Origin of the sequence: Acidovorax sp. K2F (assembly GCF_025246485.1) — a bacterium.
Taxonomy (GTDB): Bacteria; Pseudomonadota; Gammaproteobacteria; order Burkholderiales; family Burkholderiaceae_C; genus Acidovorax; species Acidovorax delafieldii.
The window spans coordinates 1-57,109 of the sequence record NZ_JAOBSQ010000034.1; the positions used below are offsets into that span (position 1 = coordinate 1).

52 protein-coding genes, 1 other RNA gene and 1 pseudogene (1 of these 54 cut by a window edge) are annotated in these 57,109 nt (G+C 61.1%); 32 read left to right on the forward strand and 22 right to left on the reverse strand.

The window, feature by feature from the left end:
• The 3 genes and pseudogenes from N4G42_RS11805 to N4G42_RS11815 form a co-directional block, all read left to right on the forward strand.
• Positions 1-241 (forward strand): annotated as a pseudogene (locus N4G42_RS11805) (MFS transporter); the annotation flags it as partial.
• A gap of 50 nt (positions 242-291) precedes the next feature.
• A complete protein-coding gene (locus tag N4G42_RS11810; protein WP_260667299.1) occupies positions 292-1,629 on the forward strand; it encodes a surface lipoprotein assembly modifier in 1,338 nt (445 codons plus the stop codon).
• 47 nt (positions 1,630-1,676) lie between these two features.
• Positions 1,677-2,651: a FecR family protein gene (locus N4G42_RS11815; RefSeq protein ID WP_260667300.1), complete on the forward strand. Its 975-nt coding sequence runs from the start codon at positions 1,677-1,679 to the stop codon at positions 2,649-2,651.
• Positions 2,652-2,708: 57 nt separating this feature from the next.
• Here N4G42_RS11815 and N4G42_RS11820 read toward each other — a convergent pair whose 3' ends face one another.
• From N4G42_RS11820 to N4G42_RS11840, 5 genes are all read right to left on the reverse strand, one after another.
• Positions 2,709-3,572 (reverse strand): TIGR00730 family Rossman fold protein, encoded by an 864-nt coding sequence (locus tag N4G42_RS11820; RefSeq protein WP_260667301.1) that lies wholly within the window; start codon positions 3,570-3,572, stop codon positions 2,709-2,711.
• 119 nt (positions 3,573-3,691) lie between these two features.
• Entirely contained in the window at positions 3,692-4,075 is a 384-nt protein-coding gene (crcB, locus tag N4G42_RS11825; protein WP_260667303.1) for a fluoride efflux transporter CrcB, read from the reverse strand.
• A 122-nt stretch (positions 4,076-4,197) separates the two neighbouring features.
• Positions 4,198-5,502 carry a TRAP transporter large permease gene (locus tag N4G42_RS11830; protein WP_260667304.1) on the reverse strand — a complete coding sequence of 435 codons (1,305 nt, stop codon included), beginning with the start codon at positions 5,500-5,502 and terminating at the stop codon, positions 4,198-4,200.
• A gap of 20 nt (positions 5,503-5,522) precedes the next feature.
• Complete coding sequence (locus tag N4G42_RS11835; RefSeq protein ID WP_056746372.1) at positions 5,523-6,032, reverse strand: TRAP transporter small permease; 510 nt, start codon at positions 6,030-6,032, stop codon at positions 5,523-5,525.
• Between the two features lie 18 nt (positions 6,033-6,050).
• Positions 6,051-7,034: a TRAP transporter substrate-binding protein gene (locus tag N4G42_RS11840; RefSeq protein ID WP_060986440.1), complete on the reverse strand. Its 984-nt coding sequence runs from the start codon at positions 7,032-7,034 to the stop codon at positions 6,051-6,053.
• A gap of 187 nt (positions 7,035-7,221) precedes the next feature.
• Between N4G42_RS11840 and N4G42_RS11845 the strand changes: the two genes are divergently transcribed.
• Entirely contained in the window at positions 7,222-7,764 is a 543-nt protein-coding gene (locus N4G42_RS11845) for a winged helix DNA-binding protein (RefSeq protein ID WP_260667305.1), read from the forward strand.
• 92 nt (positions 7,765-7,856) lie between these two features.
• Positions 7,857-11,507: a hydantoinase B/oxoprolinase family protein gene (locus N4G42_RS11850; protein WP_260667306.1), complete on the forward strand. Its 3,651-nt coding sequence runs from the start codon at positions 7,857-7,859 to the stop codon at positions 11,505-11,507.
• Between the two features lie 65 nt (positions 11,508-11,572).
• Here the strand turns inward: N4G42_RS11850 and mnhG are convergent, their stop codons facing one another.
• From mnhG to gyrA, 16 genes are all read right to left on the reverse strand, one after another.
• Complete coding sequence (gene mnhG, locus N4G42_RS11855; RefSeq protein ID WP_260667307.1) at positions 11,573-11,971, reverse strand: monovalent cation/H(+) antiporter subunit G; 399 nt, start codon at positions 11,969-11,971, stop codon at positions 11,573-11,575.
• Positions 11,968-12,246 (reverse strand): K+/H+ antiporter subunit F, encoded by a 279-nt coding sequence (locus tag N4G42_RS11860; protein WP_099730474.1) that lies wholly within the window; start codon positions 12,244-12,246, stop codon positions 11,968-11,970. The genes mnhG and N4G42_RS11860 overlap by 4 nt, the downstream gene beginning before the upstream one ends.
• Positions 12,243-12,752 carry a Na+/H+ antiporter subunit E gene (locus N4G42_RS11865; protein ID WP_192421934.1) on the reverse strand — a complete coding sequence of 170 codons (510 nt, stop codon included), beginning with the start codon at positions 12,750-12,752 and terminating at the stop codon, positions 12,243-12,245. Before N4G42_RS11865 ends, N4G42_RS11860 begins: the two co-directional genes overlap by 4 nt.
• A gap of 38 nt (positions 12,753-12,790) precedes the next feature.
• Positions 12,791-14,524, reverse strand: a complete 1,734-nt coding sequence (locus tag N4G42_RS11870; RefSeq protein WP_260667308.1) for a monovalent cation/H+ antiporter subunit D — start codon at positions 14,522-14,524, stop codon at positions 12,791-12,793.
• Positions 14,521-14,886, reverse strand: coding sequence for a Na+/H+ antiporter subunit C (locus N4G42_RS11875; protein WP_015014440.1), 366 nt, complete (start codon positions 14,884-14,886; stop codon positions 14,521-14,523). The genes N4G42_RS11870 and N4G42_RS11875 overlap by 4 nt, the downstream gene beginning before the upstream one ends.
• On the reverse strand, positions 14,877-17,822 hold the full coding sequence (locus N4G42_RS11880) for a monovalent cation/H+ antiporter subunit A (RefSeq protein ID WP_260667309.1): 2,946 nt from the start codon (positions 17,820-17,822) through the stop codon (positions 14,877-14,879). The genes N4G42_RS11875 and N4G42_RS11880 overlap by 10 nt, the downstream gene beginning before the upstream one ends.
• A gap of 344 nt (positions 17,823-18,166) precedes the next feature.
• Positions 18,167-18,628 (reverse strand): ComEA family DNA-binding protein, encoded by a 462-nt coding sequence (locus N4G42_RS11885; RefSeq protein WP_260667310.1) that lies wholly within the window; start codon positions 18,626-18,628, stop codon positions 18,167-18,169.
• 37 nt (positions 18,629-18,665) lie between these two features.
• Positions 18,666-19,823 (reverse strand): lipopolysaccharide assembly protein LapB, encoded by a 1,158-nt coding sequence (gene lapB / locus N4G42_RS11890; protein WP_260667311.1) that lies wholly within the window; start codon positions 19,821-19,823, stop codon positions 18,666-18,668.
• On the reverse strand, positions 19,813-20,142 hold the full coding sequence (locus tag N4G42_RS11895; RefSeq protein WP_056063651.1) for a lipopolysaccharide assembly LapA domain-containing protein: 330 nt from the start codon (positions 20,140-20,142) through the stop codon (positions 19,813-19,815). Before N4G42_RS11895 ends, lapB begins: the two co-directional genes overlap by 11 nt.
• Before the next feature lie 132 nt (positions 20,143-20,274).
• Positions 20,275-20,622 (reverse strand): integration host factor subunit beta, encoded by a 348-nt coding sequence (locus N4G42_RS11900; protein WP_192421921.1) that lies wholly within the window; start codon positions 20,620-20,622, stop codon positions 20,275-20,277.
• Positions 20,623-20,692: 70 nt separating this feature from the next.
• The gene (gene rpsA, locus N4G42_RS11905; protein WP_056063647.1) at positions 20,693-22,378 is read right to left on the reverse strand and encodes a 30S ribosomal protein S1; all 1,686 of its coding nucleotides are present in this window, start codon (positions 22,376-22,378) and stop codon (positions 20,693-20,695) included.
• A gap of 195 nt (positions 22,379-22,573) precedes the next feature.
• On the reverse strand, positions 22,574-24,616 hold the full coding sequence (locus N4G42_RS11910; protein ID WP_260667312.1) for a bifunctional 3-phosphoshikimate 1-carboxyvinyltransferase/cytidylate kinase: 2,043 nt from the start codon (positions 24,614-24,616) through the stop codon (positions 22,574-22,576).
• Between the two features lie 143 nt (positions 24,617-24,759).
• Positions 24,760-25,632 carry a prephenate dehydrogenase gene (locus tag N4G42_RS11915; protein ID WP_260667313.1) on the reverse strand — a complete coding sequence of 291 codons (873 nt, stop codon included), beginning with the start codon at positions 25,630-25,632 and terminating at the stop codon, positions 24,760-24,762.
• 12 nt (positions 25,633-25,644) lie between these two features.
• A complete protein-coding gene (gene pheA, locus N4G42_RS11920) occupies positions 25,645-26,742 on the reverse strand; it encodes a prephenate dehydratase (protein ID WP_056746355.1) in 1,098 nt (365 codons plus the stop codon).
• 65 nt (positions 26,743-26,807) lie between these two features.
• The gene (serC, locus tag N4G42_RS11925) at positions 26,808-27,917 is read right to left on the reverse strand and encodes a 3-phosphoserine/phosphohydroxythreonine transaminase (RefSeq protein ID WP_260667314.1); all 1,110 of its coding nucleotides are present in this window, start codon (positions 27,915-27,917) and stop codon (positions 26,808-26,810) included.
• A 95-nt stretch (positions 27,918-28,012) separates the two neighbouring features.
• Complete coding sequence (gene gyrA, locus N4G42_RS11930; protein WP_260667315.1) at positions 28,013-30,688, reverse strand: DNA gyrase subunit A; 2,676 nt, start codon at positions 30,686-30,688, stop codon at positions 28,013-28,015.
• 223 nt (positions 30,689-30,911) lie between these two features.
• On the opposite strand from gyrA, the gene ompA reads away from it, so the two are divergent.
• The 8 genes from ompA to N4G42_RS11975 all read left to right on the forward strand — a co-directional run bounded on the left by ompA (position 30,912) and on the right by N4G42_RS11975 (position 36,789).
• The gene (ompA, locus tag N4G42_RS11935) at positions 30,912-31,556 is read left to right on the forward strand and encodes an outer membrane protein OmpA (protein ID WP_015014428.1); all 645 of its coding nucleotides are present in this window, start codon (positions 30,912-30,914) and stop codon (positions 31,554-31,556) included.
• A gap of 91 nt (positions 31,557-31,647) precedes the next feature.
• Complete coding sequence (gene ubiG, locus N4G42_RS11940) at positions 31,648-32,358, forward strand: bifunctional 2-polyprenyl-6-hydroxyphenol methylase/3-demethylubiquinol 3-O-methyltransferase UbiG (RefSeq protein WP_260667373.1); 711 nt, start codon at positions 31,648-31,650, stop codon at positions 32,356-32,358.
• A 1-nt stretch (position 32,359) separates the two neighbouring features.
• Positions 32,360-33,034: an HAD family hydrolase gene (locus N4G42_RS11945; RefSeq protein WP_099730465.1), complete on the forward strand. Its 675-nt coding sequence runs from the start codon at positions 32,360-32,362 to the stop codon at positions 33,032-33,034.
• Positions 33,035-33,047: 13 nt separating this feature from the next.
• Positions 33,048-33,434: a transfer-messenger RNA gene (gene ssrA / locus N4G42_RS11950) on the forward strand.
• 92 nt (positions 33,435-33,526) lie between these two features.
• The gene (locus tag N4G42_RS11955; RefSeq protein WP_260667316.1) at positions 33,527-35,194 is read left to right on the forward strand and encodes a site-specific integrase; all 1,668 of its coding nucleotides are present in this window, start codon (positions 33,527-33,529) and stop codon (positions 35,192-35,194) included.
• 47 nt (positions 35,195-35,241) lie between these two features.
• The gene (locus N4G42_RS11960) at positions 35,242-35,691 is read left to right on the forward strand and encodes an H-NS histone family protein (protein ID WP_260667317.1); all 450 of its coding nucleotides are present in this window, start codon (positions 35,242-35,244) and stop codon (positions 35,689-35,691) included.
• Positions 35,692-35,797: 106 nt separating this feature from the next.
• Positions 35,798-36,160, forward strand: a complete 363-nt coding sequence (locus tag N4G42_RS11965) for a DUF2591 domain-containing protein (RefSeq protein WP_260667318.1) — start codon at positions 35,798-35,800, stop codon at positions 36,158-36,160.
• A 161-nt stretch (positions 36,161-36,321) separates the two neighbouring features.
• A complete protein-coding gene (locus N4G42_RS11975; RefSeq protein WP_313771910.1) occupies positions 36,322-36,789 on the forward strand; it encodes a pilin in 468 nt (155 codons plus the stop codon).
• A gap of 38 nt (positions 36,790-36,827) precedes the next feature.
• Here N4G42_RS11975 and N4G42_RS11980 read toward each other — a convergent pair whose 3' ends face one another.
• Entirely contained in the window at positions 36,828-37,127 is a 300-nt protein-coding gene (locus N4G42_RS11980) for a hypothetical protein (RefSeq protein ID WP_260667319.1), read from the reverse strand.
• Positions 37,128-37,409: 282 nt separating this feature from the next.
• On the opposite strand from N4G42_RS11980, the gene N4G42_RS11985 reads away from it, so the two are divergent.
• The 19 genes from N4G42_RS11985 to N4G42_RS12075 all read left to right on the forward strand — a co-directional run.
• Positions 37,410-38,807 carry a MobA/MobL family protein gene (locus N4G42_RS11985; RefSeq protein ID WP_260667320.1) on the forward strand — a complete coding sequence of 466 codons (1,398 nt, stop codon included), beginning with the start codon at positions 37,410-37,412 and terminating at the stop codon, positions 38,805-38,807.
• Positions 38,808-38,909: 102 nt separating this feature from the next.
• On the forward strand, positions 38,910-39,359 hold the full coding sequence (locus tag N4G42_RS11990; protein ID WP_260667321.1) for a hypothetical protein: 450 nt from the start codon (positions 38,910-38,912) through the stop codon (positions 39,357-39,359).
• 334 nt (positions 39,360-39,693) lie between these two features.
• Positions 39,694-40,815 (forward strand): hypothetical protein, encoded by a 1,122-nt coding sequence (locus tag N4G42_RS11995; RefSeq protein ID WP_260667322.1) that lies wholly within the window; start codon positions 39,694-39,696, stop codon positions 40,813-40,815.
• A 140-nt stretch (positions 40,816-40,955) separates the two neighbouring features.
• Entirely contained in the window at positions 40,956-42,896 is a 1,941-nt protein-coding gene (locus N4G42_RS12000) for a class I SAM-dependent DNA methyltransferase (protein WP_260667323.1), read from the forward strand.
• The gene (locus N4G42_RS12005; protein WP_157497312.1) at positions 42,893-43,372 is read left to right on the forward strand and encodes a restriction endonuclease subunit S; all 480 of its coding nucleotides are present in this window, start codon (positions 42,893-42,895) and stop codon (positions 43,370-43,372) included. The genes N4G42_RS12000 and N4G42_RS12005 overlap by 4 nt, the downstream gene beginning before the upstream one ends.
• 591 nt (positions 43,373-43,963) lie before the next feature.
• Entirely contained in the window at positions 43,964-44,431 is a 468-nt protein-coding gene (locus N4G42_RS12010; RefSeq protein WP_260667324.1) for a Spy/CpxP family protein refolding chaperone, read from the forward strand.
• Between the two features lie 17 nt (positions 44,432-44,448).
• Positions 44,449-44,775, forward strand: a complete 327-nt coding sequence (locus N4G42_RS12015; protein ID WP_260667325.1) for a hypothetical protein — start codon at positions 44,449-44,451, stop codon at positions 44,773-44,775.
• A gap of 17 nt (positions 44,776-44,792) precedes the next feature.
• Positions 44,793-45,479, forward strand: coding sequence for a response regulator transcription factor (locus tag N4G42_RS12020; protein ID WP_056063622.1), 687 nt, complete (start codon positions 44,793-44,795; stop codon positions 45,477-45,479).
• On the forward strand, positions 45,476-46,858 hold the full coding sequence (locus N4G42_RS12025) for a sensor histidine kinase (protein ID WP_260667326.1): 1,383 nt from the start codon (positions 45,476-45,478) through the stop codon (positions 46,856-46,858). The genes N4G42_RS12020 and N4G42_RS12025 overlap by 4 nt, the downstream gene beginning before the upstream one ends.
• Before the next feature lie 406 nt (positions 46,859-47,264).
• Complete coding sequence (locus N4G42_RS12030; RefSeq protein WP_260667327.1) at positions 47,265-48,230, forward strand: ABC transporter substrate-binding protein; 966 nt, start codon at positions 47,265-47,267, stop codon at positions 48,228-48,230.
• 22 nt (positions 48,231-48,252) lie between these two features.
• Positions 48,253-49,089 (forward strand): ABC transporter permease, encoded by an 837-nt coding sequence (locus tag N4G42_RS12035; protein WP_260667329.1) that lies wholly within the window; start codon positions 48,253-48,255, stop codon positions 49,087-49,089.
• Positions 49,086-49,865 carry an ABC transporter ATP-binding protein gene (locus N4G42_RS12040; RefSeq protein WP_260667330.1) on the forward strand — a complete coding sequence of 260 codons (780 nt, stop codon included), beginning with the start codon at positions 49,086-49,088 and terminating at the stop codon, positions 49,863-49,865. The genes N4G42_RS12035 and N4G42_RS12040 overlap by 4 nt, the downstream gene beginning before the upstream one ends.
• A gap of 22 nt (positions 49,866-49,887) precedes the next feature.
• Positions 49,888-50,700 carry a histidine utilization repressor gene (hutC, locus tag N4G42_RS12045; RefSeq protein ID WP_260667331.1) on the forward strand — a complete coding sequence of 271 codons (813 nt, stop codon included), beginning with the start codon at positions 49,888-49,890 and terminating at the stop codon, positions 50,698-50,700.
• Positions 50,701-50,765: 65 nt separating this feature from the next.
• Positions 50,766-52,307, forward strand: a complete 1,542-nt coding sequence (gene hutH / locus N4G42_RS12050) for a histidine ammonia-lyase (RefSeq protein WP_260667332.1) — start codon at positions 50,766-50,768, stop codon at positions 52,305-52,307.
• 39 nt (positions 52,308-52,346) lie between these two features.
• Entirely contained in the window at positions 52,347-54,071 is a 1,725-nt protein-coding gene (gene hutU, locus N4G42_RS12055) for a urocanate hydratase (RefSeq protein ID WP_260667333.1), read from the forward strand.
• Between the two features lie 105 nt (positions 54,072-54,176).
• Complete coding sequence (locus N4G42_RS12060; RefSeq protein ID WP_085943596.1) at positions 54,177-54,923, forward strand: IclR family transcriptional regulator; 747 nt, start codon at positions 54,177-54,179, stop codon at positions 54,921-54,923.
• A gap of 31 nt (positions 54,924-54,954) precedes the next feature.
• A complete protein-coding gene (locus N4G42_RS12065) occupies positions 54,955-55,704 on the forward strand; it encodes a glutamine ABC transporter substrate-binding protein (protein ID WP_010465677.1) in 750 nt (249 codons plus the stop codon).
• A 29-nt stretch (positions 55,705-55,733) separates the two neighbouring features.
• The gene (locus N4G42_RS12070) at positions 55,734-56,402 is read left to right on the forward strand and encodes an amino acid ABC transporter permease (protein ID WP_260667334.1); all 669 of its coding nucleotides are present in this window, start codon (positions 55,734-55,736) and stop codon (positions 56,400-56,402) included.
• Positions 56,399-57,109, forward strand: the 5' portion of a protein-coding gene (locus N4G42_RS12075; RefSeq protein ID WP_005794442.1) for an amino acid ABC transporter ATP-binding protein. It continues 84 nt past the right edge of the window; the window shows 711 of its 795 coding nt (coding positions 1-711); it begins with the start codon at positions 56,399-56,401; its stop codon lies off the right edge, out of view. The genes N4G42_RS12070 and N4G42_RS12075 overlap by 4 nt, the downstream gene beginning before the upstream one ends.

Consider the following 57,109-nt stretch of genomic DNA (forward strand, 5'->3'; position numbering starts at 1 on the left):
CATGGTGATGAGCCTGCTGCACCAGATCACGCCGCCGGCCCGCCATGGCGAGGCGCTGGGCCTGCGGCTCATGGCCATCAACGCATCCAGCGTGCTCATGCCCATGCTTTTTGGCTCTGCGGGGGCCGTGATTGGGGTGGGAGGGCTGTTCTGGGTGGTGGGCTGCGCCGTGGGGGCCGGTGCACGGATGGCGTGGCGTATGGGCGAAAACCACTCCGCAGAGTCCCCCCAAAAAGGGTAAACAGGTGTAAATTGTCCCCACCCGGCAGCGGGTTTCGAGAGGGGGCGTTCATGTACCTGCGAATTTGGTCACGGCGCGTGTTGCCATGGTGCGCGGTTCTGGCCTGGGGAGGCAGTCTGTCATGCGTGGCGCGGGCTGATGACCTGGTACAGCAAGCGTTGGCGCTGGTTCAGCAGGGTCAGGCACTTCAGGCGTTCCGCTTGCTGGATGCGCAGGAGGCCCAGCGCGCTGGCGACCCCGTGTTTGATGCCGCCATGGGCGATGCTGCGCATGCCGCCGGGCAATACACGCGCGCCATCATGGCGCGAGAGCGCTGGCTGGCTGCTCAACCCGGCAGCACGGAGGCCCAGGTAGCGCTCGGGCAATCCTTGCAGGCTGTGGGCGACCGCCGGGGCGTGATGGCCTTGCCCGCGCCGGTGCAGGCCGCACTCATTCCGGTGGATGCCGGGCACACGCTGGATCAGTTTCTGTATTCCTACGATCGCCTGGATGCCGGAGGGCGCTCTTCGCTCAAGGGCTACGTGGAGTTGGGCGTCGGCCATGACTCCAATGCCAATGCAGCGCCCGTGGTGAGCGAACTGCAGTCTCCAGTGCCTGGCACGCCGGCGTGGGCGCTGCTGCCCGAGGCCCTGGCGACCTCGGGCAACTATGTGGTGGCGCAAGCGGGGCTGCGGGGGCGGGCGGTACTCAATTCGCGCTGGTCGGTGGTGGGCACAGCCGTGGGGGCTGCCCGGCACTACGGGGGCAACGCAGACCGGTTCGACCACACAGCACTGGATGGCACCCTGGGCTTGGCATGGCGGGCCGAGCGCCATGAGCTGATTGCGTCTGGCCAAGGGTCTTACTACGCGCTGGACGGCACGCGGCTGCGCACCATGGGCGGGGTGCTGGGTGAATGGATTTACCGCATAGACGGTTTTCGCCAGTGGGGCAGCTTTGTGCAGGTGCTCGACGTGCGTTACCCCGACCAGGCCTTGCGCAATGTGCGCCGCAGCGTGGTGGGCACCTCGTACTCCCATCTGTTTCGCAATGGCTCATCGGCCTATGGGGGCGTGTATGGTGGTCAGGAGCGCGCGCAGGCCAGTGGTGCTGACGCGCTGGGCCACCGGTTGTGGGGCCTGCGTGCCGGAGGGCAGTGGCCCCTGGCGCCTCAGTGGTCGGTGTTTGCCAGTGCGGACTGGGAACACCGGCGCTACGGCGGGCAGGACCCGTTTTTCGCGGTCACCCGTATCGACCGGCAGGCCCAGGTGGCTCTGGGGCTGAACTGGACTCCATCGCCTGGGTGGCGGGTCACGCCGCAATGGTCGTTCACGCGCAACGCATCCACGCTGCCCATCACCGACTATGAGCGCCGGGTGTTCTCCATCACCGTGCGCCGGGAGTTCTGAATGCTGTTACATGGCTGGTCCTGTGCCGATGCACCTGGGAGTTGTCTATGACGTCAGACCAAAAATACGCGCGGCTGGCGCTGCTGATGGGCATGGTGGCGGCCTGGCCCCTGACCGGGCTGGCCGCTGCGGGGCTGGTGCAGTTCGCGGCTGGAGACGTGCAGCTGCGGCGGGGCGAGACCTTGTCCCGCTTGTCCAAAGGTGCCGAACTCGATGGTGGAGATGTGGTGCTCACCGGCACCGAAGGAAGGGCACAGATACGGTTCTCCGACGGGGGGCTGGTGGCCTTGTACCCAGACTCGCAATTCACCGTCACCCGATATGCCGACGGTGCAGGAGCGGGCGAAGACCACTTTGTGGTGAACCTGCTGCGGGGGGGGATGCGCGCCCTCACGGGGCTCATCGGCAAACGCAATCCCGCCAACTACAAGGTGGTCACACCGACGGCGGTGGTGGGCATCCGGGGTTCCGCTTTCTTACTCGCCATCGATGCCAACGGCCAGGTGTTCGTCTCAGGGGAGCAGGACGAGATCGAGGTCTGCACCCAGGCGGGTTGTGTGGGTGTGACGGCGGGCGAGGCCGTGCTGGTGGTCTCAGACCAGGACTTGCCTGTCTATACCCATACCCGTGCGTTGTTGCCGGTGCCCCAGGTTCAGACACCCTTACTGGCGGGCGACCAGCTGGATGTGCAGGGGCGCCGCGCCTTTGTCTACATCGTTCCGGCGCCGGTCCCTGTGCCCGTTCCACCGCCGCCAGAGACCGCGCCGCCCCCAGCGCCCGTGCCCGTGCCCCCACCACCTCCCACGGGTACACCACAGCCGGGTACTCCAGCGCCGCCCGCCCCGACACCGACTACGCCACCGCCACCCACGCGGCCTACGGCACCGCCGGTGACAACGGCACCGCCGCCTGCCACGACGGCGCCACCGCCGCCGACAGTGCGGCCGCCTATCGTGTTCATCCCGGTCCTGCCGATCATTCTGCGCCCGCCACCTCCGCCGCCACCGCCTGTCATCAGGTAGCAGAAAGAGGCCTCAACACTCCACCGACACGCGCGTGCGTCGGTGGAGGGTTAACTTTCAGAGCTTGTAAAACGCCCGGATCAGGTCCCAGGCCTCCTGAGGGTCATCGGTGTAGTGAAACAGGTTGAGGTCCTGCGCAGAGATGGTGCCTTCTTCCACCAGCACGTCGAAGTTGATGAGGCGCTTCCAGTAGTCGGTGCCGAACAGCACGATGGGTACAGGTTTGGCCTTTTTGGTCTGGACCAGGGTCAGCACTTCAAACAGCTCGTCCAGCGTGCCATAGCCGCCAGGAAAGGCCACCAGCGCCTTGGCGCGCATCATGAAATGCATCTTGCGCAGCGCGAAGTAGTGGAACTTGAAGGACAGCGAAGGCGAGATGAAGCGGTTGCCGCTTTGCTCGTGGGGCAGGGCGATGTTCAGGCCCACGTTCAGTGCACCCGCATCATGGGCGCCCCGGTTGGCGGCCTCCATGATGCCCGGGCCGCCGCCGGTGCAGATGTAGATGCGGTCGGCAGGGCGCTGGCGTTCGCTGTAGTCTGCCACCAGCTTGGCGAACTGGCGGGCCAGGTCGTAATAGCCTGCGTTGCGCACGGCCAGGCGTGCGCGGCGCACGCGTTCGGCGTCGCCACTGGCTTCGGCCTCGCCTAGCTGTGCTGCGGCTTCGTCGGGTGCGACAAAGCGCGCGCTGCCATACACCACCACAGTGCTTTCAATGCCTTGTTCGGCCTGGCCCAGGTCGGGCTTGAGCATTTCGAGCTGAAAGCGGATGCCCCGGGTTTCGCGGCGAAACATGAATTCGGGGTCCGCAAAGGCCATGCGGTTGGCGTCGGCCTGCAGGGGATTGCCGTTGTGGGCGTGGTTGTGCAGCTCGGCCCAGGCATCGGCCAGGCGGCGTTCGTTGAGTTGGGTGTTGGATTCCATGAGGGGCTCGCGTATCGGTAGATGAACAGAGAAGAAAGGGGCGGCACCGGCAGCAGCGGGTGAGAGCCCATGCAGTGTGGCGTGAATGGATGACGAAATGACGTGCTAGTGCAGGAACATCAAGCGCGAGATGCTATGAAATACGAAGCAGTTTGCATGCCAAGCACCGTGAGGCCCAGGGAGCCCAGCAGGTGCAGTGCGGTGGTGCCCAGCGCCAGGGCGTAGCGCTGCACCATCAGCATCTCAACGACTTCGGCCGAGAAGCTGGAAAACGTGGTGAGAGCGCCCAGGAATCCTGTGACCAGTGCCAGTCGCCACACAGGGTCGAGTTGCGGCATGGCGTGGAACACAGCGACGCACACCCCGATGAGATAGCCACCCACCAGATTGGCGGCCACCGTGCCCCAGGGAATGAGCCCCCCGGGGCTGAGCAACAGACCCAGGCGCCAGCGCGCCAGTGCGCCCACACAGGCGCCGATGCAGATGGCAATAACGTTCAACATCGGGCCATTGTCGCCGGATTTTTGGAGCGTCGGACTGGCTCCCCTCCATCCCTCAAAACGCCAAGCGGGGCGTCCCCGGTGGGGGCGCCCCGCTTGGCTGTGCCTGCTGGCGGCAGGTGCGTTCAGCGCGCCGACATCTGCTGCGGCAGCCAGGTCACGATGCCGGGGAAGACATAGATCAACGCCACGGCGCCACACATCAGGAAGAACATGGGCATGGCCACCTTGGCGATCCAGGGCAGCTGGCGACCTGTCATGCCCTGCAGCACAAACAGGTTGAAGCCCACGGGCGGCGTGATCTGCGCCATCTCCACCACCAGCACGATGAAGATGCCGAACCAGATGGGGTCGATGCCGGCTGCCTGCACCGTGGGCATGAGCACGCCCATGGTCAGCACCACCATCGAGATGCCGTCGAGAAAGCAGCCCAGGATGATGTAGAAAACCGCCAGCGCCACGATGAGCTGCGCCTGGTTCAAGCCCAGCGACGCGATCCATTCCGCCAGGTGGCGCGGCAGACCGATATAGCCCATCGATAGCGTGAGAAACGCGGCACCGGCCAGGATCAGCGCAATCATGCAGTACAGGCGCGTGGCGCCCATCAGCGATTCCTTGAAGGTGCTCCAGCTCATCGAGCCCTGCACGGCCGAGAGAACCAGTGAGCCGACCACACCCACGGCTGCGGCTTCGGTGGCTGTGGCAAAGCCGGTGTAGATGCTGCCCAGCACGGCCGCAATCAGCAGCACCACCGGAATCAGGCTGCGCGACTCGGCCAGCTTTTGCGCAAAAGTCAGGCGCACGTCGGCGGCGGGCACTTGGTCGGGGTGGCGCAGCGCCCACAGCATGATGTACCCCGAAAACAGCGCGGCCAGCAGAATGCCCGGCAGCACGCCCGCAATGAACAGCTGCGAGATGGACACTTCGGCCGATACGCCATAGACGATCATGATGATCGACGGCGGGATCAAGAGGCCCAGCGTGCTGGCCCCGGCCAGGGTGCCCACCACCATGTGCTCAGGGTAGCCCCGGCGTGTCAGTTCGGGCAGCGTCATCTTGCCGATGGTGGCGCAGGTGGCGGCACTCGACCCCGACACGGCCGCAAAAATCGTGCAGCCCACCACGTTGGTGTGCAGCAGGCGGCCCGGCAGCGCCTGCACCCAGGGGGCCAGCCCCTTGAACATGTCTTGCGACAGCCGCGTGCGAAACAGGATTTCGCCCATCCAGATGAACAGGGGCAGGGCGGTGAGGGTCCAGCTGGAGGCGCTGCCCCAGATGGTCACGGCCATCGCATCGCCCGCCGGGCGGGCGGAGAACAGCTGCATGGCGATCCAGGCGACGCCGGAGAGGGTGAGCCCGATCCATACGCCGCTGCCCAGGATCAGGAACAATGACAGTACGAGCAGGCCGGTTATGGCGAGATCACTCATGGTAGGTTGTGCAGCAGGGGTTATTCATTGCGCAATGCTTCGCCGGAGGAGGCATCCACACGCTTGCCCATCATCTCCAGCACCAGCTCGTCCAGGAACGCGATCGCCAGAATCACGGTGCCCAAGGCCATGGCGATCTGTGGAATCCACAGAGGCGTGGCGTCGCTGCTGGTGGAGATGTCGTGGAATTCGTGCGACTGCCAGGCCAGCTTGCAGCTGTACACCGCGAACAGCACGGCCAGCAGGGTGGCAATGGCCAAAGCCCAGATCTCGAACGCCTTCTTGGCGCCGCCCTTCAGAAAGTTGAGCAGCAGCGTGACGCGGATGTGCTCGCCGCGCTTCAAGGTGTGGGCGAGCGCCAAGAAGCCCGATGCGGCCATCAGATAGCCCGCATAGGCATCCGTGCCCGGCACGTGGAAGTGGAACTGGCGGCTGGCGATGGACAGCAGCACCATCCCCAACAAGCCGACCATGAAAAGCGCCGCCAGGGCGGCGGCGCTGTCGTACAGAAAGTCCAGCAGACGACGCATGTGCTTGGGCGCCTGGGCTTACTTGCGGTAGGCGTCGATGAGCGCCTTGCCTTCGGGGCCGGCCTTGTCCAGCCATTCCTTGAGCATGGTGTCGCCCACCTTGGCCATGTCGGCCTTCAGGGCGGCCGGTGGGGTCACCACGTCCATGCCATTGGCCTTGAGCTTGGCGACGGTGTCGGTGTTGACCTTGGCACTGTTGGCCCAGCCGCGTGCTTCGGCGTCGGCACCGGCCTTCAGCAGCGCGTCCTGGCTGGGCTTGTCCAGCGCGTCAAACGCCTTCTTGTTCACCAGCACGGCGTTCTTGGGCAGCCAAGCCTGGGTGTCGTAGTAGAACTTGAGGTGCTCGTACAGCTTGCTGTCCACACCGGTGGCGCCCGAGGTCATCGTCGATTCGACCACGCCCGTGGCGAGCGCCTGCGAGAACTCTGCGGCCTGCACCGTCACGGGCTGGGCGCCGACCAGCTCGGCAATGCGGGCGGTGGCAGGGCTGTAGGCGCGCCACTTGATGCCCTTGAGGTCGGCGGCAGAGGCCAGCGGCTTCTTGGTGTAGATGCCTTGTGGAGGCCAGGCCACGGCGTACAGCAGCATCATTCCCTGCTCAGCCAGCTTCTTTTCCAGGAAGGGCTTTTGGGCGGCGTAGAGCTTCTTGGAGGCGTCGTAGCTATCGGCCAGGAAGGGCAGGCCATCCACGCCAAACAGCTGCCATTCGTTCTGGAAGTTGGCCAGCAGGATCTCGCCCATCTGCGCCTGGCCGCCTTGCACAGCTCGCTTGATTTCAGGGGCCTTGAACAGCGCGGCGTTGGCATGCACCGTGATCTTGAGCTTGCCGCCCGTGGCCTTGTCCACATCGCTGGCCAGCTGCACCATGTTTTCGGTGTGGAAGTTGGTGGCAGGGTAGGCGGCGGCCAAGTCCCACTTGGTCTGGGCGAATGCCGAGGTGGCAGACAGGCCCGCAGCCAGGGTCAGGGCGAGTGCGGTCACGGGGAAGATTCGACGCTTCATGGATATTGCTCCGCAGGGTTGTATGTACAAGATTGGATGTAACAAATCACTGTATCGGAAGCCGATCCGATTGCGATAGGTGTTTTGCCTAAACGCTGACAAATTGCCAACAAATTACCATCGACTTGCCTACAATGCCTCATGCATATCCCGTGCCAATGACAGAACCCGCAGGCCTGAACCCGCCATGAAATCTGACGCCAAGCCCAAGCCCAAGGCCAAAACCGACTCCGGTCCCATCGTGTCGTCGGCGCATCTGGTGTCGGCGCAGAGTGCAGAGATGAGCGAGTTCGAGTTCGGCCTCATCGTGGCGGGCAACGCTTTCCACCGCTGGGTGGTGCACTGCATGGCGGCGGCGGGTCTCAAGGACCTGACGCCGCTCGACGTGGTGGTGCTGCACCACGTCACGCACCGTGCGCGCGACAAGCGACTGGCCGACATCTGCTTCATCATGAACGTGGAAGACACGCACCTGGTGAACTACTCGCTCAAAAAGCTGCAGACCCTGGGCGTGGTCGCCTCGCAGAAGAACGGCAAGGAAGTCACCTATGCCGCCACCGACACCGGCCGCGCCTATGTGCAGCGCTACCGAGAGATCCGCGAGAGCTGCCTCATCGATGCCTTGAATGCCGATGACGCGCTCAACCGCGACATCGGCGAACTGGCCCGTTTGCTGCGTGTGCTCTCGGGCATGTATGACCAGGCAGCGCGCTCCGCAGCGTCGCTGTGACAACCTGCCCCTGGTTTCTGGTTTTTTGAATGGAATGCGGCTGTAGCGCAGGTATTCAATGCGCTGGCAGCTATTGATTAGATAGCGTCATCATGTCCCAACAAGTTTCTCCTTTGTCCCGCTGGCAGTTCTGGATCGACCGGGGCGGCACCTTCACTGACGTGGTGGGAAAGCGCCCGGACGGCACCTTGGTCACGCACAAGCTGCTGTCCGAGAACCCCGAGCAGTACAAGGACGCGGCGGTGGCCGGCATTCGCCACCTGTTGGGCCTGGCGCCCGGCGAGCCCGTGACGCCCGAGCTGGTGGAATGCGTGAAGATGGGCACCACCGTGGCCACCAACGCGCTGCTGGAGCGCAAGGGCGAGCCCACGCTGCTCATCACCACCAAGGGCTTCAAGGACTCGCTGCGCATTGCGTACCAGAACCGCCCCCGTTTGTTTGACCGCCACATCGTGCTGCCTGAGCTGCTGTACGAGCGCGTGATCGAAGCGCAGGAGCGCATGGGTGCACAGGGCGAAGTGATCGAGCCGCTGGACGAAGCCCACCTGAAGGAACGCCTGTGGGCGGCCTACGACGCGGGCCTGCGCAGCGCGGCCATCGTGTTCATGCACGGCTACCGCTACACCGCACACGAAGAAGCGGCGGCCCGCATCGCGCGCGAAATCGGCTTTACGCAGGTGAGCGCATCGCACGCCACCAGCCCCATGATGAAGCTGGTGAGCCGGGGCGACACCACGGTGGTGGATGCGTACCTGTCGCCCATCCTGCGCCGCTATGTGGACCAGGTGGCGAGCGAAATGCCGGGCGTGAAGCTGTTCTTCATGCAGTCGTCGGGCGGCCTCACGGATGCGCAGGTGTTCCAGGGCAAGGACGCGATCCTGAGCGGCCCCGCAGGCGGCATCGTCGGCATGGCCCGCACCGCCGGTTTGGCAGGCCACGACAAGGTCATCGGCTTTGACATGGGGGGCACCAGCACCGACGTGAGCCACTACGCGGGCGAGTTCGAGCGCGAGTTCGAGACGCAGGTGGCGGGCGTGCGCATGCGGGCGCCCATGATGAGCATCCACACCGTGGCGGCCGGTGGCGGCTCCATCCTCGGTTTTGACGGCGCACGTTTCCGCGTCGGCCCCGAAAGCGCGGGCGCCAACCCTGGCCCCGCCAGCTACCGGCGTGGCGGCCCGCTGGCCGTGACCGATGCGAACGTGATGGTGGGCAAGATCCAGCCCGCGCACTTCCCGAAGGTGTTTGGCCATGGGGCCAACGAGGCGCTGGACGGCGACGCGGTAGCGCAAAAATTCGACGGCCTTGCCACGCAGACCGGGCGCAAGGCCGAGGATGTGGCCCACGGTTTCATCCAGATCGCTGTGCAGCAGATGGCCAATGCCATCAAGAAGATCAGCGTGGCGCGCGGCTATGACGTGACACGCTACACGCTGCAGTGTTTTGGCGGCGCGGGCGGCCAGCATGCCTGTTTGGTGGCCGATGCTTTGGGCATGACGCGCGTGTTTGTGCACCCGCTGGCGGGTGTGCTCAGCGCCTACGGGATGGGCTTGGCGGACCAGAACGTGATCCGTGAGCAGGCGGTGGAGGCCAAACTGGCGCCCGAGGCGCTGGCAGGCATCGAAGCCACGCTGGAGCAACTGGCCACCACCGCACGCACCGAGCTGGAGCGCCAGCAGGTGGGCGCGGGCACAGCCGTGGTGCACCGCCGCGTGCATGTGCGCTACGAGGGCAGCGACTCCGCACTCATCGTGCCATTTGGCTCGCTGGCCGAAATCACCGCCGCGTTCGAGAACGCCTACCGCCAGCGGTTTGCGTTCCTCATGCAGGGCAAGGGCCTGGTGGTGGAGGCCGTGTCCGTCGAGGCCGTGGTGCCCGGCGACGCGCCCGTGGAGCCACGCCACACGCTACAGCCCGCGCGCGAGGTGCCGCGCCGCAGCACCGTGCGCATGTACACCGGTGGCATCGATGGCGTGCCTGCATGGCACGACGCCGCCCTTGTGGTGCGCGAGGACCTGCGCCCTGGCGACGTGATCCCCGGCCCCGCCATCATTGCCGAGAAGAACGCTACAACAATAGTGGAGCCCGGCTGGGAGGCCGCGCTCACCGACCTGGACCACCTGCTGCTCAACCGCCGTGTGGCGCGTGCCGTGCAGCATGCTGTGGGCACCACGGTGGACCCGGTGCTGCTGGAGGTGTTCAACAACCTGTTCATGAACATTGCCGAGCAGATGGGGCTGCAGCTGCAGAACACGGCGTACTCGGTCAACATCAAAGAGCGCCTGGACTTCAGCTGCGCGCTGTTTGACACCGCAGGCAACCTGATCGCCAACGCGCCCCACATGCCCGTGCACCTGGGCAGCATGGGCGAGAGCATCAAGACGGTGATCCGCGAGAACGCGGGCCGCATGCAGCCTGGCGATGTGTTCGTGCTCAACGACCCGTACCACGGTGGCACGCACCTGCCAGACATCACGGTCATCACGCCGGTCTACATCGCCAACGAGGCCGAGCCTACGTTCTATGTGGGCAGCCGGGGCCACCACGCCGATGTGGGCGGCACCACGCCAGGCTCCATGCCGCCGTTCTCCACGCGCATTGAAGAAGAGGGCGTGCAGATCAACAACGTGAAGCTGGTGGAGCGCGGCGTGCTGCGCGAGGCGGAGATGATTGCGCTGCTGGAAAGCGGCGAATATCCATCCCGCAACCCGCAGCAGAACATGGCCGACCTGCGCGCGCAGATCGCCGCCAACGAGAAAGGCCAGCAGGAGCTGCGCCGCATGGTGGCCGAGTTTGGGCTGGACGTGGTGCAGGCCTATATGCGTCATGTGCAGGACAACGCCGAAGAGTCCGTGCGCCGTGTCATCACACGGCTCAAGGATGGTGCGTTCACGCTGCCTCTGGACAACGGCGCGCAGATCAGTGTGGCCGTGAAGGTGGATGCAGCGAGCCGCAGCGCCACCATCGACTTCACCGGCACCAGCCCGCAGCAGACCAACAACTTCAACGCGCCCACGGCGGTGTGCATGGCGGCGGTGCTGTATGTGTTCCGCACGCTGGTGGATGACGACATTCCGCTGAACGCCGGGTGCCTCAAGCCGCTCAACGTCATCATCCCGCCCGGCAGCATGCTCAACCCCAACCCACCAGCGTCAGTGGTGGCTGGCAATGTGGAAACGTCCACCTGCATCACCAATGCGCTGTACGGCGCACTGGGCCTGATGGCGGCGGGGCAGTGCACCATGAACAACTTTACCTTTGGCAGCACGCGCTACCAGTACTACGAGACCATCTCGGGCGGCAGCGGCGCGGGCGGTGTGTGGGATGCCAACGGGCAGCTGGTGGGCGGTTTTGGTGGCACCAGCGTCGTGCAATGCCATATGACCAACTCGCGCCTGACGGACCCCGAGGTGCTGGAGTTCCGCTTCCCCGTGCGGCTGGAGGGCTACGAGATCCGCAAGGGCTCGGGCGGCGCCGGGCAGTGGAAAGGTGGCGACGGGGGCGTGCGCCGTGTGCGCTTCCTGGAGCCGATGACGGCCAGCATCTTGTCGAACGGGCGCCACCATGGCGCGTTTGGCATGGCGGGTGGTCAGCCGGGGGCCGTGGGTATCAACAAGGTGGTGCGCAGCGATGGTCGGGTGGAGCTGCTGGACCACATCGGACAGGCAGAGATGCTGCCGGGCGATGTGTTCGAGATTCACACCCCCGGCGGCGGCGGGTTTGGTGTGTCGGGGGCGAAATAAGAGCCAAAAGTGCCGCAAGCGCATGTTTTATATGCGCCTGCAGCTATCAAATCAGGAGTTTTTGATCAGGCGTTTTTGACTTCCGTGTTCACTCCCACCTTGGGTTGGCTCAGGCTGGGCGGCACGTTGCGCCCGGCCTGCCGTGCGCGGAACAGCGCCGCGCGCATGAGAAAGATCGACATCACCGGCACTGTGATCGCCACGAACACGGCGATCAGCAGCGCATGCAGCGCCAGGCTGCGGTCGGCCACCGAGAAGTACAGCACGGTGCCGTGCATGATCAGCCAACAGCCCAGCGTGGCAATGATGGAGGGCGCGTGCACCCGTTCAAAAAAGGTCGGCAGGCGCAGCAAGCCGATGGAGCCCAGCAGGGCCAGCGCGGCACCGGCCAGCACCAGCACGGCCACGATGATTTCCAGCCACAGCGGAAGAACAGCGGTGGCGGTGGTGGCGGCTTCGGTCATTCGATCACCTCGCCGCGCAGCAAAAACTTGGCCATGGCCATGGAGCCGACAAAGCTGAGCAGCGCCAGCAGTAGTGCGGCCTCAAAGTAGTTCTTGCTGCCGTAGAGCAGGCCCAGAACCAGCATCACCAGCATGCCGCTCAAGTACATGCAGTCCAGCGCCAGCACGCGGTCTTGCGCGGAAGGGCCCTTGAGCAGTCGGATCAACGCGCAGCCCATGGCCAGCGCGAGCATGAGCAGGGCGGCCGGCAGGGCCCAGTCCAGCACGGGGGTCATTCAAAAATCTCCATCAGGGGCGTCTCGTAGCGCTGCTTCACGTCAGCGATCACCGTGGCGGGGTCGTCCAACTCCAGCACGTGCAGCAGCAGCATGCTGCGGTCCAGCGAAATCTCGGCCCACGCGGTACCGGGTGTGATGCACACGATCATCGCCAGCACGGCCAATGCGTTGGGGTCTCGCACGTCCAGCGGGATGTGCACAAAGCCCGCAGGGTGGCGCCTGCGGCCGGGTGCCAGCAGCAGGCGGGCCACGGCCAGGTTGGACCGGGTGGTGTCTGCCACCACCGTGAGTGCCAGGCGCAGGACGGTGCCCGGCTTGCGGATGCGCACTGGCAGCGGGCGCAGCCCGGCGGTGAGCAGCGGGATGGCCAGTGCCAGCACCGTGCCCAGCACGAAGTGGCCCGCGCTCAGGCTGCGGTTGAGCAGCAGCCACAGGCCCAGGAGCGCCAGCGAGAGCAGCGGGGCCGGCACCAGGCGCCGCAATGGACCCGGGCGTGGCGGCATGGCGGGGGCGTTGGACGCCGCAGGTTGAGCAGGTTGGGTCATGGCTTGTCCCCCGGTGGCGTGGTTTCAGGCATCGCCGCAGGCGAAGCCGCGACGGGCGCAGCGGTCATCACCGCACGCACGTAAGTGCTGGGCGCATGCAGGGCATCGGCCGTGGCCTGGGTGTAGCGCATCACTGCCCCAGCCTGCCACACCAGCGCCACGCAAGCCAGCAGCAGCAGCGCAATGGGCAGCCCCTCCAGCACCAAAAGCTGCGGTGAAGCACGGCCCTGGGCCGACCAGAAATGGCGAATGCCCGCGCGTGTGAGTGCCAGCAGCGCCAGCAGCCCCGAGCTCACCAGCAACGCCACCAGCATCCAGCCCGCAGCGCCCAGGCGGATGCCCTGGGCCGCGCCCAGCCCCAGCGGGTTGAGCAGTGCGTGGATCATGGCGAACTTGCCCACAAAACCGGGCAAGGGCGGCAGGCCCGCAATGACCAGCGTGCAGGCCATGAACGCCAGGCCCAGAAAGGCCGCTGCGGCGGGGATGACCTGGCCGATCAGCGCCTGTTCCTTGTCGTCCAGGTTCATGCCCTCGGTGGGCACCAGGTCGGCCGACAGAAAGGGTGCGTCGTCGGTCTGCTCATACGGAGCGAGGTTGGCACCGTTGTTGCGCCAGCGGTCGATCAGGTCGGTGAGCAGGAACAGCGCACTCACGGCCAGGGTAGAACTGAGCAGGTAGTACAGCAGTCCACCCGTGAGCAGGTTTTGCCCGAAGCCCACGGCGGCCAGCAGTGTGCCCGACGACAGCACGGCGCTGAACCCTGCCAGGTGCCCCAGCCGCTGCGAGCCCAGCATACCGATCGCACCAAAGGCCATGGTCAGCATGCCGCCGCCAATGAGCCACTGGCTGCCAAACAGCGCGGATTCACCGGCCTCGGCGCCAAACAGCAGTGTCCACAGCCGCAGCACGCTGTACACGCCCACCTTGGTCATGAGCGCGAAAAGCGCACCCACGGGCGCCGTGGCCGCGCTGTAGGCAGGCACCAGCCAGAAGTTGAGCGGCCACACGGCGGCCTTGATGAGGAACGCGACCGCCAGAATGGCCGCGGCCGCATGCAGCAGCCCCCGGTCTGCCACGGCCACACCCGCAATGCTCTGGGCCAGGTCGGCCATGTTGAGCGTGCCGGTGATGCCGTACAGCATCGACACCCCGATGAGGAACAACGAAGAGGCGGCGAGGTTGATGGCGATGTAGTGCAGCCCCGCCGACACGCGCGGGCGGCCCGAGCCGTGCAGCAGCAGCCCGTAGGACGCCGCCAGCATGATCTCGAAGAACACAAACAGGTTGAACAGGTCGGCCGTGAGGAACGCGCCTGCCAGCCCCATGAGCTGGAACTGGAACAGGGGGTGAAAGTGCACACCCGCCCGGTGCCAGCGCGCGGCCGAGAACAGCACCGTGGCGAGCGCCACTGTGCTGGTCAGCACCAGCATCATGGCCGACAGGCGGTCGATGACCAGCACGATGCCGAACGGCGCCGGCCAGTTGCCCGGCAGGTACACGCCCAGGCTGGTCTGCACGCTGGGCTCCTTGGCCTGCACCAGCAGCAACACAGCCACCACCAGGCCGACCAGGGTCGATGTGATGTTGAGCGTGACCTTGGTGCGCTGGCGTTCCTCGCGCAGCAGTAGCATGAGCCCGGCAGTGAGCAGGGGCAGCGCAATGGGCGCGAGGATCAGGTGTGGCATCAGCCACGCGGTGATCGATGCGGTGATGCTCGTGCCTCCCGTCATGGCATTTCCTGCACGTCTTTACCCTTGGTGCCGTCCACATGGTCGGTGCCTGCCATGCCGCGCGATGCCAGCAACACCACGAGGAAGAGGGCGGTCATGGCAAAGCCGATCACGATGGCCGTGAGCGTGAGTGCCTGAGGCATGGGGTCGGCATAGTGGGCCAGGTCTTGCGGCACCCCGGGCTGCAGCACGGGCTCCTTGTCAATCGCGAGGCCCAGGCGGCCCATGCTGAAAATGAAGAGGTTGACCGCGTACGACAGCAGCGACAGGCCCATGATGACCTGGAAGGTGCGGGGCCGCAGCAGCAGCCACACGCCGGAGCCGGTGAGCACGCCGATGGCCAGGGCCAGTATCAGTTCCATGGACCTTCTCCCGGTGTGGCGGCGGCCTGGGCTTCTTCGGCCGCGCGTGCGTTGTTGTAGCGGTGGCTACGCACCGACTGGTGGGCAATGCCGGTGAGGATGAGCATGGTGGAGCCCACCACCAGGGTGAACACGCCGATGTCGAAGAACAGCGCGCTGGCCACGTGGATCTCACCCACCACAGGCAGCGAAAAATGCGCCGTGTGGCTGGTCAAAAACGGATAGCCCCAGGCCAGTGCGCCCAGGCCTGTGGCCAGCGCGGCGAGCAGGCCCACACCGATCCAGCGGCGCGGGTACAGCGGCAGATGCGCCTCGACCCACGAGGTGCCCGAGACGATGTACTGCAGCAGCAGGGCCACCGAGAACACCAGCCCCGCCACAAAGCCGCCGCCGGGCTCGTTGTGGCCGCGCATGAAGAGGTAGACCGCGACCAGCGTGGCAAAGGGCAGCATCAGCCGCACCAGCACGGCGGGCACCATGAGGTAGCCCACGGCGGTGTCGGCAGTCTGGCGTGGGTTGGCGAGGTCGGTGTCGACATCGGCGGGCAGTGCGCGCTGCTGGGGCGGCAGGTCCATCACCTCGCGCGCAGGGCGGAAGCGCCGCAGCAGCGCGTACACCGTCAGGGCCACGATGCCCAGCACCACGATCTCGCCAAAGGTGTCGAAGCCCCGGAAATCCACCAGCATGACGTTGACCACGTTGGTGCCGCCCCCTTCGGTAAGCGCACGCTCCAGGAAGAAGGTGGAGGTGCTGTCGGGGAAGGGGCGGCTCATCATCGCGAACGACAGCAGCGCCATGCCACCCCCTGCTGTCAACGTCAGCGCCATGTCGCGGTAGCGGCGCAGCTGGGTGCGGCGCTCTTCGGCCAGCGTGGGCACGCGCAGGCTCTCGTCGCGCCGCGGCAGCCAGCGCAGGCCCAACAGAATGAGGATAGTGGTCACCACCTCCACCACGATCTGCGTGAGCGCAAGGTCGGGCGCCGAGAACCAAAGGAACGTGAGGCACACGCACAGCCCGGAGCCACCCAGCAGCGTCAGTGCCGCCAGCCGGTGGTATTTGGCTTGCCAGGCTGCCGCCACGGCGCACACGGCACCCAGCAGCCACAGCAGTGCAAAGGCAGGCGACAGCGGCAGCTGCACACGATCGCCAATCGGCAGGCCCCGCGCCCACAGGGGCAGGGCGCCCGCCACCAGCGCGGCGCACACCAGCCACAGCATTTGCCACTGCAGGCGACCTGTGCCCAGCAGTCGGCGGCCGTTGCGGCCCATCAGGCTGAGCAGGGCCAGCGTGGCCTCAAACGCCCGCTGGCCGCTGATGCGGCGCATGACCGGGGGTGCATCGATGGCGCCCTTGTCGCGCTGCCAGCGCAGCAGCGCGTAGAGCGCGATGCCCCCGACCAAAGCCACCAGGCTCATCACAAAGGGGGTGTTGAACCCATGCCAGACCGCCAGGCTGTACGTGGGCAGTTCGCCTCCCACCACGGGCCGTGCGGCAGCGGCCAGGTAGGCCCCCACCGACCATGCGGGCAACGTGCCCACCACGAGGCAGGCCAGCACCAGCAGTTCCACCGGCACGCGCATCCAGTGCGGCGGCTCGTGGGGCGGGCGCGGCAGGTCGGTGGCGGGCGGGCCAAAGAACACGTCCACCGTGAAGCGCAGCGAGTACGCCACGCTGAACATGCCGGCCACCGTAGCGGCCACCGGCAGCAGCCATTCGAGCAATGGCGTGGTGTTCACGTACACCGTCTCGGCAAAGAACATTTCCTTGGACAGGAAGCCATTGAGCAGCGGCACGCCCGCCATGGCTGCACTGGCCACCATGGCCAGGGTGGCGGTGATCGGCATCATGGTGCGCAGGCCCGACAGGCGCCGGATGTCCCGCGTGCCGCTTTCATGGTCCACGATGCCCACGGCCATGAACAGCGAGGCCTTGAAGGTGGCGTGGTTCATGATGTGGAACACGGCCGCCACGGCGGCCAGCGGGCTGTTCAGGCCCAGCAGCAGGGTGATGAGACCCAGGTGCGAGATGGTCGAGTACGCCAGCAGCCCCTTGAGGTCGTTCTGGAACATGGCCGCGTAGCCGCCCACCAGCAAGGTGGCCAGGCCCGCGCCGCCCACCAGCCAGAACCACTGCTCGGTGCCCGCCAGCGCGGGCCACAGGCGCGCCAGCAGAAACACGCCCGCTTTGACCATGGTGGCCGAATGCAGGTACGCCGACACAGGCGTGGGCGCGGCCATGGCGTGGGGCAGCCAGAAGTGGAACGGGAACTGCGCGCTTTTGGTGAGCGCGCCCAGCAGAATCAAGACGAGCGCGGTGGTGTATAGCGCGTGGTTCTGGATGAGCTGGCCGGCGGCGAGCACATGATCGAGGTCGTAGCTGCCAACGATGTGCCCCAGCACCAGCATGCCCGCCAGCATGGCCAGCCCCCCTGTGCCGGTGACGGTGAGGGCCATGCGCGCCCCGCGCCGCGCATCCTTGCGGTGGTGCCAGTAGCCGATCAGCAGGAAGGAAAACAGGCTGGTCAGCTCCCAGAAAAACGCAATCTGGATGATGTTGCCCGACAGCACCACGCCTGCCATCGCACCCATGAAGGCCAGAAAAAACGAGAAGAAACGCGGCACCGGGTCGGCCGCAGACATGTAGTAGCGCGCATACAGCACCACCAGGCTGCCCACGCCCAGCACCAGCATGCAGAACATCCAGGCGAAGCCGTCCATGCGGATGACGAGGTTCAGGCCCAGCGCGGGCAGCCAGGCCAGCTCTTGCCGGATCACGCCGCCGTCTGCAATCTGCGGGAAGTAGAGCGCCACCTGCACGGTGCAGAACAAGGCGATGAGTCCTGCCAGGGTGGACTCGGTATTGCGGGCGTTGGAGGGCAGAACCGCTGCCAGCAGGCTGCCGATGAAGGGAAGAAGGATGAGCGTGATCAGGGGCATGCGCGATTGATTCTAGGGCGTGTCCCCCTTCAATTCCCCCACGCGCTGGCGGTGCAATGCGGATGGATGCCCGACAATGCAGACGCCGCATTGCGCAGCCAGCCCGAAGGGAGAGCCAGCCAAGCCGCACATTGCGTCGTTTCCCTTCGCTTGTGTAGCCAAGCTACACGGCGCTCAGTGCGCCTGGCACTGCACGGCCTGGATGGCTTTCGCGTGGGGGAATTGAAGGGGGACACGCCCTGGGGGCAGCCCCTAAAAACCCTGCCCGCCCCTTGCTGTCGCGTATGCCCTGCCGCAAAAAAAAACAAGCCCGCGGGAGCGGGCTTGCTGCTTGTGAAGGGTGCTTAGTTTTTGCTATCGCCGGTTGCTGGGGCGGGTGCTGGCGCGGCCGGTGCCGCAGTCGCAGTGGCGGGTGGTGTGGCTGGCGTGGTTGCCGTTGCGGCCTCCTTGTCAGCGCTGCCACGGGCCTTGCGGTCTGATGCCTGAGAGCTGCTGTGCTTTTTGCTGTATTTGGCCTCTGCCTTGGCGGCGGCTGCTGCGCTGTACTTCTTGCCGTTGACGGTCAGGCCCTCTTTGGAGAAGTCGACGGCACTTTTGTTGCCCACGCCACCCACACGGCCGATGAAGTCGACCCAGTCCTTGAAGGGGGCACTCTGGCGCTCCTGGAGGATGCGGCCCGACAGGCCGGGCCCAATGCCCTTGATGCCGTCGAGTTCGGCCTCGGTGGCGGTGTTCACGTCCACGGCGGCCCAGGTGGCGGTGGCGAGCAGCGTGGCAACCAGCAGGGTCAGCAGTTTCTTCAGCATGGCAAGGGTCTTACAGCGTTGTGGATGAAGGCTTGGGTCAGAGTTCTTCGACCCGGCGTGCGGGGTAGCTGTCCCAGGTCTGGCAGCCGGGGCATTGCCAGAAATGCTGGCGCGCCTCGAAGCCACAGGCCGCGCAGCGGTAGCGGGTCAGGGGCTTGACGGCATGGTCCAGGGCACGTTGAACCTGGGGGTGGAATTCTTCGTGTTCCAGCTTTTCGGTGGCCAGCCATTTGGCAGCAGCGACCAGGGAGCGCTCCTTGTCCAGGTGCTCCACATAACGCTGGCGGGCGGATGGGCGGGTGGCCTCGTCGGCGGCTTCCATGGCCACGATGCTTTCCAGCACATCCAGCGAAGGCGCTTGCGCATAGTGGGCCTGCAGCAGGGCGTGGACTTCGGGGGTGCGGCCGGTGGCTGTTGCGGCTTCGACCATCAGCGGGGCGGCCAGGGGAAGCGCAGCGGGGTTGCGCTCGCCCAGCGACTTGAGCGTGGACAGCACGGCAGCCGGCTGACCCATCAGGCGCTGCAGGCGAGCCAGTTCGATGCGTGCGCGCGCTGCCTCGGGGGCGGCAGCCACGGCTTGGTCCAGCAGGGCCTGGGCGCCGGGCAGGTCGCCCTGCGCGATCAGCGCCAAGGCCTGCTCGCACAGGTAGTGCGCCTGCCTCGTGCTGAAGTCGCCCTGGTCGGCGGCGTGCATCTTGCGGGCAATGCTGGCGGCATGGGGCCAGTCGCGCGAACGTTCGTAGATGGCCAGCAGCGCCAGGCGGGCCTGGGCCTCGAACGGGGTGCCCTCCAGGCGCTGCAGCGCATCTTCGGCGCGGTCAAGCAGCCCGGCCTTCAGGAAGTCGAGGGCCAGCGCATGCTGGGCGCGCTCGCGGTCGGTGCGGGAGAGGTCGCCGCGCGAGAGCAGATGCTCATGCACGCGCACGGCGCGGTCGTATTCGCCCCGGCGGCGAAACAGGTTGCCCAGGGCGAAGTGCAGCTCGGAGGTGTCGGGGTCGTTCTGCACGGCCTCGATGAAGGCGTCGATGGCTTGGTCCTGCTGCTCGTTGAGCAGGAAGTTCAGGCCCTTGAAGTACGCCTTTGGGGCGCGGCGGTTTTCGGCGCGCAGCTGGCGCAGGTCAAAACGCGACGCCAGCCAGCCCAGCACAAACGCCAGGGGCAGGCCCAGCAGTATCCAGCTCAGGTCAAATTCCATGGATCGAAGGCAGGTCAGGAGGTGGTGGGGGCGCTGCCGGGGTGGCGCTGGCGGCGGGGGCCGTTACGGGCGTTGGTGCAACCACGACTGCTGCCTGGGCGCGGCGTGCAGCGTTGCGGTGGCGCCACCAGCGCGGCACCATGCCCAAGGCCCCAACGACCAGACCTGCGGCAAATGCGGTCAGCACCACCAGCACCAGCGGCGCGCGCCATTGCGTGCCAAAGAAGAAATGCACAGTCGCATCCTGCTGGTTGTTCAGCGCGAAGGCGAAGAGCGTAAAAAAAATGGCTGCCTTGAGCAGCCACAGGAGGTATTTCATCGGTCTCCCCAGTGGTGGGGCGATTCTAAGAGCTTGGCGCAGGTGGCCTGTGGATGCCTTCTCTCGGGTCAATACAAGCCAAAACGGCAGCAGGCGCTAGTGAATCATGCGCTTGATGCTATCAATTTGATATCAATTGCCCAGGGTGCCCGTTGCGGGCGGTGCCTTTTCTTCCATTTCGGCCGTGCGTTTGTCGACGGCTTCGCGCAGGGCCTTGCCCGGCTTGAAATGGGGCACACGCTTTTCGGGAATGGCCACGGCCTCGCCGCTGCGTGGATTGCGGCCCATGCGGGGAGGGCGGTGGTTGACCGAGAAGCTGCCAAAGCCCCGGATCTCGATGCGGTGCCCGCGCACCAGGGCCTCGCCCACGGCGTCCAGAATGGTCTTGACGGCGTATTCGGCATCGCGGTGGGTGAGCTGGCCGAAACGGGCGGCCAGTTCTTCGACGAGGTCTGAGCGGGTCATGGAATCTTGGGACATAGGCAGTCTTGGCTGAAAAAAGAGCGGGCGCCGAGGCGCCCGCTGTCTGACCGTTTAACGGGTCAGCGCTTTACTTTTCCGAGTTGTCCAGCTTGGCGCGCAGCAGGGCGCCCAGGCTGGTCGTGCCGGCGCTTTCGCGGCTCGATTGCTGGCTCAGGTTGGCCATGGCGCCTTGTTCGTCAGCCATGTCCTTTTGCTTGATCGACAGCTGGATGTTGCGGGTCTTGCGATCCACGTTCACCACCACGGCCGTGACTTCGTCGCCTTCCTTGAGCACGTTGCGGGCATCTTCCACGCGGTCGCGGGAGATTTCCGAAGCGCGCAGGTAGCCCACGATGTCTTCGCCGAGGTCGATTTCAGCGCCACGGGCGTCCACGGTCTTGACCTTGCCGGTCACCGTCTGGCCCTTGTCGTTCACGGTCACGAAGGTCGTGAATGGGTCGCCGTCGAGCTGCTTGATGCCCAGCGAGATGCGTTCGCGGTCCACGTCCACGGCCAGCACGATCGCTTCCACTTCCTGGCCCTTCTTGTAGTTGCGAACAGCGGCTTCGCCGGGTTCGTTCCACGACAGGTCAGACAGGTGCACCAGGCCGTCGATGCCGGCAGCCAGGCCCACGAACACGCCGAAGTCGGTGATCGACTTGATCGGACCCTTGACGCGGTCGCCGCGCTTCGTGTCCTGTGCGAATTCTTGCCATGGGTTGGCCTTGCACTGCTTCATGCCCAGGCTGATACGGCGCTTGTCTTCGTCGATTTCCAGAACCATGACTTCGACTTCGTCGCCCAGCGAAACCAGCTTGGCGGGAGCGATGTTCTTGTTGGTCCAGTCCATTTCAGACACGTGCACCAGGCCTTCGATGCCGGGTTCGAGTTCCACGAATGCGCCGTAGTCGGCAATGTTCGTGATCTTGCCGAACAGGCGGGTGCCTTGGGGGTAGCGGCGGTTCACGCCCATCCATGGGTCGTCGCCCATTTGCTTCAGACCCAGCGAGACACGGTTCTTCTCGGTGTCGAACTTGAGGATCTTGGCAGTGATTTCCTGGCCAGCGGTCACCACTTCGGAGGGGTGACGCACGCGGCGCCATGCCATGTCGGTGATGTGCAGCAGGCCATCGATGCCGCCCAGGTCCACGAACGCACCGTATTCGGTGATGTTCTTGACCACGCCTTGAACGATGGAGCCTTCCTTCAGGGTTTCCATCAGCTTGGCGCGCTCTTCGCCCATGGAGGCTTCCACCACAGCGCGGCGGCTCAGCACCACGTTGTTGCGCTTGCGGTCCAGCTTGATGACCTTGAATTCCATGGTCTTGTTTTCGTACGGCGTCAGATCCTTGATCGGACGGGTATCGATCAGCGAACCGGGCAGGAATGCGCGGATGCCGTTGACCAGAACGGTCAGACCGCCCTTGACCTTGCCGCTGGTCGTGCCAGTGACGAATTCGCCGGATTCCAGGGCCTTTTCCAGGCTCATCCAGGAAGCCAGACGCTTGGCGGTGTCGCGCGACAGGATGGTGTCGCCGTAGCCGTTTTCGATGGAGCCAATGGCCACCGACACGAAGTCACCCACTTGGACTTCGACTTCGCCCTTGTCGTTCTTGAACTCTTCCAGCGGCACGTAGGCTTCGGACTTGAGGCCAGCGTTCACAACCACGAAGTTGTGCTCAACGCGCACGACTTCAGCGGTGATGACTTCGCCTGGGCGCATTTCCGTGCGCTGCAAGGATTCTTCAAAAAGGGCGGCAAAAGATTCGGACATGTGTTTCCTTGCCACAAACAGGATTCCGGCAGCACCATTGCTACCGTTTTTATAGCTGCTTGCGGTGGTTTTTTGCGGCAGAGCCGCGGGTTAGGTTATCGATCCACACAACCTGTGCGCTGACGCGCGATGGGGGCTGCGTGGGCCTGTGGCAAGGCCTTTCGGCACTGCCTGGAGCCCGAGGGCTCCACATTGTCAGCGCTGCGCAGAAGCTGCGAAGGGCTGGCGCTCCTGCCACCAGGCCAAAACCTTTTCGACGGCTTGTTCAATCGTCAAATCGGAGTTGTCCAGGACCAGAGCGTCCTGCGCGGGCTTGAGGGGTGCAACGCTGCGGGAACTGTCCCGGGCGTCGCGCGCCTCCAAATCTGCGCGAAGGTCTTCGATACTAGCCGAAAAACCCTTAGAAATCAACTGCTTATAACGGCGTTCTGCGCGGCAGGCGGCGCTGGCAGTGAGATACACCTTCAAGGGGGCCTCGGGGAAGATCACGGTGCCCATGTCGCGGCCATCGGCCACCAGCCCCGGCAGGCGCTGGAAGCTGTGTTGCAGGTCCACCAGCGCCGTGCGCACGGCAGGCAGAGCGGACACACGGGACGCGTTCATACCGGCTTCTTCGGTGCGGATGGCCTCGGTCACGTCGTCGCTGCCCAGCCACACCTTGCCGCCCTCAAACCGCACCGGCAGAGTTTGGGCCAGGGTGGCGATACGAGCTTCGTGGTCCGCATCGATGGCGAAACCCGCCCGCAGCGCGGCGAGGGCGGTGATGCGGTACATCGCGCCGGAATCCAAAAAGCGATAGCCCAGCCGTTGCGCCACCGCCGCCGCCACCGTGCCCTTGCCCGAGGCTGTCGGGCCGTCAATACAGATCACCGGGATGTGAGAGGTTTCGACCTGGGCGACCGAGAACAGCGCCTCGAAATAGTCCGGGAACGTCTTGGCTACGCACTTGGGGTCTTCGATGCGCACCGGCAGACGCGCCGGATTGAAGGCGGCCAGCGAGAAGCACATGGCCACACGGTGGTCGTCGTAGGTGTGGATGCTGGCGGCTTTCCAGTCAGCGGACTGGGCGGGAGGCGTCACGCGGATGTAGTCCGCACCTTCCTCCACCGTGGCGCCGAGCTTGCGCAGCTCGGTGGCCATGGCGGCGATGCGGTCGGTTTCCTTCACGCGCCAGCTGGCGATGTTGGTCAGCGTGGTCGTGCCCTCGGCATACAGGGCCATCACGGCCAGCGTCATGGCCGCATCAGGGATGTGGTTGCAGTCCAGGTCAATGGCCTTGAGGGGCCAGGCGCCGCGTTCGATCTGCAGCCAGTTGGGGCCCCCGGTGATCACCGCGCCCATGGCCCGGGCCGCTTCGACAAAGCGAATATCGCCCTGGATCGAGTCCAGGCCCACGCCTTGTATCTTGATGCCGGATTTGGCATCTTTTTGGCCAGTAGCGCTAGTCGCTATTGCTCCAAGCGCTATGAAATAGCTAGCGGATGAGGCGTCTGCCTCCACATGAATACTGCCGGGCGACTGGTAGCGGCTACCCGCCGCGATGGTGAAGCGCTGCCAGTTCTGGTGCTCGACCACGATGCCAAACCGCGCCAGCAACTGCAGCGTGATGGCGATGTAGGGTTTGGAGATCAGCTCGCCCACCACCTCGATCACGATGGCCTGCTCGCCGGCCGCCAGCGGCAGCGCCATGAGCAGGGCAGTGAGGAATTGGCTGGACACGTCGCCACGTACGCGGATGGGCGCTGCCAGCGCAAGCGGGGGCACGCCCTGGCCGTGGGCGATCCTGAGTGGTGGGTAGCCGTCGTTGCCCAGGTAGTCGATCTGGCAGCCCAGCTGGCGCAGGGCATCAATCAGGTCGCCAATCGGGCGCTCGTGCATGCGTGGCACGCCGGACAGCTCGAACTCGCCGCCCAGCAGTGCCAGCGCTGCAGTGAGTGGGCGCATGGCCGTGCCCGCATTGCCCAGGAACAGCTTGGCGGGGGATTGGGGCAGGCGGCCACCCAGGCCCGTGATACGCACCGTGCTTCCAGCCTCATCCACCGTGCACCCGATCTGGCGCAGAGCGTCCAGCATCACGCGCGTGTCGTCGGACGCCAGCAGGTCGTGCACGGTGGTGGTGCCGTTGCTCAGCGCGGCCAGCAGCAGCACCCGGTTGGAGATGCTCTTCGAGCCCGGCAGGTGGACTTCGCCTGCAGCGGCTTGCAGAGGGGGCAGATCAAGGAATGCGGTGCTGTACATCGATCGATATCTTTCAGCCGGGGCCTCAAAAACTGGCGCGTCCCAGGCGAGGGCACCCGTGGAACTGGCTTGACCAAGCCACCGGGTGCGTCCCCCTTGGGGGAAGGCGCCATAGGCGACTCAGGGGGGATTACTTCCGGGGGTTACTTCCGCTTCGCGCCCATGCGCCAATGCGCACGGGTTTCGCTGGCCAGGGTCAGCATGTCTTCAAGCGCCTGGGCATTGCCTTTTTCCATGGCCTGCTCGATGTTGCGCAGGGCCTGCTGGAACAGCTTGGACTGGGAAATCAGCTCGTCCCGGTTGGACAGCAGGATGTCGCGCCACACCTTGGGGTCGCTGGCGGCAATGCGGGTGAAGTCGCGGAACCCGGGGCCTGCGAGGGACAGAAAGTCGTCACCGTGCGTCTGGCCCGTGATGCTGTTCATCATGGCAAACGCGAGCAAATGGGGCAGGTGGCTGACGGCGGCAAAGGCCGCGTCGTGCGACTCCGGCGACATGCTGGTCACGCGGCAGCCCAGCGCAGTCCAGATCTTTTCGGCGTCCTGCAGCTGGGCCGTCAGGGTGCGCTCGGTGGGAGTCAGGATCACCTGGCGCCCGCTGTACAGGTCGGCTTCGGCGTGTTCCACGCCCGACACCTCGCGCCCGGTGATGGGGTGTGCGGGCACGAAGGAGCCCACCTGGTCCCGCAGCGAACGCTGCGCGGCCTGCACCACATCGGACTTGGTCGACCCCACGTCCATGATGAGCATCTGGGGGGTGACAAGGTGCTTGATGGCCTTGAGGGTGGCCTCGGTGGCTGCCACGGGGACTGCCACTAGCACAATGTCGGCGCCCGCCACGGCCAGTAACGCGGAAGGCGCCTCGACGTCGATCACGCCCAGCTGGCGGGCGCGGTCGGTGGTGGAGGGCGACTTGCTGTAGCCCACCACGCGTTTGACCAACCCGGCCTTCTTCATGGCCAGGGCGAATGAGCCTCCCATGAGCCCACAGCCGATCAGTCCCAATTGTTCAAACATGGCGGCTGCTCCTCAGGATGACACGGGGTAAGTGCCCAGGACCTTGTAGAACGCACACAGGCTGCGCAGTTCTTCCAGCGCCCGTGCCACGTGGGGCTGGGCGGGGTGGCCGTCGAGATCGATGTAGAAGTAGTACTCCCACTGGCCCGTGCGGGCCGGGCGCGACTCAAAGCGCGTCATGGACACACCGTGCGTCTTGAGCGGCACCAGCAGGTCGTGCACGGCGCCGGGCCGGTTGGGCACCGACACCACGAGGCTGGTGCAATCCTTGCCCGAAGGAGGCGGCGTCTGCAGCGTGTGTGGCAGGCAGATGATGGCGAAGCGGGTACGGTTGTAGGCGTCGTCCTGGATGGCGTGGGAGACGATGTGCAAGCCAAACTGGGTGGCCGCACGCTCGCTGGAGAGTGCTGCCCAGGCCGGGTTGGTGGTGGCCAGTCGCGCGCCTTCGGCATTGCTGGACACCGGGCGGCGCTCGGCGTGCGGCAGGTGCTTGGACAACCAGGCCTGGCACTGCGCCAGTGCCTGCGGATGGGCCAGCACCACCTCGATGCCTTCGAGCGAGTTGCTGGTGCGCAGCAGGTTGTGGCGCACCAGCAGGCTGACCTCGCCCACCACATGCGTAGGGGTGTGCAGGAACAAGTCCAGAGAGCGGGTGACCACGCCCTCGGTGGAGTTCTCAACGCCCACCACGCCATATTGGGCACTGCCCGCCGCCGTGGCGTGGAACACCTCGTCGAAGTTGGCGCAGTACATCAGGTCGGCGGCACCGCCGAAGAATTCAATCGCGGCCTGCTCGCAGAACGTGCCCTCGGGGCCCAGCACGGCCACACGCTGGGGTGATTCGAGGGCCAGGCAGGCAGACATGATCTCGCGCCAGATCGCCGCCACGTGCGCACCCTTGAGCGGACCTGGGTTGGCGTTGGTGATCTTGTCGATGACCTGCGCCACACGGTCGGGGCGGAAGAAGGGCGTGCCTTCACGTTTCTTAACTTCACCCACCTGTTCAGCCACCAGCGCCCTCTGGTTCAGCAGCGTGAGCAGTTGTTGGTCGATGCTATCGATCTGCACGCGCAGGCTGGCGAGGTCGGGTGAGGCTTGCGGATTGTTCATGGACGGTGGGGTAGCGGTGCGTGCTCTGGGAGCCGTTTTCTGTTGCTGTCGTGTGGGGTGCGCGCTCAGGCGTGCTTTTGCTCAAATTCTCGCATGTAGTCCACCAGCGCCTGCACGCCCGCCAATGGCATGGCGTTGTAGATGCTGGCGCGCATGCCTCCCACGGACTTGTGGCCTTTGAGCTGCAGCAGCCCGCGCTCCTTGGCACCGGCCAGGAAGGCGTCGTTACGGCTTTCGTCACGCAGGAAGAACGGGACGTTCATGCGCGAGCGGCAGTTGGCCGCCACCTTGTTGACGTACAGCTGCGATTGGTCGATGGCGTTGTACAGCAGCGTGGCCTTGGCAATGTTGCGCTGCTCCATGGCGGCTACTCCGGTCAGGCTGCCTTCGGTCTGGCGCTTGAGCCACTGGAAGGTCAGCCCGGCGACGTAGATGCCCCAGGTGGGCGGCGTGTTGTACATGGACTGGTTGTCGGCCACGATTTTGTAGTCGAAGGCGCTGGGGCAGGCGGGCAGGGCATGGCCCAGCAGGTCGTCGCGCACGATCACCAACGTGAGGCCTGCGGGCCCCAGGTTCTTTTGCGCTCCGCCAAAGGCAAGACCCACGCGGCTCCAGTCCACGGGCCGCGAGGCCACGTGCGAGGAGAAATCGATCACCAGCGGCGCATCGCTGCCCAGCGCCTTGAGGTCGGGCAGCTGGTGGAACTCGGTACCGTGGATGGTTTCGTTGCTGCACAGGTGCAGGTAGCTCGCGCCCCGACTCACCGTCCACGAAGCTGGGTCCGGCACGGTGGTATAGCCCGTCTCTTCGCCCGTGGCGACGATGTTGACTTCAGACGCATATTTGCGTGCTTCCTTTTGCGCCTTCTGGCTCCAGCTGCCGGTCACCACAAAATCGACCACGCCGGCACGCGACAGGTTGAGCGGAACGATGGCGTTTTCGGCCAAGCCACCACCTTGCATGAAGAGGATCTTGAAATGCGACGGCACGGCCAGCAGCTCGCGCAGGTCGGCTTCCGCCTTTTCGTAGATGGACAGAAACTCCTTGCCGCGGTGGCTCATTTCCATCACGCCCATGCCGCTGCCGTGCCAGTCCAGCATCTCGGCAGCGGCTTGTTGCAGGACTTCGGAGGGGATGGCGGCGGGGCCTGCGGAGAAGTTGTAAGGGCGTGTCATGTTAGGGGCTAAAAATGCATCAGGCGCTTATTCAATAAGCGCCTGATGCTTCGCTTTTGATAGCGTTAGCGGGGCGTCTTCACGCCCTGCGGTGGTCAGGCGTCGGGGGCTTCAGGTGCGGAGGACGTGCCACCGTCCGGGCTTGCATCCCCATCAGCTTCTGCATCCGTCACATTGGCGTCGTTCTCAACAATGCGCTGCAAGCCACTGAGCTTGGAGCCTTCGTCCAGTGCGATCAACGTCACGCCCTGCGTGGCACGGCCCAGTTCGCGGATCTCGCTCACGCGGGTGCGCACCAGCACGCCCTTGTCGGTGATCAGCATGATCTCGTCGTCCGCGTGCACCAGCGTGGCGGCAACGACCTTGCCGTTGCGCTCGCTCTGCTGGATGGCGATCATGCCCTTGGTGCCACGGCCATGGCGGGTGTACTCGACGATGCTGGTGCGCTTGCCGTAGCCGTTTTCTGTAGCAGTCAACACACTCTGCGTTTCGTCTTCGGCGACCAGCATGGCGATCACGCTCTGTCCTTCTTCCAGCATCATGCCGCGCACGCCGCGCGCCGCACGGCCCAGTGGGCGCACTCCGCCTCTGTCTTCGTGCTCGTTAAAGCGTACGGCTTTGCCACCATCGCTGAACAGCATCACATCATGCTGGCCGTCGGTGAGAGCGGCACCGATCAAGTAGTCACCGTCATCCAAGTTGACAGCGATGATGCCGCCCTTGCGCGGGTTGCTGAACTCGTCCAGTGCCGTCTTCTTCACGGTGCCCATGCTGGTGGCCATGAACACGTAGCGGTCCGCAGGGAAGCTGCGCATGTCGCCGGTGAGCGGCAGTACCACGTTGATCTTTTCGCCGTCCTGCAGCGGGAACATGTTGACGATGGGGCGTCCACGCGAGCCGCGCGAGCCTGCCGGCACTTCCCACACCTTGAGCCAATAGAGGCGGCCACGGTTGGAGAAGCACAGGATGTAGTCGTGTGTGTTGGCGATGAAGAGCTGGTCGATCCAGTCGTCTTCCTTTGTCGCTGTCGCCTGCTTGCCGCGTCCGCCACGCTTTTGGGCACGGTATTCGGACAGGGGCTGGCTCTTGATGTAGCCGGTGTGGGACAGCGTCACCACCATGTCGGTGGGGGTGATCAGGTCTTCGGTGGAGAGATCCTGTGCGCTGTATTCAACGATGGAGCGACGTGCGCCCAGCTTGTGCTGGCCGAACTCCTGCTTGATGGAGGTGAGTTCGTCGCCGATGATGACCGACACGCGCTCGGGCTTGGCCAGGATGTCCAGCAGATCCTCGATGACCGCCATGACTTCCTTGTACTCGGCGACGATCTTGTCCTGCTCCAGGCCCGTGAGGCGTTGCAGTCGCATCTGCAGGATTTCCTGGGCCTGCGTTTCCGACAACCGGTACAGGCCGTCCTGGCCCATGCCGAATTCCTTTTCCAGGCCGTCGGGGCGATAGTCGTCGGCGTTGATCACACCGCCATCGGCACGCGTGCGCGTGAGCATCTCGCGCACCAGCTTGCTGTCCCAGGGGCGGGCCATCAGCTCAGCCTTGGCCACAGGCGGCGTGGGCGCGTTGCGAATGATGGCGATGAAGTCGTCGATGTTGGCCAAGGCCACGGCCAAGCCTTCCAGCACATGGCCACGGTCGCGTGCCTTGCGCAGCTCGAACACCGTGCGGCGAGTCACCACTTCGCGGCGGTGCTGCAGGAAGACGCTGATCAGATCCTTCAGGTTGCACAGGCGGGGCTGGCCGTCAATCAGCGCCACCATGTTCATGCCGAACGTGTCCTGCAGCTGCGTCTGCTTGTACAGGTTGTTGAGCACCACCTCGGGCACTTCACCGCGCTTGAGTTCGATCACCAGGCGCATGCCGGATTTGTCCGACTCGTCCTGGATGTGGCTGATGCCTTCGATCTTCTTTTCGTGCACCAGCTCGGCCATACGCTCCTGCAGCGTCTTCTTGTTGACCTGGTAGGGCAGCTCGTCCACGATGATCGCTTGGCGCTGGCCGCGGTCGATGTCCTCAAAGTGGCACTTGGCACGCATCACCACCTTGCCGCGTCCGGTGCGGTAGCCATCCTTCACGCCGTTGATGCCGTAGATGATGCCGGCGGTGGGGAAGTCTGGGGCCGGGATGATTTCCATCAACTCATCGATGGTCGTCTCGGGATTGCGCAGCATGTGCAGGCACGCATCGACCACTTCGTTGAGGTTATGTGGCGGAATGTTGGTGGCCATACCCACCGCAATACCTGCCGATCCATTCACCAGCAAGTTGGGCAGCTTGCTGGGCAATACCAGCGGTTCTTTCTCACTGCCGTCGTAGTTGGGGCCGAAATCGACAGTTTCCTTGTCAATATCTCCCAGCATTTCATGGGCGATTTTGGCCAGGCGGATTTCGGTGTATCGCATGGCCGCAGCGTTGTCGCCGTCCACGGATCCGAAATTACCTTGTCCATCCACCAGCATGTGGCGCAACGAGAAGTCCTGCGCCATCCGCACAATGGTGTCGTACACCGCAGAGTCCCCGTGCGGGTGGTATTTACCGATCACGTCGCCCACGATACGAGCCGACTTTTTATAAGGCCGGTTCCAGTCGTTATTGAGCTCATGCATGGCGAAAAGAACGCGGCGGTGCACCGGCTTCAAGCCGTCACGCGCGTCGGGCAGTGCACGACCCACAATCACGCTCATCGCGTAATCGAGGTAACTGCGCCGCATCTCTTCTTCGAGGCTGATCGGCAGGGTTTCTTTGGCAAACTGGGTCATTGGGACGGCGGGGGCGGCAAAGGAGAGCCATTTTAGGCGTAAGACCGTGTAGCGAAGGCGCAACATATCGAAGCAATTCAGGTTTTGTCCTACGGGCCCCGACCAGCGCGCGCAGCTTTTGCCCTGTTACGTATGGCACAATCGTTTGAACGCTTAGGGTGGTGGTCACCCTAGGCGTCCTGATTCGCAGCGCGGCTGCGGCTTTTTCCCCAAGAGGAGAACCATGAAGAAACTGAACAAAGTGGCGATGTTGTTTGCCTCTGCAGCGCTCGCAACCGCCGCTGGCGCACAAACCGTTGACAACTGGCGCGATGCTTCTGGCCAACTGGTCTGGAAGAACGGTACCAACGAATACTGCTGGCGCGATGCCAACTGGACGCCTGCTACGGCAGCTCCTGGCTGCGACGGCGCAATCGCTGCTCCCGCTCCTGCCGCTGCACCAGCTCCTGCTGCTGCTCCAGCCCCCGCTGCCGCCCCTGCACCTGCTCCCGCACCAGCTCCTGCAGTCGCCACCAAGGTGACCTACGCTGCTGACGCCTTCTTCGACTTCGACAAGTCGGTGCTCAAGCCAGAAGGCAAGGCCAAGCTGGACGACCTGGTTTCCAAGGTCAAGGGCATCAATCTGGAAGTGATCATTGCTGTGGGTCACACTGACTCTGTCGGCTCTGATGCTTACAACCAGAAGCTGTCGGTGCGTCGTTCGGAAGCCGTGAAGGCTTACTTGGTGTCCAAGGGCATCGAAAAGAACCGCGTGTACACCGAAGGCAAGGGCGAAAAGCAACCCGTGGCTGACAACAAGACCGCCGAAGGCCGTGCGAAGAACCGTCGCGTGGAAATCGAAGTGGTTGGCACCCGCGCCGCTCAGTAATCTTCGGATTGCTTCACAAAAAAAGCCCCGCTCGCGGGGCTTTTTTACGTCTGGGGCTTTTCGCACTCTCCCTTCATGGACAATCAGCGACATGATCGAAACCGTCAATGCAGATCCGGCCGAACTGGCCAAGTTTTCCGAATTGGCCCATCGTTGGTGGGACCCTGACAGTGAATTTCGTCCATTGCATCAGATCAACCCGCTGCGGCTTGACTGGATTCATGGGCTGAGTGCCTTGACCGGCAAGCGTGTGCTGGATGTGGGCTGTGGCGGGGGCATTCTTGCCGACTCCATGGCGCGCAAGGGTGCGGAAGTGCTGGGTATCGATCTGGCAACTAAAGCGCTGCGCGTGGCGCAACTGCACGCTCTGGAAGCGGGCACCCAAAACGTGCAATACCGTGAAATCAGCGCCGAAGCCATGGCCGCTGAACAGCCCGCTGGTTTTGATGTGGTGACCTGCATGGAGATGCTCGAGCATGTTCCGGATCCCGCCTCGGTGGTCCGCGCTTGCGCCACCTTGGTCAAACCCGGCGGCTGGGTGTTCTTCTCCACCATCAATCGCAATGCCAAAGCCTTCATGTTGGCCATCGTGGGTGCGGAGTACGTGCTTAACATGCTGCCGCGCGGCACCCACGAATACGCCAAGATGATCCGCCCCAGCGAGCTTGCAGGGCATTGCCGCAGTGCGGGCTTGGATGTTCTGCACACCAAGGGCCTGGAATACAACCCCCTCACGCGTCGCTATTTGCTCAGCGCCAACACCAGCGTCAATTACTTGTTTGCCGCGCGTCGCCTGGGCTGATATGGCTACCGTTTTTCATGGCATTCGCGCAGTCCTTTTTGATTTGGATGGGACTCTGATCGACAGCGCACCAGACTTGGGGGCGGCCGCAGACAAAATGCGCACCGACCGAGGTCTGCCTTCGCTGCCCCCGGCCCGATATCGCCCCATGGCGGGAGCAGGGGCCCGCGGCATGCTGGCAGAAGCCTTTGGCATGGGGCCAGATCACCCAGACTTTGCCGTCATGCGCGAAGAGTTTTTCGTGAACTATGAAACTCGCATGACCGAGCAGACCACCATTTTTGAAGGTGTGCCTGAATTGGTGCGCCAGATTCTCGAACGTAACATGACGTGGGGTGTGGTCACCAACAAGGCTGCCCGCTTTACCGAACCCCTGACCCAGGCTATTCCGCTGTTTGCTACCGCTTCGGCAGTGGTCAGTGGCGACACCACGCCACACGCCAAGCCCCATCCCGCGCCCCTGCTGGAAGCGGCTGCGCGGTTGTGTGTGCCGCCGGAGCAGTGCATTTACGTGGGTGATGACGAGCGTGACATCGTGGCAGGTCTGGCGGCAGGCATGGGTACAGTGGCCGCCATCTACGGCTATTTGGGCGCCAAGACCGACCCTGCAGAGTGGGGCGCGCACGCCGCAATTAAATCTCCCAGTGAGCTCTTGCAATTGCTCGCGAACGCCTAAAATAGGAAGCCTAGGGGCTGTCCTGGTTTCGACGTGGGTTCGGGATCAGTGTGGTGCATGTCGAGCTTGAGTCACGCTCGTAAATCTCGATTTAACAAACTAACTGCAAACGACGAACGTTTCGCACTCGCTGCTTAATTGCCAGTGAGCCTTGCAACAGTTGGCCGATGGGCTGGGCAAGGGGGTTCTGAGCAATCAGTGCCTCCCGGCTGCAAGGATAATTACATGGGCTGGCTTCCATCCGGGTACCTTGGGTGGAGGTGAGAAAATAGGGTGCTGGCGGCCCATGTAGCGTGCGACTGCGCGACATGGGTAGCGAGATCCAAATCAGACCGCTAAACATGTAGATCTGCCTGACGAAGGCTTGCGGACGCGGGTTCAATTCCCGCCAGCTCCACCACTTTTCTAAGTCCTTGATTCTTAAGGACTTTTTGATAGGGGAAACGCTCACACTATGGGGTAACACCAAGGGTCACACTTTGGAGTCTCTTAGTGCGTTCATCTGCCTACCTCGTACAGACCCGTAACGGCGTCTATCACGCCCGGTTTGTTGTTCCTCAGCATCTTAGAAACCCTTCTGAGAGCAGGGAATTCAGGGTCTCAACCCTTACCAAAGACCCACGCGACGCCAAAGCGCGTTCGCGGCTTTTGCGCGTCCTGGTCGAGCAAATCTGGGCGACTTCTAGGGTACTCTCTCGGTCATCACTTGTTGCATATTTACAAGCTCAGATGACGACCTCCCGAAAGCCTCAGCTCCCCATCCCCTTTAACGCGCACAAAGACGACAACGGGGAGTGGCGCTTCACAGACGTCAAACCCGAGGACGTGCCCGCTATCGACGACTTCCTAGAAGCCATGGATCGTCATGCAGCGCGTTCACTGCCGCTATCTCAAATAGCGTTGAACACGACCCACGACGAAAAAATCAACGACCCCGGCAAGCTCGCGCCCGTGGCAAAAAAGCGGGTCACCCGGATGGCTGCGGAGTATTTGAAATACGAACAGCAAAGAGAGGTTGACCAAGAAATCGGGGTCAAGAAGGTTCCCCAGATTAGGACACGCCTGCGCCCCTTTCTTGATACCTATGGCACCCGCCACATTGGGAGCCTGACGCCTGCCGACATTGAGGCCTACCGCAAGATGTTGGTTTACTACCCCAAGAACGTCTATAAGCTTGCATCAGCAGCGGGATTGACCTTTGACCAGATTGTTCAGAAGTCAAAAAACAAAACTCTCTTGGACAATAAAGGGCAACCCTCCGAACGGATTTCGTCTTTAACGGTCGATGGCTATATGATGACCGTATCGAATTTCTTGGAGTATTGTAAAAAGCAATTTGCTATCAACCCAACCGTAATGGAAGGGTTTGCGAATAAAGTGGGCAAGGCAAAGGAAGGCATCAAGCGCAGAGCCTTCAACAAAGATGAAATGCAAAAAATCTTTGAGTCCGCCTATTATTCGGAGGCTACCTATAACTGTGCCTATCAATATTGGGTGCCACACCTTGGCGCATTTACAGGCGCACGGGTCAATGAAATTTCCCAACTTACCCCGGATGATGTTGACCAGGATAAGGATGGAATTTGGTTCATCAAAATTACAGCCTCTGATGAAGATGATGAGAAGTCCATTAAGAATGAGGAATCCCGCCGCATCATTCCAGTTCATCAAAAACTGATTGACCTGGGCTTTATTGACTATGTAAAATCTCAAAAGGAAGCTAAGGCGACAAACCTTTTTGATATCAATAAAGCAAAAGCCGATAAGTTTGGGAAAGTGCCTTCTGAGTGGTTTAATCAAAAATATCTAAGAAAATATATCGGCATCGAAGATAAGTCAGTCGTTTTTCATTCATTCAGACATAGATTTATTACGTCGTTGGCACAATCCATTATTGATGGTTCTGGTTTGTCGGAGGATGCCGTCATCAAGGAGAGAATTCCAGAGGCATTGGTTTTAAGACGCATTGTAGGTCACTCAGTTGCACATAGCATCACCGCAGGCCGAGGGCTATATGATGCCCATACAGACACCTATACCGGCGAATTTTCTATCGCCAGTATGAAAAAAGTCATTGATAAGCTAAATTACGAGGGTGTGACCTTCGCTAAATTTCAGCCTATCGAGGCAGGTAAAAAACGGCGAGTTATGTTAAAGTAGAGCGCTCAATTAGATTGGGTTTTTTCACTAATGAGAGGATGGGGATAATGGCTTACACATTTGAAGAGATTAAGAAGCTTGAACAAAAAGCCGCTGAGGCTGCTCAAAAGCTTGAAGAGGCCCGGCAGGAATTTAAGAGCGTTAGCATTGTAAAAGTCAAAGAAGAAATCAAGCTCTTTGGATTGTCTCCCCTCGAACTATTTACACGCCAAGAGATTGAATCCGCTCTTGACCGCGCACCTAAAAAACCGTCATCAGAAAAGCCAAAAGACGATGACGCGAAGCCGCGTGTAAACGTCGTTATTTTCCGCGACCCTGCTAGCGGTACCGAGTGGAATGGCAAAGGCCCAATGATTCCTAAATGGCTTGTGGCGTTGAAGCAAGACGGGAAGCTTTACAAAGATTTCTTGGTCGAGGGTACAAAGTGGAACGGTAAGCCAGAGAAGGCCCCACATTGGGTTAAAGCACTCCAAGAAGAGGGTGTCTCGCTCAGTTGATAGCGGTGACTATCAAGAATAAAGAAAGGGGCCTAGGCCCCTTTTTTTATTGACTTGTCAATTCATAGTTTTTCTTTTACTGTTTAAGAACGTTAAAGGAAATACTATGAAGTTGAAAAATTTATACGGCGATGAGCTTGATAAAGCGGTGGCAATTGGTCTTGGTTGGACGCTGGTACGCGCCAAAGATCCAAAAAACGATTATTTTCAATCAGAAGATAGGCCTATTTTTGCCGCTAATTGGCAGCCGTCTCAAAGCGCTAGGCAGGCAATGAGACTATTAATAGAGCAGCAAATATCAATCGAATATTTGGAAGATTCGCAAAAGTGGCGAGCCTACTCAAAAAATAAAAATGGTGAAATAATTGAGTCAATCTACAAAAGACCTCATGAGGCTGTGTGTAGAGCATTCGTTCTCAAGAAAGAATCTGAGGGCATTAAATTTGACATTGATTCGTTTAAAGACTAATGTGAAATTGCCTTGACGGTATAGTTTAAATCCACCCCGGTAAGCCGCTGTTTTATGCAGCGGCTTTTTTTATTCAGGTTTTATTTGCAATGGCTCGTAAATTTTGCTTAACTGTTTCTACCGGAAACGGATTTAAACTAAAAGGAATTTTTATGAACATTATGAACAAAGCACAACAAGGTTTCACCTTGATTGAACTGATGATTGTGGTTGCAATTATCGGTATTCTTGCCGCTGTGGCTATTCCACAATATGGTGAATACACTCAAAAAACCAAGATGGCTAAGGTGCAGGCCTTAGCAGCACCTATAAAGGGCACATTGGCTCAGTGGTTCAGTGAAAAGGGTGCTTGCCTGAATTCGACTGTGACCGCAGATATGGATACTCTTGGTTCTCAGGCTCCGACACTGACTGACCCATCTGCCGAAGTAAAGTTAGTGGCTCTGGGCGGTTCTGGAAAAAGTTGCACTATTACTCTGACAACTAAAAAGTTAGGTTCTGATTTTTCGGATGATGCGCAAACAATTACATTTACTGGCGACTTTGACAAGAATCCTATTAAATGGACGGCAGCACCTTCTGCGGGTATAACAAAGGCCGCAAAAACGCTTGTTGAATCTTGGCAATGATTGGACATGAAATAAAAAAACCGGCACTGCCGGTTTTTTTATTGCTTTTCATCGTCATTTGGTGGTGTTTCTAATGACTCTTTGGAAAATATCAATACTTCATTGAGAAGTTCTTTGTCTCTGTCGCTTGCTAAATTAACAAGCTTGATAAGAGTTTTTCTAATAGACATGTCCGTCTTACTCTTGCTGATAAGTAATGCACCTAAGATAATTTTCTTTCTCCTATCCTCGGCGCCTTTTTTCTTTCTGCTGGCCTTTAGTAGTTTGCTTTTTATATCTTGTATTTCCTTAGCCCTCTGTTCTAGCCGGTTGATACGCTCTGCATAGCTATTGCTCATAATTTGACTCCTGTGTATTTAATATACGGATTTGGAGTTCAATATCAAATATTATCGAATATTGAAAAAGTTCTGATAATATAAATTCATGAAACGCGCTGGTATATATAAATGGTTAGATAGCATAGCCCCCTGCAAGGGCTCATTTACGCAAACTAAAGTTTGCCCATTCGGCATGGGCTACGCCCCTGCACCCCGATGCTTCGCATCCTTGCGTGTATTAGTTTTTAGCTTTCGTGAACCGTCTGGCGACGATTCACATATACCAGGGGGATGCGTCTAATGGCTGCGCTTGCCACATGGTTCACCCCCGTTTTAAGCGTTTTGTCTCGCTCTGACGGTAAAAGCGCCGTCGCCGCTGCGGCCTATCGTGCTTGTACAAGACTTCACGATGCCCTTTATAAAAAGGTGCATGACTACACCCGTAAAGGTGGCCATGTGCTTTCCAAGATATTCGGTGACCACAATTTCAGTATTGAAGAATTGTGGAACGCTGCGGAAGCTGCTGACACTCGGAAAAATTCAAGAACGGCAAGAGAGCTTATGGTTCCGCTTTATTTCGAGTGGACTGATGAACAGCGCGTGAAATATTGTGACGACCTTATAGCCATGCTTAAAAAGTCGTATGGCGTTGCGGGTGTCTATTCCATCCACAAACCGCACGATGGGCGGAACTATCACGTTCACATTCTTTTTACGACTCGGGAGGTTGTCGCAGGTGAATTTTTGAACAAAACAAGAGTTCTAGACGAAGGAAAGAAGAATGGGGAAATTTCAAAGCTACGCGAGAGAGTGGCAGAAATCACTAACACGCATTCGAAGTTAAATGGTTCAGACTTCTATGTGACGGGCGGAACGTTTGCTGAACATATTGAAAATCATATCCCTATGGTGAATATTCCTATCAATGCATCCAAAGAACACCGAAAAGATTTGGAAAGCGATAATGAAGAAATTAAAAGGACAAGAAGCCAAGTCTCAAAGATGCAGGAAGAATATGAGACAGTTCAAAAGGCCATAACGGCACTAAAAGAAGTTAAAGCCGACATGGATGCAGCAGCATTGATTGATGTACCAGTCCCGGAAAAATTGCCACCGTCGATGGTTAGGAATTCAAAGCCCAGGTTTTGGGAAGAGCAGCCAAAAGAGGTTGACCAACGAATAAAAGCGGAAGAGGCTGAGCGTAGGACAAATCTGTTAAATGAAGCGTACCGCGTGCGGGATGGATATAACCTAATTGTCAAAAGCCGTAGAGATGCGGAGGCTACAAAAAAGGAAATGAATGCGCTTAAAAATAAAATTGCGAACATTCGCGCTACGGAGCCGACCATTTTTGAAAGTGTGTATCACAAGATGCACGACTTGATATCTAAATTCGGCTTGAACTCTGTCGCTCCAATTGATGCAATTGCGGAGAGGGAAAAAGAAATTGACCGTCTTGCCAAAATTTGGCATGAGAAAAGGAAAGACCTAGACCGCCTAGCCAATCTTACCAATGACAAAGAGAATATGAAGTTGTTTTATGCCTGGCAGATGGATGAGAGATATAAAAATGCAATTGCGGAATCTACGGCTCAAATTCCCAAATTTAATCCTGGCAATAATATTGTTGCAACTAAACAACAATTGGATTATTCGGACCATCCTTATCACATAGAGGATGAACCTAAGCCGTATTAATATTAAAGCAGACTGATTGAGAGTTTGCCCGTGACTCCTCGAAAGAAATGGCGGCACCTTGGTAAAAAAAGATAATCAAATTAAATATTGAGGATGTAACAAATGCCAGTACTTAGATTAAAGGAGTTTCACTACTCTAATTTATATCATGACTATGATTTCTTATTCACCATCCAAGAGGCGGTCTCCCTGAAAATACGTTTGTCGGGTAGGCCCGTTGCTTTTAGGTGGGAAGAAAATGCCAAGGGGAACCCTGTGCGCCGGGGTCTTTATGTTGGGTCACCTACCTGCACTAATCACATTAAATATGCGATTAAAGTAGCCAATCGCAATTTGCGTGACCAGCGGTTAGGAGAACTTGCGCGCTTTTCTGAGCGTCTGCTCTTTGAAGCCCGAGAGGGATGGATTGACACGGAGTATCACGAGCAACGCGGCGACTTCAACCCCGACCTTTATGGAATTGAATACGAAATTAATCCTTGGCGTTTAAAACATTACGGTTTACCAAGACCCCACCCTCTAACTGTTCGCCGTATGCTACACCAGTGGTAGTCAGTCGGGGATTGATAACGGCCAGAAACAGAATCTTGGGAAGAATAGGAGTACTCCGACAAAAGTATCACCTTGATATCAGATATATAAGATTGAGTTCTTAAACTTGCTTTATTGCGTGGCTAATGATATTTTGATTGCACAAAGAAAAAGCCCGCACAAGGCGGGCTTTTATATCGCATCTCATTTCGACCGGGCTGCGATACTGGAAACAGTTTTATGATACTAAATATTCATCAATTGTCAAGTAAACAGGTCGGCATGAAAGCCGACAATGACAAACTCTAAATCAAAGGCGCTTAAAAGCCCAAATCGGGAATACATACGTGTAACCATGGCATCACGCCTTATGGCGGGCTTTTACGACCAAAAAAAGCGCAACCTTAAAGGTTCATCCGTTATAGGCTGTGGAAGATGGAAAGCCTACGGACGCGATTCAACCACCGCAGAAATACAGGTTGACCAGGACGGCGCCCGGTTTGATGGTCATTTTATATGTGGGAATGTGTGGACTTGTGACCGGTGCGCCCGTGCTCGTGTGTCTCAATCACGCTCATGGATACGTGCGGCCTTTATTCCATCCTTGGAACTCCATCAATTAAGCGCCGCCATGATGACTTTTACCATGGCACACACTTACGATGGTAACTGGACTGAATCAATCGATAGGCTGCACGATGCCTATAAGCTGTTCGATAAAAATATGTCGCGCCACTATAAGGCCATTGGTAGTATGGGAAAGCTCAAAAGCTTGGAAGCCCCGGTAGGTAAAAATGGTATTCATGGGCATTTCCACGTGCTTTTAACCTATGGAGCAGACATGGATATGTCAGCCTTTGAGGCGACGGCCCGTAAAGAATGGGATAAGGCCGTTAAAAAGGTGGGCGGTCAATGTAATGAGCATGGCTTCGACCTCAAATTAAACGCGGCGGCAGACTATTTGGCAAAGCACGACCTAGCGCATGAAATGTCTAGCCATGACACTAAGGCAGCCAGGGAAAAGGGTTCATCCCTATCGCAACTATTAGACCGTTCTGCACGCGGAGATAAGAAGGCTTCCGCCGAGTGGCTCAGAGCTATTGAAGCATTGCAAGGCCGTAGGCGCTTTCATGCTGGTGATATCGCTTCAAAATTGGGCATCCCAACATGTTCGGAATGGGAGGATGAAGAGCACCAAGCCGAGCTTATCGAGCACGCCGCCAACATGCCAGAGCCCGTAAAAATCACTTATCCGCTACGTGATCACCTTAGAGCAACCGCTATTGACCATCCAAGGTTTGGATTGGCGCTTATATTGCGTGCAGCAAGGGGCGGGGATGCTGAGAAGGTATGGTCTATGGTCAAGAAGCTTTGCGACGAGTACGACGCATTCAGGCGGAGCCAAGCAATCACCCCAGAACAGCAAATAGAGGAAAGGCTATTTGCTGAGGTGGGTAAAGATATTTGCTTTGATTAGTAATGTTTTAGCCGTTGCGAAATTGCCTCAAGTATTGAAGCTCTTTGCTATGAAAATTGACGAGTATTTCATTTTGAGGCATAATCTAAGGCTTTGTCATCAAGGCGGTTGATGGCGTTGGTCGGTTCATAAGGCATCAAATGAGTAACGAGCGCAAAACTGAAAATATTGTAAGAGATGCACTTACAAAGAATGGCTATTACGGGTCTGTTTCGGTTCTTGTTGAAGAACAAAAAAGCAACATTGAAGATGTTAAATCTTTGATGAAATCCGCTAGCAAGTCAGGCGGTACCGGCATAGGTGCACCAGAGTTTATTATCAGCTCACCTTATGCGCCAGACTTCCTAATCGTCATCGAGTGCAAGGCAAATGTTAAAGACCACAAGAGTTCATCTATTGATGCCATTCTGAATGGTGCACTTATAGGTGAATCGGAAGAAGTAAAAATTAAGCGGGTGAAGCGGTTCGCTGTTGATGGCGCCTTTCACTATGCAAAAGCCCTATCTAAGAAATTTAACGTTATTGCGATTGGAATTAGTGGGGAAACCAAGAAGCAAGCTTTGTTGGATACTTATCTTTGGCCCAAAGGGGGAGATAAGCCAAAAGTGCTTTGCTCAAAAGATGGTGCTTCGCTTAATGGAATAATTTCTTGGGCTGATTACATCGAACACGCAACTTTTGACCCTACCGTTCAAAAATTGCGCTTTGATGAGTTGATGGATTTCGCCTCTGAATTGCATGACTTCATGCGTGACCATGCAAAATTAACGGAAAGCGAGAAGCCGTTAGTCGTTAGTGGAACTCTTATTGCGTTGAGGAATAACGCTTTTGCCGCTTCGTACAACGTTCAAACACCTGCACAACTACAAAAAGATTGGATGCGTGTCATCAAGGAAGAAATAAGCGCTGCGTCTATTCCCCAGGCTAAAAAAGACAATATGGCGCAGCCTTATTCAAGCATTGGTGTTCATCCAGAGCTTGGAAAGGCTTCGAAAGCGTATCCCAAAGGAGCATTGTTTGAGTTGATTGATAGGCTGAATTCAAAGGTTTGGCCTTTTATTAGCGTATATCATGATTTCGATGTTGTGGGCCAGTTTTACGGGGAATTTCTTAAATATACTGGTGGTGATAAAAAAGCACTTGGCATTGTTCTTACCCCGCGACACGTTACCGAACTGTTTGCGCTTCTGGCGAATGCAAACAAGACAAGCAAGGTTTTAGATATTTGTGCTGGCACTGGTGGATTTCTAATATCTGCCATGCACAGGATGTTTAAATCTGCCACCACTGAGGCGGAACGGACTGCTATAAAGTCGAGTGGTTTGGTTGGGGTTGAGCAGCAACCGAATATGTTTGCCTTGGCTGCTTCTAATATGATTCTTAGGGGTGATGGGAAGGCTAATCTTTATCAAGGTAGCTGTTTTGATGATGCTATCGCAAAGGCTATAAAGGCGCATCAATGTGATATTGGAATGGTGAATCCGCCTTATAGTCAAAGTGATAGCGACTTGCATGAATTGCGCTTTGTTAAGCACATGCTTGACTGTCTTAAAGAAAAGGGCGTTGGCATTGCTATTGTGCCAATGAGCTGCGCTCTGAATGCTGATTCATTGCGTGCAGAGATTCTTAAAGAGCACACCTTAGAAGCCGTCATGTCTATGCCTGACCAGCTTTTTTACCCGGTTGGCACGGTGACTTGCATAATGATTTTTACTGCGCATATTCCTCACCATGTATCTAATAGAAAAACATGGTTTGGATATTGGAAAAATGACGGCTTTGTTAAGACAAAAAACAAAGGACGGATTGACCAAAATTTGACGTGGGAATCCATTCGAAATCGTTGGGTTGAGGCTTTTCGCAATCGTGAGGTTCATCCTGGTGAAAGTGTGATGATGCATGTCGATGCAGAGATGGAATGGTGCGCGGAAGCTTATATGGACACTGACTATGCTTTGATTCAGCAGCAGACCTATGAGGCGGCAGTTCGTGACTATGCGATATATAGAATGCTGGGTCAGACTAATAGTTCTAACTTAGAAGAATCGGATGTTGTTGAGGTTATCGGAGACGACAAATGAAGCTTGTACCCTTATCAGAGCTATTCCGCGTCACTTATGGGGTTAACTTAGAGTTGAATAAAATGACCCTAAGTGCAGATGGAATCCCATTTGTTGGCCGTTCAGAAAGAAATAACGGAGTTACAGCACGAGTAGCTAAAATCCCTGGCGTAATTCCCAACCCGGCTGGAACGCTGTCTGTTGCTGGTGGCGGTTCCGTTTTGGCAACTTTCTTGCAACCGGAGGAATTTTATTCAGGTCGTGATTTGTTTTATCTCACCCCGCTTTTTGATATGACGGACAGTGTTAAGTTGTATTACTGTGCGTGCATTCGTGCCAATAGGTATAGATATAGCTATGGACGGCAAGCAAATAAGACTTTGAAAAGTTTGATGTTGCCCGCGCCTGACTCCATTCCCTCGTTTGTTGATGAGGGGTTGAGTCGGGTAGTTGTCGAGTACGGCAAGCGGCTTGCCTCTATTTGCCCTGGCCAGTGAGTCTGATGCGGAATTGAACCCGCGTCCGCAAATTGACCCGGCAAGGTGGATTGACAGGGGTCACACTGCGGGTCACACTCTGGGGGCACACTTTTCAACCTCCCTCGGTGTACCGGACATAGTGGAGCTTTGTAGTGTTTCTTCCAAGTCCTTGATTTATAAGGACTTTGGCGGATTTGGTGGGAAACTCTCCTGAGTCCCGCCAGCTCCACCAAACATAAACCCCCAACTGGTAACGGTTGGGGGTTTTTCTTTTCCCACTGATTTTGTACTGCTGCGCAAGGATAGTTGCTTCCGTTCGCCCTTACCGAACGATTCGATGCACCTCCTGGCTCTGAGGCGTGACGTCTTTGAACCATGTCCCTCAACGGCAATCCGCAGTGGCTGTATATCCCCGGCGTCGCGTTGTAAACCCCTGACAAAATCGGTTAACACGCTGCCGTCCGCGCAGTCAAACACCTGTCAACGTGCTTCGCCAACACCGCCCAAGAAACAAAATGAAATAAACCGAAACTGGTTCGAGACCACGTTCCAAGCCGCTGCGCGCACCATCAGGGTCATGTTCCATACCGTCTTTGAAAGGACAGCATCATGAAACCCTGGATCAAGAAAACGCTGATGGGCATTTTTGGTGCGTCCATCGCGGTGGGTGGGCTGACGGCCTGCTCCAGCGGGCACCACCAGCGCGGCCCGATGACTGCGGAAAAGATGGCGGAAGTGCGCGGCAAGATGGTGGACCGGGTGAGCAGCAAGCTGGATTTGAACGAGGCACAAAAGACCAAGCTCAATGCCTTGGCCGATCAACTGGAAGCCCAGCGCGCAGCGTTCGTCGGCAAGACGGCAGACCCCCGAGCCGAGGTGCAGGCCATTGTGGCGGGCGACAAGTTTGATCGGGTGCGGGCGCAGTCCCTGCTCGAAGAAAAAACGCGTGCGGTGCAGGCCCACAGTCCCGCAGTGGTCAATGCGATGGCCGACTTCTATGACAGCCTGAACCCTGACCAGCAGCAAAAAGTGCGGGAGCTGATGCAGCGTCGCAAGGGCTGGATGGCCCGCGGGTGATGGGTGGGGAGCATTGCATGTCACCCACGCTGGAACCTATCCACCGCCTCGCCCAGGGCGTTCGTGTGCACGGGCCCGCGCTGCTGTCGGGCATGCCGGAGCCTCACGATGAGCTGATGTCGCTGGTCTGGGGGCCGCGCTTTGACCGCGAGCATGCGATGGGCCTGGTCGCTCGCCAGCCCTCGGCGGCGGCCCACACGCTGCCTGCCCTGCTGGCAGCTGCCGACCATTTTGATGCGCTCCATGCCGGTGCGCAGGGCCGTTTGCGGCGACTCATCGTGCGACACCGCGCATTGTGTGCGGCTGGCGCTTCTGTCGATACCGCCCTTGGGGAGCGCGCCTGACGGTGTGAGAATTGCTCATGCACCGCATATTGTTGATTGACGACGACGCGCAGTTAGGCGCTCCCCTGGCCACTTACTTCCAGCGTTTTGAACTGGAACTCGTTCATGCACTTCGGCCGAGCGATGGCTTGGCACAGCTGACGGCCGGCGGGTTTGACGCTGCCATCCTCGACGTGATGCTGCCCGAAATGGACGGGTTTGAGCTGTGCCGCACCATCCGCAAGCAGGGCGACCTGCCCATCGTGATGCTGACCGCGCGCGGCGAAGTGATGGACCGGGTGGTGGGGCTGGAGCTGGGGGCTGACGATTATCTGCCCAAGCCCTTTGAGCCACGTGAACTGGTGGCGCGCCTGCAGACGGTGTTGCGCCGGCGCAGGGCGCCGGGGCAGGGCGTTGCCGTGGGCGCGCTGGAGTTCGAGGGCCTGTCCATCGACGCAGCGCGCCGCAGTGTGCAGCGCCATGGTGTGGTGGTGGAGCTGACCGGCACGGAGTTCGACCTGTTGCACCTGTTGGCGCGCGAGCCCGGCAAGGTCTTCAGCCGCGACGACATCCTGAACCAGCTGCGTGGTCATGAGGCCGAGCTGTACACCCGCGCGGTGGACATCGTGGTGAGCCGGTTGCGCAAAAAGCTGGAGCCGCTGGACTGCATCAAGACATTGCGCAACGTGGGCTACTCCCTGGCTTTGCGCCGCGCTGCCCCATGAAGCAGATTTGTTCTCCCATTCACGACCCGAACTGCCCCTGGCACCGCCGGGCGCGCCACGCGGTAGGGCATTCGCTGCGCATTCGGCTGGTGCTGGTGTTCATGGCACTGGCCGTGACTGTGGCGGTCACGTTCATGGGCGGGGTGCAAAAGGCCGTGTCCGTAGGCTGGCGCGAGGCTGCGCGGCCGCTGCTGATGGACTATGTGGACCGCCTTGCCGCCGAGATTGGCAGCCCGCCGAGCATTGAGCGCGCGCAGGCGATTGCCAATCGCCTGCCACTGACCTTGCGCATCGACGGGCCGCAGATCCACTGGGCATCGCACCCCGACCAGCAGAACCCCGACTGGGTGAGCGACAAGGTCCGCCAGGAAGACCGCTGGACCGGGGACGAGAACGGGCACAGCCTGCTGCGCCGCACGACGGCAGATGGGCACCATATCGAGTTCGGCCTGAACGCGCTGTCCTGGGACAAGCGCCCGCGCATTGCGTGGGGCACGCTGACCGTGCTGCTGCTGCTCACGGCGCTGGCCTATGTATATGTGCGGCATCTGTTGCGTCCGCTGGACGACATCCGCCAGGGCGCGCAGCGCTTTGGCAACGGCAACTTTGCCCAGCCCATACCGGTGCGGCATGCCCACCGGCCGGACGAGCTGGGCCAGCTGGCCGAGACCATCAACACCATGGGGGATGACATCCACCAGATGCTGGAGGCCAAGCGTGCACTGTTGTTGGCGATGAGCCATGAGCTGCGCAGCCCGCTCACGCGGGCCCGCCTGAACACGGAGCTGCTGCCCGAAACGGCCGATGTGCAACCGCAGCGCCTGGCGCTGATGCGCGACCTGGGTGAAATGGCGGGCCTCATCACCGACCTGCTGGAAAGCGAGCGCCTGGCGGGCCGCCATGCGGCGCTGCACCGCGAGCCCACTGATGTCACCGAACTGGCGCGCGAAGTGGTGGCCGACCTGTGCTCCCGCCATGCCGGGGCCGCTGATATTGCCTTGCACGTGGCGCCGGACTTGCCCTCGGTGCGGCTGGACCGGTCCCGCCTGCGGCTTTTGCTGCGCAACCTGCTTGACAACAGCCTGCGCCACAGTGAGTCGGGTGCCTTCCCCCCTGAGCTGCATTTGCGGCTGGCGGATGAGGGGAGGGTGCTGGAACTGGAGGTTCGTGATCATGGGCGCGGTGTGCCCCCCGAGCACCTGCCACACCTGGCCCAGGCGTTCTACCGCCCGGACACCGCACGCCAGCGCGCCACCGGTGGCGTCGGACTGGGTTTGTACCTGTGCCGGCTGGTGGCGCAGGCGCACGACGGGCAATTGCACATGCGCAATGCAGAGCCCGGCCTGTCGGTCACTGTGCGTTTGCCGGTGGTGGAATAGGTCGCGAGCCGGCGGCATAGACAGGTTGGCCTCTGCGCTGGCAGGTGGCGTCGCACCGATGCGGCCAGGCCAGCGCACAGGCCTGGTGCAATGGGGAAGTGGACATGCCAGCGGCCATGTCCGGCTTCTCAACGCAAATTGATGGCTTTTTTGCGCTGTGGCCCAGGTGTTTATTGCCCTGGTAGCTATCAAATCAGGAGTGGTTACTGGTGCCTTGGACCACCAGAGAACACACCATCCTCCCTGGCCCCGTTCTTGCTGAAGATCGGCACCCCCTCGCATGAGCCTGATTTTTCAGTGTTTACCCTGTATATACAGGTATGCTGAAACTGTCATCATGGCTTCCGGTACGCAGGTGCGTTCCGGTGGGCAGGGCCAAGGTACTTTCTTCAAACAGGAGCAGATGATGACTCGATCGGTTGTGAAATGGACGTCGCTGGCAGCGGCAGCAGCATGCATGATGGCCCTGGCCGCACCGGCCCAGGCGCAGGACACCAAGATTGTGCTGGGCATGTCCGGCTGGACAGGTTTTGCACCGCTCACGCTGGCCGACAAGGCTGGCATCTTCAAGAAGAACGGCCTGGATGTGGAGATCAAGATGATTCCGCAGAAGGACCGCCACCTGGCCTTGGCCTCCAAGTCCATCCAGTGCGCCGCCACCACGGTCGAAACACATGTCGCCTGGAACGCCAACGGCGTGCCCATCGTGCAGATCTTCCAGATGGACAAGTCCTACGGCGCCGACGGCATTGCGGTGCGTGGCGATATCAAGAGCTTTGCAGATCTCAAAGGCAAGACCATCGGCGTGGATGCGCCCGGCACCGCGCCTTACTTCGGCCTGGCCTGGATGCTGAGCAAGAACGGCATGAGCCTCAAGGACGTGAAGACCACCACGCTGTCGCCCCAGGCGGCCGCGCAGGCCTTCGTGGCGGGCCAGAACGACGCCGCCATGACCTACGAGCCATACCTCTCCACCGTGCGCGACAACCCCGCCTCGGGCAAGATTTTGGCCACCACGCTCGACTACCCCATGGTGATGGACACCGTGGGCTGCGACCCCACCTGGCTCAAGGCCAATGGCAAGGCCGCGCAGGCCCTGGCCAACTCGTACTTCCAGGCGCTCGACATGATCAAGGCCGACCCGACGAAGTCCAACGAAATCATGGGCGCCGCCGTCAAGCAGACGGGCGAGCAGTTTGCCAAGTCGTCGTCTTTCCTGCGCTGGCAGGACAAGGCTGCCAACCAGAAGTTCTTTGCGGGCGAGCTGCAGGCTTTCATGAAGGACGCCACGGCCATCCTGCTGGAGGCCGGCATCATCCGCAAGGCGAATGAGGACCTGGCGGTCACCTTCGACGCGAGCTTCATCAAGTAAGAAACTGGAAGAAGAACGCGCCATGTCTGCCGTGCAACCCCTGTCCGTTACCGCGCCAAGAGCCCCTGTGCGGCGGCGTTCACTGGCTCCACTGGAGCCTGTGAGTGCCCGCGCCCGTTGGTTGCTGGGCTTTGGTTTTTTTGTGTTGTTTGTGCTGGTGTGGGCGTTTTTCACGCTGGGCGGCTATGTGTCGCCCACGTTTTTGGCCAGCCCCGTCACGATGGCCAAGGAGGGCTGGCTGCTGTTTGCAGAGTACGGCTTTCACAAGGACATCGGCATGACGGTGTGGCGTGTGTTCGGCGGCTTCATCCTGGCCGCAGTCATCGCCGTGCCGCTGGGCATTGCCATGGGTGCTTACAAGGGCATCGAGGCGTTCTTTGAGCCCTTCATTTCGTTCTGCCGCTATCTGCCAGCCTCGGCCTTCATCCCGCTGCTGATCCTGTGGGCGGGCATTGGCGAGGCTCAGAAGATCCTCGTCATCTTCATCGGCTCGGTCTTCCAGATCACGCTGATGGTGGCCGTGACCGTAGGCGGCGCGCGGCGCGACCTGGTGGAGGCTGCCTACACCCTGGGTGCGGGCCACAAGGGCATCGTCACGCGGGTGCTCATCCCCGGTGCTGCCCCCGACATTGCGGAAACCCTGCGCCTGGTACTGGGCTGGGCCTGGACGTATGTGATCGTGGCCGAGTTGATCGGATCGTCGAGCGGCATCGGCCACATGATCACCGACAGCCAGTCGCTGCTCAACACCGGCCAAATCATCTTCGGCATCATCGTCATCGGCCTTATCGGGCTGGTGTCCGACTTCGCCTTCAAGGCCCTCAACCACCGGCTGTTTGCCTGGAGTTTCGTGCGATGAGCTCTGTTTCCATTCAAGCCGTCTCGCGCGTTTTCGAGACTGCCAAGGGCCAGCGCACGCAGGCGCTGCAACCGGTGGACTTTGAAGTGCGGGACAACGACTTTGTGACCATCCTCGGTCCCTCGGGCTGCGGCAAGTCCACGTTGCTGCGGATCGTCGCGGGGCTGGACCATGCCACCAGCGGCCGCGTTCTGCTGGATGGCGCGCCGGTCAAAGGCCCCGGCGCCGAGCGCGGCATGGTCTTCCAGAGCTACACGCTGTTCCCCTGGCTCACCATCGAACAGAACATCCGCTTTGGCCTGCGCGAGCGGGGTATGCCCGAGGCGCAGCAGAAAGAGCGCGCCGCGTACTTCATCGCCAAGGTGGGGCTGCGCGGCTTTGAGCAGCACTTTCCCAAGCAGCTGTCGGGTGGCATGCAACAGCGCACCGCCATTGCGCGCGCGCTGGCCAACGACCCCAAGATTTTGCTGATGGACGAGCCCTTCGGCGCGCTCGACAACCAGACCCGCGTGCTCATGCAAGAGCTGCTGCTGGGCATCTGGGAGGCCGAGCGCAAGACCGTGCTGTTTGTCACCCACGACATCGACGAAGCCATCTTCATGGCCAACCGCGTGGCCGTGTTCAGCGCCCGGCCCGGTCGCATCAAGACCGAGCTGGCGGTGGACTTGCCGCACCCGCGCCATTACACGATCAAGACCAGTCCCGAGTTCATGGACCTCAAGGCGCGCCTGACGGAGGAGATCCGCGCCGAATCCATGGCAGCGGATCTGCATTGAGCCTGACTGACTGCTTCCCACCATGAGCGCCCGTCCTTCCCGCCGCACCGCCGCCACTGCACCCCGCAGTGCCACGCCCGCCAAGGCCGTGGCCGCCGTGGCTGCGCCCGCGCAGGCCATGGCGCTGTACGAGCAGGTCAAGGACCACATCTCGCGCAAGATCCAGGAAGGCATCTGGCGCGCGGGCGACCGCCTGCCGTCCGAGAACGAGCTGGTCACCCAGTTCGGCATCTCGCGCATGACGGTGAACCGCGCGCTGCGCGAGCTGGTAGAGCAGGGCCGCATCGTGCGCGTGGCGGGCGTGGGCAGCTTTGTGGCCGAAGACAAGCCGCAGTCCACGCTGCTGCAGATCGCCAACCTCGCGAGCGAGATCCGCCAGCGCGGGCACGACTACCGCTGCGACGTGCTGGCGGTAGAGCGCATCTCGGCAACGCTCGAAGTGGCCGCCGCGCTGGACCTACGCACCGGCGAGTCGGTGTTCCACTCGCTGTGCATCCACCGCGAAGACGGCCTGCCTGTGCAGCTCGAAGACCGTCACGTGAACCCGCGCCAGGTGCCTCAGTTCGCCGCGCAGGACTTCACGCTGCTGCAACCCTCCGAGTACCTGGTGCGCAACGTGCCCTTCGACCAGATCGAGCATGTGGTCGATGCCGTCATGCCCACCTCGGAGCAGGCCACGCTGCTGGAGATGTCGCCGCAGGAGCCCTGCCTGCTGCTCACCCGCCGCACCTGGTCGCGCGGCGTACCCATCACCGTGGTGCGCTGCCTGCACCCCGCTACCCGCTACCGTTTGGGCAGCCGTTTCCGAGCCGACGGCAACCCCGTCGCTGGTTGACGGCTGTTGGTCAAAAGCCCCAGATTTTTTCGCTTGTACCTACTTGTATATACAGGATCAACGCCATGACAAAAGCCACCACTTCCTCCCTGACCCTGCTCCCCGGCCATGTGTCGTTGGCCGCGCTGCGCAGCATCTATGCCGCGCCCGTGCAATTGTCGCTGGACCCGTCCGCGCGGGCCCTCATGCAGGCGTCGCTGGCCACGGTGCAGCGTATCGTTGATGAAGACCAGGTCGTCTATGGCATCAACACCGGCTTTGGCAAGCTCGCCAGCACCAAGATTGCGCACGAGCGCCTGGCCGAGCTGCAGCGCAACCTGGTGCTGTCGCACAGCGTGGCCACGGGCGATGCGCTTGCGGACGATGTGGTGCGCCTCATCCTTGCGACCAAGGCCATCAGCCTGGCGCGTGGCCATTCGGGCATCCGGCCCGAGATCGTGGATGCGCTGCTGGCCATGGCTAACGCCAATGTGCTTCCTGTTATTCCGGCCAAGGGTTCCGTCGGTGCATCGGGTGACCTGGCGCCGCTCGCCCACCTGGCCTGTGTGCTAATCGGGGAAGGGCAGGCCAAGGTGGATGGCAAGGTGGTGCCCGGTGCCGAGGCCATGCGCTCCATCGGTTTGCAGCCGTTTGTGCTGGGTCCCAAGGAAGGGCTGGCGCTGCTCAACGGCACGCAGGTGTCCACCTCACTCGCGCTGGCCGGGCTGTTTGGCGCGGAGAGCGTGTTTGCTGCAGCGCTGGTCGCGGGCTGCCTGTCACTCGAAGCCATCAAGGGCTCGGTCAAGCCCTTTGATGCGCGCATCCACGAGGCGCGCGGCCAGGCCGGGCAGATTGCCGTGGCGGCCGCTGTGCGCGCCTTGCTCGACGGCAGCGCCATCGACCCATCGCACCCCAACTGCGGCCGCGTGCAAGACCCGTACTCCATTCGCTGCGTGCCGCAGGTGATGGGCGCGTGCCTGGACAACCTGCACCACGCCGCGCGCGTGCTCACCATCGAGGCGAACGCCGCGTCGGACAACCCCCTGGTGTTCGACAACGGCGACGTGATCTCCGGCGGCAACTTCCACGCCGAGCCGGTCGCCTTTGTGGCCGACATCATTGCGCTCGCCGTGGCCGAGATCGGCGCCATCTCCGAGCGCCGCCTGTCGCTGCTGCTGGACCCGGGCCTCTCGGGCCTGCCCGCGTTCCTGATCCGCGACAGCGGCGTGAATTCGGGCTTCATGATCGCCCAGGTCACCGCTGCCGCGCTGGCAGCCGAGAACCAGTGCCTGGCCAACCCCAGCAGCGTGACCAGCCTGCCCACATCGGCCAACCAGGAGGACCATGTCTCCATGGCCACCTACGGCGCACGCCGACTGGGCGACATGGTGCGCAACGCGGCCGTGATGGTGGGCATCGAGGCCATGGCCGCTGCGCAGGGCATGGAGTTCGACCGCAGCTTGAAATCCTCTCCGCTCGTCGAAGCACAGTTCGCCGCCATCCGCGAGCGTGTGGCCTACCTGGAGCAAGACCGCTACCTTGCCACCGACATCGAAGCCATGCGCGCATGGGCCCAGCAGTCCCCCTGGCCTGCCGCGCTCACGCAGTGCCTGCCCAGCTTCGCCTGATTTTTTCCACGCACACCCACTGATTCACAGGAGCCCACCATGAACGCCAACGACGCCATCATCGCCGCCGCCTCCAACACCGACCCCCGCCACGACGCCAGCCGCGTGATCCGCGCGCCGCGCGGCACAGAACTCACCTGCAAGAGCTGGCTCACTGAAGCGGCCTACCGCATGATCCAGAACAACCTGGACGCCGAAGTGGCCGAGCGCCCGCAGGACCTGGTGGTGTACGGCGGCATTGGCCGTGCTGCGCGCAACTGGGAGTGCTTTGACCAGATCCTCGCCTCGCTCAAGGACCTGAACGACGACGAAACCCTGCTCATCCAGTCCGGCAAGCCCGTGGGCGTGTTCAAGACCCACGCCAACGCGCCCCGCGTGCTGCTGGCCAACAGCAACCTGGTGCCCAAGTGGGCCAACTGGGAACACTTCAGCGAGCTGGACCAGAAGGGCCTGTTCATGTACGGCCAGATGACCGCCGGCAGCTGGATCTACATTGGCACGCAAGGCATCGTGCAGGGCACGTACGAGACCTTTGCCGAGGCGGGTCGCAAGCACTTTGGCGGCTCGCTCGAAGGGCGCTGGATCTTGACCGCTGGCCTGGGCGGCATGGGCGGCGCGCAGCCGCTGGCCGCTACCTTTGCGGGCGCGGTGTCGCTCAACATCGAATGCCAGCAAAGCAGCATCGACTTCCGCCTGCGCACACGCTACGTGGACAAGCAGGCGCGTGACATTGACCACGCGTTCGAGCTGATCCAGCAGCACACGGCGGCCAAGGAGGCCGTGTCGATCGCCCTGCTGGGCAACGCCGCAGAAATCCTGCCCGAGCTGCTGCGCCGTGCCAAGGCCGGCGGCCTCAAGCCCGACCTGGTGACAGACCAAACCTCGGCCCACGACCTCGTCAACGGCTACCTGCCCGCAGGTTGGACGGTGGCCCAGTGGCGTGCCGCGCAGCAGGACGTGACCCAGCACGAGGTGCTGAAGAAGGCCGCTGCCAAGTCCTGCGCCGTGCATGTGCAGGCCATGCTCGACTTCCAGCACATGGGCATCCCGGTGGTGGACTACGGCAACAACATTCGCCAGGTGGCGTTTGACGAAGGCGTGAAGGACGCCTTCGACTTCCCCGGCTTTGTGCCTGCCTACATCCGCCCGCTGTTCTGCGAAGGCAAGGGCCCGTTCCGCTGGGTGGCCCTGTCGGGTGACCCGGAGGACATCCGCAAAACCGACGCCAAGATCAAGGAGCTGTTCCCCGAGAACAAGCACGTGCACCGCTGGCTCGACATGGCGGGCGAGCGCATCGCCTTCCAGGGCCTGCCGGCGCGCATCTGCTGGCTGGGCCTGGGCGAGCGCCACATTGCGGGCCTGGCCTTCAATGAGATGGTGAAGAACGGTGAGCTCAAGGCCCCCATCGTCATCGGCCGCGACCACCTGGACACCGGTAGCGTGGCCAGCCCCAACCGGGAGACCGAAGGCATGAAGGACGGCACCGACGCCGTGAGCGACTGGCCGTTGCTCAACGCGCTGCTCAACACCTCAGGCGGCGCCACCTGGGTCAGCCTGCACCACGGCGGGGGCGTAGGCATGGGCTACTCGCAGCACTCGGGCATGGTCATCGTGGCCGACGGCACTGAAGCCGCGGCCCAACGCCTTGCCAATGTGCTGGTCAACGACTGCGGCAGCGGCGTGATGCGCCATGCCGACGCGGGCTACGAACTGGCGGTGGAGACGGCCAAGAAGCAGGGCCTGAAGCTGCCCATGGTGAAGTGAAGGAGCGAGGGAGGGAATGACAGGAATGTGAAAAAAGGGAACTGCATTCCCATTCGTTGGGAATGTTGGGTTTGAATGCCGCTGCAATCCTTTGATACTGAGTCCATGCCCACCCGTGGACCCACCTCCGTTGCCGCCGCCGACCGTGTTCTGCACGTGCTGGCGGTGCTGGCGCAGCACGGGCAGCCCATGTCGGCCGCCGAGCTGGTGGAGGCCACGGGTCTGGCACGCAGCACGCTGTATCGGCAGCTGGCGCGGCTCAAGCTGTGGGGCTTTGTGCTGGAGAGCAGCGGGCACTACGCGCCCGGGCCGCTCAGCCTGCAACTGGCCCTGGGCTTTGACATGGCGTCGCATCTGGTGCACCACGCGCGGCCGGACATGCAGGCCCTGGCCCGGCAGTCCCACGAGAGCGTGGGGCTGGTGGTGGCCGTGAATGACAGCGTGGTGTGCCTGGACATGGTGGACAGCACGCAGGCCCTGCGCTGCTCGTTTGAAAAAGGGCGCAGCGTGCCGCTGCGCGCGGGGGCCTCCGCCAAGTGCCTGCTTGCCCATGTGGCCCCGGCCACACGCAATGCCATTCTGGACCTGCACTACGGCGCAGACACTGCTGAGCGCCAGGCGGCGCTGACCGAGCTGGAGGGCATTGCCAAGGCGGGTTACGCCGTCAGCTCCGGCGAAGTGGATGCCGGTGTCTGGGGCGTCAGCGTGCCCGTGTTCGGCTCTCCCCGGCAGGCCGCCGGAGCCATCACCCTGATGGCCCCGATCTTGCGGGCCCAGGGGCAGGAGACCGCACTCACCGGCATGGCCGTCGTCGCCGCAGCGCGCATCTCCCGCCAACTCACTTCTCCCTGATTTCCCTCACCCCTCCTCAGGAGTTTTTCCCATGAACCTTCGCCGCAACCTTCTTCTGGCCAGCTTGGCCGCCGCAGCCTTCTGCACCACGGGTGCACAGGCCCAGGACAACGTCCTGCGTGTGGGCACCGATGCCACGTTCCCGCCCATGGAGTTTGTCGAAAACGGCAAACGCACGGGCTTCGACATCGAGCTGGTGGAGGCCATTGCCAAGACCATGGGCAAGCAGGTCGAGTGGGTGGACATCGACTTCAAGGGCCTGATTCCCGGCCTGATTTCCAAGCGTTTTGACATGGCGGTCTCGGCCATCTACATCACCGACGAGCGCAAGAAGGTGGTGGACTTCACCGACTCCTACTATGCCGGTGGCCTGGTGGTGATGGTGAAGGCCGACAACAAGGCCATCAACAAGCTGGCCGACCTGGACGGCAAGAAGGTCAGCGTGCAGGTGGGCACCAAGTCGGTGGCGTACCTGACCGAGAAATTCCCCAAGGTGCAGCGTGTCGAGGTCGAGAAGAACCAGGAGATGTTCAACCTGGTGGACATCGGCCGCGCCGACGCTGCCGTGACCGGCAAGCCCGCCGCGTTCCAGTATGTGCGCACCCGTCCCGGCCTGCGCGTGCTCGACGAGCAGCTCACCACCGAAGAGTACGGCATGGCCCTGCGCAAGGACACGCCCGAGCTGACGAAGGCCGTCAACGGTGCCATCACCAAGCTCAAGGCGGACGGCACCTATGCGGCCATCGTCAAGAAGTGGTTCAGCAACAGCGCTGCCAAGTAAACCGCAGCCACACGTTGCCGAACTGAGCCATGGAACTCGATTTTTCTCCTGTCTGGGCCGGACTCCCCCAGTTGCTGGCGGGTGCGCTGGTCACTGTGGAAATCACGGCTGCCTCGCTGCTGCTGGGCTGCGTCATGGGCCTGCTGGTGGGCATTGGCCGCCTGAACCCCAAGCGCCGCGTGATCTACGCCCTGTGCACCGCCTACGTGGCCGCGATCCGTGGCACGCCGCTGCTGGTGCAGCTGTTCATCCTGTTCTTTGGCCTGCCGCAGTTCGGCATCCTGCTGCCCGCTTTTGTGTGCGGCGTGATCGGCCTGGGCATCTACTCGGGCGCCTATGTGTCCGAGGTGGTGCGCGGCGCCATCCAGTCCATTGACAAGGGGCAGATGGAGGCGGCGCGTTCCATCGGCATGTCCTCAGGCCTGGCCATGCGCACCGTGGTGCTGCCGCAGGCCGTGGTGCGCATGATTCCGCCACTGGGCAATGAGTTCATCGCGCTGATCAAGAACTCGGCGCTGGTGTCGCTGCTCACCATCCACGACCTGATGCACGAAGGGCAGAAGATCATCAGCGTGTCGTACCGCTCGCTGGAGGTGTACCTGGCGATTGCGGTGGTGTATTTCATCCTCACGGGTGTCACTTCGTTGGTGCTGCGCCGCATGGAGTTGCGCCTGCGTGCCGGGGGGATGGTGCAATGAAGAAAAATTCTGTGATGACCGGAGCAAGCCCATCCGCCGAGCCCATCGTGCGCATTCGCGGACTGCGCAAGTCGTTTGGCAGCCACGTGGTGCTGAATGGCATCGACTTTGACGTGCTGCCGTCGCAGGTGGTGGTGGTCATCGGGCCCAGTGGCTCGGGCAAGAGCACCTTTTTGCGCTGCTGCAACGGGCTGGAGCAGCCCGAGGGCGGCACCGTGGAAATTTGCGGACGCACGCTGGTGCAGGACGGCCGCATGCTGCCCGACCATGACCTGAACGCCCTGCGCGAAGAAGTGGGCATGGTGTTCCAGTCGTTCAACCTGTTTCCGCACCTGTCGGTGCTCGACAACGTCACGCTGGGTCCGCGCAAGCTACGCGGCCTCTCGCGCAAGGAGGCCGAGGAGCGCGCACAGGCCCTGCTGACCAAGGTGGGCCTGGCGCACAAGGCTTTGGCCATGCCTGCCAGCCTGTCGGGCGGGCAAAAGCAGCGCGTGGCCATTGCCCGCGCACTGGCCATGGAGCCGCGCGTGATGCTGTTCGACGAGCCCACGTCGGCGCTGGACCCGGAACTCGTGGGCGAGGTGTTGCAGGTCATGAAGCTGCTGGCCAGCGAAGGCATGACCATGATGGTCGTGACGCACGAAATGGACTTTGCACGCGAGGTGGGCGACGTGGTGGTGGTGATGGACGGCGGCGGGATCATCGAG

Bases quoted from the DNA above. Each gene is read 5' to 3' on its own strand.
- N4G42_RS11875 (WP_015014440.1), bottom strand. From the start codon at position 14,886: ATGGAACTGATACTGGCCCTGGCCATCGGCGTGCTCACCGGCTCCGGC.
- N4G42_RS11945 (WP_099730465.1), top strand. From the start codon at position 32,360: ATGGCTACCGTTTTTCATGGCATTCGCGCAGTCCTTTTTGATTTGGAT.
- gyrA (WP_260667315.1), bottom strand. From the start codon at position 30,688: ATGACCCAGTTTGCCAAAGAAACCCTGCCGATCAGCCTCGAAGAAGAG.
- N4G42_RS12060 (WP_085943596.1), top strand. From the start codon at position 54,177: ATGCCCACCCGTGGACCCACCTCCGTTGCCGCCGCCGACCGTGTTCTG.
- N4G42_RS12000 (WP_260667323.1), top strand. From the start codon at position 40,956: ATGAGTAACGAGCGCAAAACTGAAAATATTGTAAGAGATGCACTTACA.
- N4G42_RS11850 (WP_260667306.1), top strand. From the start codon at position 7,857: ATGTCCCAACAAGTTTCTCCTTTGTCCCGCTGGCAGTTCTGGATCGAC.
- N4G42_RS12005 (WP_157497312.1), top strand. From the start codon at position 42,893: ATGAAGCTTGTACCCTTATCAGAGCTATTCCGCGTCACTTATGGGGTT.
- mnhG (WP_260667307.1), bottom strand. From the start codon at position 11,971: ATGACCGAAGCCGCCACCACCGCCACCGCTGTTCTTCCGCTGTGGCTG.
- rpsA (WP_056063647.1), bottom strand. From the start codon at position 22,378: ATGTCCGAATCTTTTGCCGCCCTTTTTGAAGAATCCTTGCAGCGCACG.
- N4G42_RS12065 (WP_010465677.1), top strand. From the start codon at position 54,955: ATGAACCTTCGCCGCAACCTTCTTCTGGCCAGCTTGGCCGCCGCAGCC.
- N4G42_RS11840 (WP_060986440.1), bottom strand. From the start codon at position 7,034: ATGAAGCGTCGAATCTTCCCCGTGACCGCACTCGCCCTGACCCTGGCT.
- N4G42_RS11895 (WP_056063651.1), bottom strand. From the start codon at position 20,142: ATGAAATACCTCCTGTGGCTGCTCAAGGCAGCCATTTTTTTTACGCTC.
- N4G42_RS11980 (WP_260667319.1), bottom strand. From the start codon at position 37,127: ATGAGCAATAGCTATGCAGAGCGTATCAACCGGCTAGAACAGAGGGCT.
- N4G42_RS11960 (WP_260667317.1), top strand. From the start codon at position 35,242: ATGGCTTACACATTTGAAGAGATTAAGAAGCTTGAACAAAAAGCCGCT.
- N4G42_RS11865 (WP_192421934.1), bottom strand. From the start codon at position 12,752: ATGCCGCCACGCCCGGGTCCATTGCGGCGCCTGGTGCCGGCCCCGCTG.
- N4G42_RS12025 (WP_260667326.1), top strand. From the start codon at position 45,476: ATGAAGCAGATTTGTTCTCCCATTCACGACCCGAACTGCCCCTGGCAC.
- N4G42_RS11835 (WP_056746372.1), bottom strand. From the start codon at position 6,032: ATGCGTCGTCTGCTGGACTTTCTGTACGACAGCGCCGCCGCCCTGGCG.
- N4G42_RS11910 (WP_260667312.1), bottom strand. From the start codon at position 24,616: ATGTACAGCACCGCATTCCTTGATCTGCCCCCTCTGCAAGCCGCTGCA.
- N4G42_RS12010 (WP_260667324.1), top strand. From the start codon at position 43,964: ATGAAACCCTGGATCAAGAAAACGCTGATGGGCATTTTTGGTGCGTCC.
- N4G42_RS11820 (WP_260667301.1), bottom strand. From the start codon at position 3,572: ATGGAATCCAACACCCAACTCAACGAACGCCGCCTGGCCGATGCCTGG.
- N4G42_RS12030 (WP_260667327.1), top strand. From the start codon at position 47,265: ATGACTCGATCGGTTGTGAAATGGACGTCGCTGGCAGCGGCAGCAGCA.
- hutU (WP_260667333.1), top strand. From the start codon at position 52,347: ATGAACGCCAACGACGCCATCATCGCCGCCGCCTCCAACACCGACCCC.
- N4G42_RS11995 (WP_260667322.1), top strand. From the start codon at position 39,694: ATGGCATCACGCCTTATGGCGGGCTTTTACGACCAAAAAAAGCGCAAC.
- serC (WP_260667314.1), bottom strand. From the start codon at position 27,917: ATGACACGCCCTTACAACTTCTCCGCAGGCCCCGCCGCCATCCCCTCC.
- N4G42_RS11870 (WP_260667308.1), bottom strand. From the start codon at position 14,524: ATGACGGGAGGCACGAGCATCACCGCATCGATCACCGCGTGGCTGATG.
- N4G42_RS12070 (WP_260667334.1), top strand. From the start codon at position 55,734: ATGGAACTCGATTTTTCTCCTGTCTGGGCCGGACTCCCCCAGTTGCTG.
- ubiG (WP_260667373.1), top strand. From the start codon at position 31,648: ATGATCGAAACCGTCAATGCAGATCCGGCCGAACTGGCCAAGTTTTCC.
- N4G42_RS11815 (WP_260667300.1), top strand. From the start codon at position 1,677: ATGACGTCAGACCAAAAATACGCGCGGCTGGCGCTGCTGATGGGCATG.
- N4G42_RS11830 (WP_260667304.1), bottom strand. From the start codon at position 5,502: ATGAGTGATCTCGCCATAACCGGCCTGCTCGTACTGTCATTGTTCCTG.
- N4G42_RS11990 (WP_260667321.1), top strand. From the start codon at position 38,910: ATGCCAGTACTTAGATTAAAGGAGTTTCACTACTCTAATTTATATCAT.
- N4G42_RS11810 (WP_260667299.1), top strand. From the start codon at position 292: ATGTACCTGCGAATTTGGTCACGGCGCGTGTTGCCATGGTGCGCGGTT.
- pheA (WP_056746355.1), bottom strand. From the start codon at position 26,742: ATGAACAATCCGCAAGCCTCACCCGACCTCGCCAGCCTGCGCGTGCAG.
- N4G42_RS11900 (WP_192421921.1), bottom strand. From the start codon at position 20,622: ATGTCCCAAGATTCCATGACCCGCTCAGACCTCGTCGAAGAACTGGCC.
- hutC (WP_260667331.1), top strand. From the start codon at position 49,888: ATGAGCGCCCGTCCTTCCCGCCGCACCGCCGCCACTGCACCCCGCAGT.
- N4G42_RS12020 (WP_056063622.1), top strand. From the start codon at position 44,793: ATGCACCGCATATTGTTGATTGACGACGACGCGCAGTTAGGCGCTCCC.
- ompA (WP_015014428.1), top strand. From the start codon at position 30,912: ATGAAGAAACTGAACAAAGTGGCGATGTTGTTTGCCTCTGCAGCGCTC.
- N4G42_RS11845 (WP_260667305.1), top strand. From the start codon at position 7,222: ATGAAATCTGACGCCAAGCCCAAGCCCAAGGCCAAAACCGACTCCGGT.
- N4G42_RS11880 (WP_260667309.1), bottom strand. From the start codon at position 17,822: ATGCCCCTGATCACGCTCATCCTTCTTCCCTTCATCGGCAGCCTGCTG.
- N4G42_RS11965 (WP_260667318.1), top strand. From the start codon at position 35,798: ATGAAGTTGAAAAATTTATACGGCGATGAGCTTGATAAAGCGGTGGCA.
- N4G42_RS12015 (WP_260667325.1), top strand. From the start codon at position 44,449: ATGTCACCCACGCTGGAACCTATCCACCGCCTCGCCCAGGGCGTTCGT.
- N4G42_RS11885 (WP_260667310.1), bottom strand. From the start codon at position 18,628: ATGCTGAAGAAACTGCTGACCCTGCTGGTTGCCACGCTGCTCGCCACC.
- N4G42_RS11915 (WP_260667313.1), bottom strand. From the start codon at position 25,632: ATGTTTGAACAATTGGGACTGATCGGCTGTGGGCTCATGGGAGGCTCA.
- crcB (WP_260667303.1), bottom strand. From the start codon at position 4,075: ATGTTGAACGTTATTGCCATCTGCATCGGCGCCTGTGTGGGCGCACTG.
- N4G42_RS12035 (WP_260667329.1), top strand. From the start codon at position 48,253: ATGTCTGCCGTGCAACCCCTGTCCGTTACCGCGCCAAGAGCCCCTGTG.
- N4G42_RS11975 (WP_313771910.1), top strand. From the start codon at position 36,322: ATGAACAAAGCACAACAAGGTTTCACCTTGATTGAACTGATGATTGTG.
- N4G42_RS11860 (WP_099730474.1), bottom strand. From the start codon at position 12,246: ATGACCCCCGTGCTGGACTGGGCCCTGCCGGCCGCCCTGCTCATGCTC.
- hutH (WP_260667332.1), top strand. From the start codon at position 50,766: ATGACAAAAGCCACCACTTCCTCCCTGACCCTGCTCCCCGGCCATGTG.
- lapB (WP_260667311.1), bottom strand. From the start codon at position 19,823: ATGGAATTTGACCTGAGCTGGATACTGCTGGGCCTGCCCCTGGCGTTT.
- N4G42_RS11985 (WP_260667320.1), top strand. From the start codon at position 37,410: ATGGCTGCGCTTGCCACATGGTTCACCCCCGTTTTAAGCGTTTTGTCT.
- N4G42_RS12040 (WP_260667330.1), top strand. From the start codon at position 49,086: ATGAGCTCTGTTTCCATTCAAGCCGTCTCGCGCGTTTTCGAGACTGCC.